Origin of the sequence: Bacillus sp. EB106-08-02-XG196 (assembly GCF_013396335.1) — a bacterium.
Taxonomy (GTDB): Bacteria; Bacillota; Bacilli; order Bacillales; family Cytobacillaceae; genus Neobacillus.
Window position 1 is genome coordinate 7,509 of the sequence record NZ_JABWSY010000023.1, and the last position, 56,388, is coordinate 63,896.

Consider the following 56,388-nt stretch of genomic DNA (forward strand, 5'->3'; position numbering starts at 1 on the left):
GAGTCATGGTGTCCGAACCAGATGCAACTTCAGACAAGTTTTGATGAATCTAAGAGTCATGGTGTCCGAACCTGTGGCCTTCAGACAAGTTTGATGAATCTAAGAGTCATGGTGTCCGAACCTGCGGCAACTTCAGACAAGTTCGATGAATCTAAGAGTCATGGTGTCCGAACCAGAGGTGACTTAAGCAAAAAACGTTATTAATCAATAATAAAAACAACAATCTTTGCGAAAACAGCCTTTAAATAAGACCTTATTTACGGAATATAGAGAAAATCCAGTCCCATTTATCTTTGGGTTTTTGAATCACTTTTTCTAAACGTTTATTAAAGTCATTTTGTGAAAGCCACTCTTTTTTCATTTCTTCCTTGAGATTTTCTAATTCTCTTTGTAAGTAAACACTTTTTTCTTTTTCCTGTTCCAGTAATGTTTCGTAATGTATCTTTTCCTGTTCAGATAATTTTTCAATCCTAGCCTGCGTTTTTTGCGCTGAATTTGAAATGTTAGAACTTAAATCGTGGTGGTCCTGCTTTAGCCTGGAAACTGTCGTTTTAAGGTCTGCCATATCGTTTATGACTTGGACATTCATTTCACGTGTAGCAGCTAGTTCACTGGCTAAATAGGCTAATATTTCTTTTAGGTGATTGGGGTCTTGGGGTAAATTGTCATACGTATCGGCTGCCGCTATATCTGTTTCACTTATTCCCTCTAGTCTTTCCTTTTGTTGCTGGGCGATTTCTTTAGCCGTATCGTCTAGGGGCTTGTCCGTATCGCGTAACGCTATAAGCGTTTCAATGTCGGATTGTACAAAAATACGACGATCACCTTCTTTTAAAAACACATAGCCATTCCGCTCTAGAATTTGTCCATACTTCCGAACAGTAGGTGTTGCAATCCCGGCTTCCTCAGCCACTTCTTTGGAAGAGAAAGAGCGTTCATACGGTTGAATATCATTTCGCATATCTGATCACCTTTTTTATATCAAGTATTAAGGGTTACTGGCAAATTTTCAAGAGCCATATCACCTAGCGATACAAATAAATATCGGGGGGCGATACATTAGACAAATTTAGATTGTCGGGGAATATGCTAAAATAAATGACAACCCCGACAAGCATGGAAATGAAATATATCGTATACAAACGGAAGTTCCGCTTCATATTCCTCCATGATAAATCAATTACATTCATCGCTTGTCACTTCCTATAGCACTTTGAATCGTCAGGATACGGTCAAAGAATTCCTTTTCCGATTGTTCTCCTTTAAACATTTCATTGACGATTTTTCCATCACGAAGAAAAATGACACGCTGGCAGTAGCTCGCTGCAAAGGGATCGTGCGTAATCATTAGAACCGTTGTCTTAAACGTTTTATTGAGCATACTGACTAATTTGCCCCTCAACCATCGATATAACAACATCTAAAGTGACAGTTTTGTCATGTTAAGAGGGAAATTTGATGAAACAACTTTCCTATCATTCGCTGCTACCTTTCCAAACTAAAATAGATTTGAAACAAAATTTTTTTATTATTTGTCACTAATAGTAGATACTTGTCCATTCAAATTTTTCTTACCATCATATTTTAATATAAGTATGTGATAGATTCTCTTGATCCTATTATTATTATTTTTTACTTTAATAGTCAACAAAAAGGGGAGTGTAAGGAATGGCAAGTAGTACATTCAATGTAGATATTGAAATTCAAGATTTAAACGGAGCCGAAGGTGATCATAAGCAAGACTTTTCTGAACTTGAGGCACTTACGACTCGTATTAATGAGTTAGTGGCTAACATGTTAAACCGAGAAAATTGTTTGAAAGACGAATTGGCAGCTAAAAAAGAAGATATAGCTTCCATTACCGCTAGCCTTGAAAAAAGTAATAAAGAAATAGCAGAACTTCAAAATCAAATAGCCGAAATGAAAGCTGCCAATGAAAAAAGTCAATCATTGATTGGGGGGATAAGCGGTATAGTAGCTGAGCAAGAAATGCAGCTGCAAAATCTAAGAGAAGTAATTGGCACCAAGGAACAAATAATTACGTCATTTGCTGTAAGTCTAGAAAACAGCAAAAAGGAAATTGTAGAACTTCATAAACAAGTAGACGAATTGAAAGCAACCAATGGAAATCAAAAAAGACTGATTAAAGAATACAAAGAAAAACTTGATTCGTTAAGCGGAGAATTATCACTATTAACCAACCAACAAAATGATCTACAAGCTGAGGAAAGTACGGAACTGAAAGCAGAGCCGAACACTAAAGAAGAAAATATGGTGTTGAAAGCAGAGCCGGAAACTACAGAGGAAAATTCGGCGCTGAATGCAGAGAAGAATGCTAAAGAAGAAAATAAGTTGCTTAAAGCAGACCGCAAAGCTCAAAAGAAAAAGCTTAAAAAATTTCTGAAACAGAACCCAAATGCGAATGAAAAGATTTTAGCAGAACAACTAGGGGTAGACAGTTCCTATATAATTGGGCTTCGAAAAGAATTTGATATTTGAATGATTGATAAAAGGGGCTTCTAAAGCCCTTTTTATTTTATTCCCGATCATTCCTCACACACGTTTTGTTATGTCACGTCACATCATGTCCTTCCGGTTTCCGTTTATTATCATATTTCAACAAAAATAGTTTATTATTTCCCTGAAAATACAAACTTCGACTTGTTCAGCGATTTTTCTCCTTTAATCAATCCACTGATTAAAATTTGATGCAAAAAGAGACCTCCTAAAAAGAAGGTCCCTGCACACCTATTAATATAATAAATACTTCTCACGAACCTCGTTAAATTGCTCTAATCCCGCCTGCCATGCTGCTTTCATTTCTTCAACACTTTTTCCAGCTTCAATATCGGCGCGGATGGAGCCATTGCCGACAAGGTTATCAAAGAAGGAGATTCCTGCTGCGCTCGGTGTTCTAAATTGGAAGTCATTTGGATACATATCATGGATTGTTTTTACGATATATAATCCAGTTTCAAACGGCTTATAGGCATTTCGGTCTGTGATATGAATTTGAATACCATGGCTTAACACATTCGCATGCTTCGAGAATGTCGGGATAAACGAAGCCGCTCTGAATGTGACACCAGGTAGTTTGTAAGAGTTTAACATGGAAGCCAAGCTGTCACTATTAATGAACGGTGCTCCAATCAATTCAAACGGCTTTGTTGTTCCTCGTCCCTCGGAAACATTGGTTCCTTCAATGAGGGCAGCACCTGGGTACACTACAGCAGTTTCCAGGGATGGCATGTTTGGTGATGGAAGTACCCATTCTAATCGTGTCTCATCGTAATACATGTTTCGTTTCCAGCCTTCCATTTCCACTACCGTTAAATCTGCTCCAATTCCAAATTCGCGATTGAAAAGCTTCGCTAACTCCCCAACGGTCATCCCGTGGCGAACAGGAATCGGATATTCACCGATGAACGAGGAGTACTTATCCTCAAGCACAGGTCCTTCAACTTTTGTCCCGCTGATTGGATTCGGGCGGTCAAGGACAATGATTGGAATATTGTTCTCTTTTGCTGCTTCCATTGCTAATGCCATTGTGTAAATATAGGTGTAAAAACGTGTCCCTACATCTTGGATATCGAATAACAAAACATCGACATTGTTAAGCATTTCAGGTGTCGGCTTTTTTGTCTTTCCATATAAGCTATAAACAGGAAGTCCGGTTTTTTCATCCGTATATTGTTCAACGTACTGACCTGCTTGTGCACTTCCTCGTACGCCATGTTCAGGGCCGTAAAGAGCAGTAAGGTTCACATCGGAATTATTAAAGAGTAAATCCACGATACTCGTAACGTTCTGATCAACTCCCGTTGGATTTGTAATTAAACCTACGCGTTTATCTTTAATCAAATCAATTTGATCCTGTAATAAAACCTCGATGCCTAAACGGAACTTTTTATTCTTTTTCTCTTTATCGTTCTTAGCCATCGCCGCAGAAACAGTAGAAAGTAGTAGAACGAGAATCAATAATCCTGTAAGCCACTTTTTCAAAAGTATCCCTCCTCTTTATCTATTCCCTGCCTAGTATCCTAACCCGTGATCAAATCCATATAAAACACTGCCATCATGGTTGTAAATAGTTACTGGCAGTTTTCCAGTTGGGTTGTTTTTACCAAAAATGGTGTTTGCGGCTGCTTCGAAGCTTGCAGGTCTAAATCCATACTGCACTAGGTAAGCATTAACATTAGGGTAGGCCATAATATCGTACGGATTTCTGATTCCGACACCAATTATCTGAACATCCGTTTCTTCTATGAGCTGATTTGCTAGTTTCATTAAGTTCGTGCTGGCTGCTCTTTGAGCTACGTTTGAAGTCGAAGTTCCTAAAATAACATATTTCGCAGTTTTCACTGTTGCTAAATCAGCAGCTGAAAGTAGTGCTGTATTATTAATAACTGTAACGTTACTATGATGCTTTTTTACCTCGGCAGCAATTTCAGAACTACTTGAACCTACAACAACAATCTTTTCATCTACAGTTAATTGAAGCGGAAGGGCAGCCTCATTTTTTACAAGAGTAATTGATTTTTCTGCTGCTTCTTTTTCAATTGCTTTATGTTCAGGTGATCCTACGACTTGAAGTGCTTTTGCTACCTTTTCATCCAGACTCTTTTCTACTTCTGCCTTAACGATGCTTCTATTCAGTTTCAAGGTTAAAATCCTCTCTACTGACTGCTCAAGTCGACTTTCTGAAATATCGCCTGAGTTCACAGCATCATAAAGTCCATTTGCTACATCTACGATTCCAACTGGCATTAACAGGATATCCGCCCCTGCTTTAACAGCACGGATTGCCGCATCAACAGGACCAAAATGATCTGCAATTGCACCCATATTCATCGCATCCGTTACTATAACTCCTTTAAAGCCCATTTCTTCGCGCATAAGACCCGTTAATATCTTGTGGGAAAGTGTACCTGGTACAGCGACTTCTGTTCCGTCTTTTTTAGAGATTGCTTTCGTATCATCAATTTTTGGGAATGTCACGTGTGCTGACATAATCGCATCAATTCCCGTATCCATTGCCTGTTGGAAAGGATACAATTCTACATTCTTCAAACGATCAATATCATGAGGTACAGATGGAAGTCCTACATGTGAATCAACAGCAGTATCTCCATGGCCAGGAAAATGCTTTGCAGTTGCTGCAGTGCCCGTTTCATGGAGCCCTTTAATATAGGCATTTCCTAGGTTAGCTACTAACTCAGGATCCTCACCAAAAGATCGAACACCTATCACCGGATTATCTGGATTGTTGTTTATATCCAATACTGGTCCAAAGTTCATGTTAATACCAAGTGCATTAAGCTCTTCACCAATTGTTCGTCCAATTTTTTCGGCAAGCTCTTCAGATCTAGTCGCACCTAACGCCATATTCCCTGGCATGTCGGTACCAGTTTGCAGACGTGTAACAATTCCACCTTCTTGGTCAATGGAAATTAACAGTCCGTACTTTTCCGCAGCTTCCTGATAGGCACTGACTAGCTTAGTTGTTTGATCAGCAGTCACTGTGTTTTCTCGGAATAAAATCACACCGCCGAGATGATAATCCTTCACAAGCTTGGCAATTTCGTCGTTCATTACTGTGACATTTTTGCCATTCCAATTCCTAAAATCGGGCATTAGCATTTGTCCGACCTTTTCTTCCATACTCATATGCTTGATGGCATTTCCGATGAGGTCATAGCGTGCACCTTTTTCTTTTTCAATAAGGACCTGTTCTTGATTTCCTTTGAATTGAATCGAAATTCTGTCGCTATGGCTGCCATCGCTGACAGATATAAATGTTTTACCATTGTGACCGGATAAAGTTATTACACCATCTTTAGATACAGAGGCAACATTTTTATTAGAAGATTGCCATTTTAGGTTCTCAGATGCCAGCTTAAAGTGACCATCCTCATAAACATGAAGTGCATTTAAATCAAGCTTGCTATCCTTTACTTCTCTTGTAACCTGTGGAACATTGAGATCAATCACTAAATCCTCAATTCCCGTGGCAGCTCCCCCTGCAAGTGGGATTCCCGTTAATACTAGAGCAAATGCCAGAAACGAGGTGATAAATGTCTTTAAAAATTTGCGCATGTTGTTTCTCCTCCTCTAACTTTTAATAATCTCTTAGTTCCCATTCATTATTTTTAAAAGAAAGATTTGATCCAGAATCCAGTTTTGGATTCTGAATGTACCAACCTCGGGAATTGGTAGATTCATCAGTTCGATAGACAAACCGTAATTTTGTCGCATCACTAGGTATAGCCAATTCTTTATTTTCCCAGCCATTACTTGTGCCTGTTAATAGAGCAACTTGATGCCAACTGCCACCTCTAAAAATCTCTACAGACCCGATATCCCAGATATTCTCAATCATATGCCATGTGGAGAAGGTGAGTTTGGTATCCTTAGATAAATGGATATCAGTTTCCATTTCTCGGTTTAGCTTGTCGCCGTACCCTGCAAACCAAGCATCTCTCTTACCAGGAATCGAGACAGGGATTGAATCTGCTATATTTCTTGCAAATAAGCGGCGGGTTTGGTTCATGGATCCCATAGTTCTTGACGGATGGACACGATTGGTCAATAAAATTGCTACTGTTTTATTGTTCGGGCTTACTACAATCGAAGTTCCTGTATAACCCGTATGGCCAAAAGAGTATGTACCTTCTGATAAAGCATCCATATACCAGCCTTGGCCTAACTCCCAGCCAAGGCCATGGTCATTTCCAGAGAATGCCTCATTCTGATTTTGCAGCAGCAACTGTACTGTTTCCGGCTTCAAGATTTTTTGTCCGCCATAACTTCCTTCATTAATGAAAATATGGGCAAGTTTAGCTAAGTCAATGGCGGTAGAGAACACACCAGCATGACCAGCAACCCCATCCAATGACCAAGCATTCTCATCATGAACTTCTCCCCACACGAGACCGCGATTTGGTGTTGTTTGGTATTCAGTTGCAGCAATACGGTTCTTCAAAGAAGCTGGTGGATTGTACATCGTATCCTTCATCCCTAAAGGTTCTGTGATATGCTCCCGGACGAATTCATCCTGACGCTTTCCAGACCAGTGCTCAACTAACATTCCTAACGTAATCATGTTTAAATCACTGTATTCATATGTTGTACCGGAAGCATTTTTCAACGGTTGGTTTAATACCAACTTCAGCCTATCTTCTCTTGAATTCCCTTTTGAATATAAAGGAATCCAAGCGGTGAACCCGGAAGTATGGGTTAACAACTGACGAATCGTTACGTTTTCTTTCCCGTTTGCAGCAAATTCAGGAATATGTTTTGCCACCGGATCATCAAGATTGAATAATCCTTTTTCAAAAAGGATCATTACGGCCGTTGCAGTGAAAATTTTACTGATAGACGCCAAGTCAAAAATCGTGTTGTTTTCCATAGGAATTGGATTTTTCATTTCGGTAAAATTACCATCGGTGTATTGAGCTGAAAAGCCAAAAGCGTCATGTTTTACAATTTTTCCAGCTCTCGCTACAAAAGTGACAGCACCTGGCATTAATTTTTGTGAAATTGCTTGGTTCATAATATGATCAATTTGCTGGAGTGGAGCATCCACCATTCCAGCTCCTCGCGCTGAACTTGAGTGGAGCACTCTCGATACAGGAATGATTGTCGAATTCCATGTAAAGACAGGGTGTGGTTTCTTAGATGGGAATGTGAGTTTTCCTCGCTTTTCAATCGTTGAATCATTGGGAAGTTCATTGTTGGCAAATACGGGTGATGTGCCTAGTAGCAAGGTACAAACTGCAGTAATCATAAACGTTTTACTTTTCATACATCCTCCTTTATACAATTGATTGAATTGTAGGCTGGTCTCCCCTATGTATACCAAAATACTGGTAACGCTTACAACTTATAGTAAAAGTATATAGGTAATGTTGTGAAGTGGTCTATACCACTTAAGTCACATAACAGGCGTTTCTACAGGTAAAAAGGATTACGCCATTAGCATTATTTTTTAAAATACATGACAAAAAAGTGAAATAATATTTCAACATTTAGCAGAATGCTGCTAATTCTATAAAGGATGTCATCCATAGCAATATTAAAACATAAAAAAGACCCCCTCCAAATTGGTTGAGAGCCTTTGAAGTGATGTAAAGATGAATTCATTTATCCTCTTCGTCTAAAAAAATAAAACACCTTTATTAACATCGATCTCTTTTTTCAGTCCATTTAAATCGGAATTTGTATATAACTCCTGGATGGCCTTAAACGCATCTTCACCAGATAAATGCCGAGGTTGGAACTTAATTATTTTATTATTAGTATGGATTGGCCAAATCTCAGCCCTTATTAAACCATTTTCGTTAAAGTGTAAAGTTGTTGGAAACCCATAGGTAAGAGGGGATCGACCAGGAGTATTGAAAATAAAGTTTCCGACACTAAAAAAAACGGGGACACCCTCCAAAACGCTCATTTTTTGATATTGATGGGATCCATGTCCGATGATAATATCAGCTCCGGCCTTAACAATCATTTTTGCCTGTAATAATTGCTCTTCTGTTACGGGTTGATAATTCTTTCCCCAATGGATGGACACAACAATAGTGTTTATCCCTATTTCTCTTAATGCCCTGATATCATTGTATACTGCATTTCTAGACAAAGCGGCTATACCACTATGAACATTAGAAGCGAAATGTTGATATTTCTCCTGATATCTTTTCCTGTAGCTCATGTAATTTAAAAGAGCGACTTTAATATTACCTTTTCTTATAACGAGTGCTTTTCTTGATTCTTTTTTATTTCTTCCTGCACCAAGCGGAATCATCGAATTTTTTTCCAAGTACATAATGGTTTCTAATAAACCATCATGTCCGTAATCAGTGGAATGATTATTTGCCAAAAAAAATATGTTGAACGCCTTTTGTTTAAATACATCAAGCACTAAAGGGGACATCTTATATATATAATCTTTATCTGCCTCGATTTTTTTTGCAATTTGGCTGATAGGCGCCTCCAGGTTAAGTGTCCGTACATCCGCTGAGCTGTATATTTGATCAATGTATTTAAAAGGATAGACATAACCATTTCTGTCCAATAATTTTTGTGCTGCATCACCTAACAAAGTATCTCCGCCAAAGAAAATACTCAGCTCCTTCGTGGAATCATCAGAAACTTCGTATGTCATAGGTTTTATTATAGTCAATAGCTATCCCCTCTTAAAAGTTTTATATAGTAAGATTACTTAGCTTATGAGAAATAGCTTCATTTAGTTCTTCCAAGATGAATTTAAGATGAAGAAAGGCATAAACTGATCGAAATAGGATAAAAAAGACCCCCAACCATATTGGTTGAGAGCCTTTGAAGTGTTGAAGATTAACGCTTTGAGAACTGAGGAGCACGACGCGCACCTTTAAGACCGTATTTCTTACGCTCTTTTATGTGTGCATATCATATGAAGAAGCACGAAATAAAATGACCCTTGTTAAATCAAGGTTTAGCTGCTTATTACTTCCTAAAATGAAAATGAAATAATATATCTTTATATATGTTTCGTGGTCAGAATGTGGTCAAAAGATGATACCTAATTTAAAGTTGGGTATCATTTTTTTAGACAATTAAAGTAAAATAACTAAAAAACCAAGCCTTTCATGGTCAGGGCATTGTTCACTAACAAGAACTCTCTAATGAATGTTCTTCAGCATAATAAAGAAGAAAGGCTCTGTTTAAAAGAAACAGAGCTTTTTTGTGCTTTCGTTCATCTGCCTATTTTTCCATTTTGGGAAAATGTCCTATTATAATAGCCTATTCTTTATGACAAACGCGGAATACATTAACAATATAAAAAGGAGTATGTATTCTAAATATAATAAAGAAATGGGGTTTTTTTATGGGAAGTTGTGAATCAGAACATCATACAGAGCATCAACATCATTCCGTGCATCATCCCAAGCCAGAACACCCACCGGTCCCCGGAGGTCCATGTCCAATCGAATCAAAGGAACAAGTGCCATTAACGGTTATGGCCACTAACACAGTTAAGCACACTAGAACCCCAACAATTAAGGTTCCAGTTGTATTGGCAGAGCCAACACTTCAAATTGTGTTAGAGGCAGATATTAAACTTCATCCACCAGCAACAGAAATTAAAAGAGTGAAAAATAATGTATTTCTAGATCAGGTTAAACTTGTCCCAGTTGCATTTACACGTATTGACAACACTGACTTTTTTAACGTGATAAGGGGTAAATTATTTGTAGCAGGGCATATTCGCAAAGATATAGAATATGCTACGCATGATTGTAAGGGAACCCTTCAAGATCGAATTGCAGATGTTCCGTTTACTGGATTTGCAGACCTTAATGGTGACATCTGTGAGAACACCAACGGATTTATTTCATTCCCCATTATAGGTATTTCTGAAAGCGCCGAAGCTAATTTTGTTAATGATCGAACCATGTTAGATGCTCGCTTGGATAAAACTTTCTTTCAAAATCTTGTCAAATACAATGAACAGCCATTCGGTGAGTTAGTAGCTGCAAACTTCTTTGAACTTGATTTTTCACCAACCATGACACCTCCCAAGGGAACTTTTAGCAGGTTGAGAGAAAAAATCGTCTTTGACCTTACGGTAAAAGTATTACAAGTTCAACAATTCAGGATTATTGGTGCACAACAAATAATTCCTAAATCTTCTGGTCATCACCTCCCGTAAGTCCGTAATCAAGAAAAAGGACTCTGTTTTTTTTAAACAGAGTCCTTTTCTTTGCCGACATGATTGCGGTCTCCAGGGTGGAAGTCATGAATCACGAAGCAGTAAGTAGTAGTGGCTATTTAACGAAAAGGTGTATACAGTGGAGCAGAATCTGAAGGAATCGGGCGGAATTGCGATAGAAGTGGATGAAGAGTGACTTGTTTTTTCAAAATTAGGAAAACGATAATTACACAATAAACGCCTTGCAGGATCCATGCAATCTTTGTCTGCATATTTTCCAAATTTCTAATTTACATATCTTAAGTATTATGACAATTGTCCAAACAATTCGTGTCTTAAGAAAATATATTAGAAATGTAAGTTGTCTGTTTTTTTACTCAACAAAAGAGTTAATACTAAATCCTTCATAAAACCATCCAAGAAAGGATAACAAAGCTTATGCGAACCATTGTATTTATTGAAACGAATAAATCAGGATCTAGTAGAGAGGCAATAAAAGCTGCAGAACGACTCGGCTATTTTACGGTGTTATTAACCAATAAAAAAAACTTCATTCATCAAAGAACAGAATTTCCAGATGTCCATCAAATGATTTTAGTGGAATTATTTAACTATGACAAATTAAAAGAAAACATTATAAATCTGCAAAAACAAGATAAACAAATAAAGTGCGTATTGAGTTTTGTACATTCTTACGTGTATTTAGCTGCAACCTTATCAGAAGAATTTTGTCCAAGTGTTGTATCAAGTGATCCAATTTTTTTAATGGAAAATAAAATATTATGTCGTGACCTTCTCATAGACCTTCCAATTTCTCCTCATTATGCCGTTTATACTCCAGACCATTCCTTAGAGAATTTTATTGATAAACACAAGGGCTATTTACCTCTTATTGTAAAGGCCCCCACATCTGCCGGTTCAAAAGATGTTCTGTTGGCGAATGACGAGAACCAGTTGAAGCTGGCAATACAAAAATTACTAAACCATCGTGAACAGATTTTGCTGGAGGAGTATCTAGCTGGCCCCCAATATTTAATTGAAGTATTAGTACATGATGGAAAAGTTCATATAATCGCAATTATCGAACAACAGATTACGTTTTTACAACGGTTTATTGTAACAGGATACTGTTTACTGCGTGATAACGAAAAAAGTTTATACGATAGTATCCTTGAGACAGTAACTTCCATCTTAAAGGTTTTTCAACTGAAAAATGGTGCCTGTCACTTAGAAATGCGCCTAGTAAATGGATCGTGGAAATTAATTGAAATCAACCCAAGGATCTCAGGTGGTGCGATGAATCGAATCATTGAAGTCGGATATGGAATTAATTTAGTAGAGGAAACCATTCAATTAATGTTAGGAAATGAGCCTTGTCTTACTAGAAAACACAGTAAGTATGTATATGCACATTATTTAACCGTGGATTCAAAAGGAGTATTAATTAAGGTAACAGGGAAAAATCGCAGCTCTAACTATCCAGGTGTAGAAGAGGTGTATATAAAATCCCGAAAGGGACAGATATTACAACCGCCTTTATCAATGGGAGATCGATACGGATACATTTTAGCATCCTCCGATGTAAAAGATGAGGCGATAAGAATTGCCAAGAAAGCAGCTAGCGAGATACGTTTCAACCTTGCTCCAATTGTAAATACGGAGTGAAAAATCATGACTATTATATTCTAAGCAAAACCGTTCTTATTATATTTGATAAATAATTTGAGGAGCGGAGGAAAAAAGATAATGACACTAATTGGCATGCTTCATCATCGTGCAGATCCAAATAATGTAAAGAAAGCATATGCTTATGCCGCTGTAGCCAAAGCAGAAGGGGTAAACTTTTTTTACTTTACCCCAGGGAAGGTAAATATAAAACAGCAAATAATTTTAGGGAAAGCCTATGAAACTGGCCAGTGGATTGAAAAGGAATTTCCCTTTCCTGATGTCATCTATAATGCAAGTTATCCAGTAAGTGATAAAGCCGAGCGAATCGTTGATTATTTGTTTGATAGGATTCCGTTTACAAGTCAATCTATTGGGGACAAATTAAGTGTATATAACAAAATTGAAAAGGCAAAAGAATTTAAACAATACCTTATTCCTTTTTCTAAATTAACTAATGATCAGATTTTTTATGACATGATCAAACGTTATAAAAAAGTTATTATCAAACCATTAACTGGACATCAAGGTGGGAGCGTTGTTTTTATTGAAAATTATGAATCAAATCTTTACAAAATTAACGATTCGGGATTAGTATCATCTATTAATGAAAAACAATTGTTAACCTTGATATCCCATAAAATACTAGAACAAGATTACCTAGTTCAACAGTTTATTTCAAGTCAAACAAATTCTGGTCATGTTTTTGATTTCCGATTGCATGTACAAAAAAATGGAGAAGGAAAATGGGTTATTACTTCTATTTATCCAAGGATCGGGCGGTTGGGGACCATAACATCTAATATGGGTAGTGGCGGTTATAGTACTTACCTGGATATATTTTTAAAAACAGAGTTTGGTGACTCTTGGTATGATATGAAAAGGTATCTGGAACAGTTTGCGTTAAGTTTTTCAAATCATTTTGATTCTTTATATGACAGCGAATTGGATGAATTAGGAATTGATGTCGGAATTGATGAAAATCAAAAACTATGGCTATTTGAAGTAAATTGGAGGCCCGGTCCACCTAATATATATAATGTTGAATTAGATGTAGCTAAAAATACGATTCTGTATGCTAAATATTTAGCGGATACAAATAAACATTAAATCAAAACCTTTCAATCGTTAATTACATCACGTATTAAGGGTAAACCAAATAATACTGTATTTATTGTTAACGAAAAATTGGTAGATTCTAAGTGGTATTTTGTTTCGTTTTGTGATCAATGTGGTCAAAAATATTTTCGTGGTCAAAAGCATTTTTTAAACATAAAAAAGACCCCCAACCAATATGGTTGAGAGCCTTTGAAGTGTAGAAGATTAACGTTTTGAGAACTGAGGAGCACGACGCGCACCTTTAAGACCGTATTTCTTACGCTCTTTCATACGTGGGTCACGTGTTAATAGTCCTGCACGCTTTAATGTTGGACGGAATTCAGGGTCAGCTTGAAGTAATGCGCGAGCAATACCGTGGCGGATTGCGCCAGCTTGACCAGTATAACCACCACCGCTTACGTTTACAAGAACATCGTAGCTGCCTTGTGTTTCAGTAGCTACTAATGGTTGGTTAACAACCATACGTAAAGCTGCAAATGGGATATACTCTTCGATGTCACGACCGTTAATTAGGATTTTACCTGTACCTGGAACTAAGCGCACACGTGCGACAGAGCTCTTACGACGACCAGTACCAATATATTGAACTTGTGCCAAGTTAATTCCCTCCCTCTTTATTAACCGCGAAGTTCGTAAACTTCAGGTTTTTGTGCTTGGTGCGGATGTTCGCTGCCAGCATATACGTGTAATTTTTTGAACGTTTGACGGCCAAGAGAATTCTTTGGAAGCATGCCTTTAACAGCAAGCTCGATCATTTTCTCAGCATAGTTTGTACGCATTTCAAGAGCAGTTCTAGTCTTTAAACCACCTGGGTGCATAGTGTGACGGTAGTAGATCTTGTCAGTTAACTTCTTACCAGTTAATTCAACTTTAGAAGCGTTAAGAATGATAACATGATCACCAGTGTCAACATGTGGTGTAAAAGTTGGTTTATTTTTACCACGTAAGATTGCTGCTACTTCAGAAGCAAGACGTCCAAGAGTTTTGCCTTCAGCATCAATCACGTACCATTTACGCTCGATATTGTTGGCGTTAGCCATAAACGTTGTACGCATGAAATTCCCTCCTAAATTAAATCCATTAAAGATTATTTTTTCGCACCATCATAAGACATTATCGTTCATTCTGTTCCGGGAATAAACGTTAACGCCATTGTGCGCCAATTTTAAGTTCATATATTTTCAATCACGATGAAGACTTTCCGGGGCTTAATCGTGGGATTAAAAACACAACCATATAATATAATAAGTTCTTTTGAGCTAAAAGTCAAGAAAATGTTACACTAGGATGAGTTGTTTACTTTTAAAATTTTAATAATATACTTTCCAAAGATATAACCCTTGTCCTGGTGCGGTTTTTCCAGCATAGCGACGATCCCTTTTATCAAGGATCTCCACTATTTCCTCTGGTTGACGCTTTCCAGAACCAACCTCAATTAAAGTTCCTACTAAAATTCTAACCATATTATATAGAAAACCATTCCCGACAAACCGAAAGCTAACACGCTTTTCATCCTGCAGGATCTCAATGGTTTCAATCGTTCGAACCTTATCTTCTACTTCCGTTCTTGCTGAACAAAAACTAGAAAAATCATGTGTCCCTAATAAATAGGCAGACGCCTCTCTCATGGCTTCAAGATTTAAAGGATAAGGGTAGTGAAAAGCATAATTTCTTTGGAATGGATCCCTTTTCGGTGATTGATTTAGATAATACCGGTATTCCTTTCCATTTGCATCGAACCGAGCATGAAAGGCAGGATCAGCGTCTTCAACACTTAGAACAGAAATATCCTCTGGCAGCATAGAATTTAATGCTAGCTCCCACTTTTCCAGAGGAAGGGATAACGGCGAATCAAAATGAACCACCTGGCCCTTTGCGTGAACCCCTGCATCCGTTCTTCCGGAGGCAGAAATTTTCACAGGGCTGCCCTTATGCATTTTGGTTAATACAGCTTCTATTACACTTTGAACGGTCCGCTTCTTTGGCTGAACCTGATATCCTGAGAAACCCGAACCATCGTAAGCAATAATGCATTTATAACGATTCATTATTTAACTCCATTATGAACGTAATAGGATTAGTAATATAGTCAATATAACAAGAATCAATAGTTGCAGGGTGTCAGAGAGACTCCAGTTTAATAGACGATATTTTGTCCTGCCCTCACCGCCACGGTACCCTCTCGCTTCCATTGCAATAGCAAGCTCCTCAGCACGCTTAAAAGAACTAACGAAAAGGGGGATAAGTAATGGAATGACAGCTTTGATTCTCTCCTTAATAGGCCCGCTAGAAAACTCGACCCCTCGCGCAATCTGAGCCTTCATAATCTTATCCGTTTCCTGCATGAGTGTCGGAATAAAACGTAAAGAAATCGACATCATTAAAGCCATTTCATGTACAGGGAACCGGACCTTTTTTAAAGGATGTAAAAGTGTTTCTAGACCATCAGTTATTTCAATTGGTGTCGTGGTTAAGGTGAGCAGACTGGTCATTAATATTAAGAAAAAGAATCTCATTGAAATAAAAATACCCTGTCTTACTCCTTCTTCATAAATCTTTATCGGCCCAAGCTCATATAAAAGACTACCTTCTTTTGTGAAGAAGACCTGTAAGAGCAGCGTAAATAGTACTAACCAGAGAACAGGTTTTAAACCTGCGTACAGAAAGCGAATGGGTATTCGTGATAAACCAAGCATAAAAAAAGTATAAATTCCAATAAGGACATAAGTAAATAAATTATTTGCAAGAAAAATAATACATACAAATAAGAAAATAATAATTAACTTAGATCTAGGGTCTAGTCGATGTATTAAACTATCAGCGGGTACATATCTTCCAATAATCATTTTATCCATCATACTGGTGCACCTCTTAACAGTTCTGCAACCGCAGTTGATAGTTCATCGATTGATAGATAGGTTTTCTCTAACTTCAACCCTAACTTTTCTTCTAGACTTCGTTGAAAACGTACCACTTCTGGTACATCCAATCCCATTTCAACAAGCTCTGTAACCGAGGAGAAAATCTCGACAGGTGTCCCTTGCTTTACGACGTGTCCTTGCTGCATGATAACAATTTGATCAGCATACCTCGCAGCATCCTCCATACTATGGGTTACAAGTATGGTAGACAAATTTCTCTTTTTATGAAGTGAATAAAACATATCCATGATTTCTTTACGCCCTCGCGGATCAAGACCAGCCGTTGGCTCATCCAGAACTAGACAGTCTGGTTCCATTGCCAGAACACCCGCAATAGCAACACGGCGCATTTGACCGCCAGATAAATCAAATGGAGACTTTTCTAATATTTCTTCAGCCAGTCCAACTTGCTTTAATGCAAGTCGTGCTCTCTCTTTTGCTTCTCTCTCTGAAACACCGAAATTCATCGGCCCAAATATAATATCCTTTTCGACGGTTTCCTCAAATAACTGATGCTCAGGAAATTGAAAAACAATCCCTACTTTTTGTCTAATCTGTCTTAAGTTTTTATTCTTTTGTTTTGCTTTGATTTCATGGCTGCCAATTGTTACAGTACCTTCTGTTGGCAATAGCAAGGCATTTAAATGCTGCAGCACAGTAGATTTTCCTGAACCAGTATGACCTATTAACGCCATGTATGTTCCTGTTGGGATGTTAATAGATACATCTTCAATAGCCAAACGTTCAAAAGGGGTGTTTGCTTGATAGCGATACTCTATATTTTGGAGCGAAATGTCCATAACTCATTCACCAACTCTTCTTCCGATAAATAGTGCACAGGTAAGTCAATTCCTTTTTGCCGGAATGCATTACTCATTTTAATTGAAAAAGGTATATCAAGTCCTAGATGAACCAATTCATCATCCATTGAGAATATGTCCTCTGGAGCTCCCTCACGGTAAACTTCCCCTTGATTCATCACAATAATTCTGTCGGCTTTTGCTGCTTCTTCTAAATCATGAGTAATTGAAATGACAGTGAGTGACTTCTCATTCTTTAAAGTACGGACAGTCTCTAAAACTTCCTCTCTTCCTTTCGGGTCGAGCATAGAAGTTGCTTCGTCTAAAATGATAATAGATGGTCTCAATGCAAGAACACCAGCTATCGCTACACGTTGCTTTTGTCCTCCAGAAAGATGGTGCGGCTCTTGATTAAGAAATTGATCCATTTGAACTTTTTTTAAGGAATCCTCTACCCTAAAGATCATATCATCCCTTGGGATTCCATGGTTTTCTAAACCAAAAGCCACATCATCCTGAACAGTCGTACCAACAAACTGATTATCAGGGTTCTGAAAAACCATCCCTAATTTCTTTCTTATGTCCCAAATGGAATCCTCATTTAACTTAATTCCACAAACTGTAATTTCACCCGATTGTGGAAATTGTAACCCATTTAAAAGCTTTGCCATCGTAGATTTACCTGAACCATTATGACCAACAATCGCTAACCATTCCCCTTCAACGATGTCAAAACTTACATTCTGAAGAGCGTAGCTGCCTTGATTTTCATATTGAAAAGACACATTTTTTAATGATACAACGGCCTCTCTCATATAAATCTTCTCCTCTCGTCTCATCTATGCGTGCAATACTAAGCTAGGCTCGTAGAATACAAAAAAAGCCTGCACCTCACCCCTGAGCAGAATAACGAAAATATTCTGCAACATAAACGGGATTTCTAAAAAGAAATGGAGGAGGTGCATGAGCTAGACGAGACGTAAAAAAGAAAAATAAGTAATTTCATTCATCTTTCCAAGGAGAGAGAATCTCCCCACTATGCCCAATTGAATTAGGGTCACGCTCATCATAACACTCTTTTTGGCTTGGTTCGTACTTTATTAGATTTTATACAGCAAAAGGGCTCAAGAACAAGTTTGTAACTAAACTGTCCAGCGCCCTTGTTGTCTGCTTTCAGGTATTAAACTAACTCGATAATTACCATTGGTGCACCATCGCCGCGGCGTGGTCCAAGTTTCATAATACGAGTATATCCACCTTGGCGCTCTGAATAACGTGGAGCGATATCAGTGAAAAGTTTTTGTAGTGCATCTGTACCATTTTCAGCATCAGCAACTTCATTACGAACGTAAGAAGCAGCTTGACGGCGAGCATGTAAGTCACCACGTTTACCTAAAGTAATCATTTTCTCAACAGTACCACGAAGTTCCTTCGCGCGAGTTTCTGTTGTTTGAATGCGCTCATTGATAATTAAATCTGTAGTTAAATCACGTAGCATAGCTTTACGCTGTGCACTTGTGCGTCCTAACTTTCTGTATGCCATGAAGGGTTCCCTCCTTTGTTGAAGTCATTAAACGGATTAGTTATTGAGCAGGAATGCAGTTAATCAGTCATCCTTACGTAAGCCTAATCCAAGCTCTTCTAGTTTCGCCTTCACTTCTTCAAGTGATTTGCGGCCTAAGTTACGAACCTTCATCATATCTTCTTCAGTCTTATTAGCTAATTCCTGAACAGTGTTGATTCCAGCACGCTTTAAGCAATTATATGAACGAACTGATAAATCAAGTTCTTCGATCGTCATTTCAAGGACTTTTTCTTTCTGATCCTCTTCTTTTTCGATCATAATCTCAGCATTTTGTGCTTCGTCAGTTAAACCAACAAAGATATTTAAATGCTCGGTTAAAATTTTCGAACCAAGAGCTATAGCTTCCTTTGGCCCTGTGCTTCCATCTGTCCAAACATCAAGCGTTAGCTTATCATAGTTTGTCATTTGACCCACACGAGTATTTTCTATCTGATAGGACACACGAGAGACCGGTGTGAAAATAGAATCAATTGGAATAACACCAATTGGCTGGTCTTCACGCTTATTTTGCTCAGCAGGTGTATAACCACGGCCTCGCTTAGCAGTTAAACGCATGCGAAGATGACCACTTGAAGCCAATGTAGCAATATGAAGATCAGGATTTAAGATTTCAACATCACTATCATGAGTAATGTTTCCAGCTTTAACAGGACCTTCACCCTGAACATCAATCTCAAGAGTTTTCTCTTCATCAGAGTAAATTTTTAAAGCTAATTTTTTAATGTTTAATATGATGGATGTTACATCCTCTACGACGCCTTCAATTGTTGAGAACTCATGAAGTACCCCATCGACCTGAATCGATGTAACAGCGGCACCTGGGAGTGAAGATAATAGGATACGACGTAAGGAGTTACCCAAAGTGGTACCATATCCACGCTCAAGTGGCTCTACGACGAACTTCCCGTACTTGGCATCATCGTTGATCTCAACCGTTTCGATTTTTGGTTTTTCTATTTCGATCATCAAATAACCCTCCTTCAAAACGTCGAAACCTCGACTAGTAAATTATCTAATCGAAATTCCCCCATGTATACGTTCCCGTTTTGTGCACAACAACTGGAATAAATTTTCTGTATGAACTACAAAATTAGTATCATATCCCATTATAGACACAGGATATAAAATCTATACAGAAAAATTAAACACGGCGGCGTTTTGGTGGACGGCATCCGTTATGAGAAACAGGAGTAACGTCTTTAATAGCTGTTACTTCAAGACCTGCAGCTTGCAGCGCACGAATAGCAGCCTCACGACCTGCACCAGGGCCTTTAACTGTAACTTCAAGAGTTTTCATACCGTGTTCAATTGATGTCTTAGCTGCAGTTTCAGCTGCCATTTGAGCTGCGAATGGTGTAGATTTACGTGAACCTCTAAATCCAAGCGCACCAGCACTTGACCAAGAAATTGCATTACCATGAACATCAGTAATTGTTACGATTGTATTGTTAAATGTTGAACGGATATGCGCGATACCTTGTTCAATATTCTTTTTAACACGACGTTTACGTGTATTAGTTTTACGTGCCATTTAAATAACCTCCTTTGCCGATTACTTCTTCTTGTTCGCAACAGTCTTACGAGGACCTTTGCGTGTACGAGCGTTGTTTTTCGTGTTTTGTCCACGAACCGGTAAACCACGACGATGACGTAAACCGCGGTAGCAGCCAATCTCCATTAAACGCTTAATGTTAAGAGAAATTTCACGGCGAAGGTCACCTTCAACTTTTAATTTGTCGATGATATCACGGATTTTGTTTAGTTCGTCTTCAGTTAAATCACGCACTCGAGTATCTTCAGAAACACCTGCATCTGCTAATACTTTTTGTGCAGTATTTTTACCAATACCATAAATGTAAGTCAAAGAGATAACTACACGTTTTTCACGTGGAATATCTACACCAGCAATACGTGCCATAAATGAGCGCACCTCCTTCAAGATTAACCTTGTTTTTGTTTATGTTTAGGGTTTTCACAGATAACCATGACTTTACCGCGTCTACGGATAACTTTGCACTTTTCGCAGATCGGTTTAACAGATGGTCTTACTTTCATTATCCTAACCTCCTTAGTAATACGGAGTGCAAGCAATTATTTAAAGCGGTAAGTAATTCTTCCGCGTGTTAAGTCATATGGAGAAAGCTCGACAGTAACTTTGTCACCCGGAAGGATGCGAATGAAGTGCATTCGGATTTTACCAGAAACATGAGCTAGCACGGTATGACCATTTTCTAATTCTACCTTAAACATTGCATTTGGCAAAGTTTCAATTACTTTACCTTCAATTTCAATTACATCATCTTTGGCCATTAATTCGTCTCCCTTCTCATTTCAACTATTACATTCGAAAATGCAAAGCAAATACTTTTCTTTCGTACAAAACATTAGCAACCTTTTAATATTAACATAATGTTCTTCTTCTGTCCGCAAGTAAATTCTACATTAAATGGAATAACAATTTCCACATGTAAGTCTTGCCCAACTCTCGGTCCTACATACTCAGTACAATAGAAAAGCCATTTACATCCACATACTTTTGAAGTTTATTGAAGAGATGTTCGAGAGTCGACCTACGATTAAACTAATGGCCATTAACGTAAGTCCCTAAGCAATTGCTCTATATCAGCAAATACTTTATTAATGTCCTGCTGTCCATCAATTGTGCGAAGGTAACCTTTTGTTTCATAGAAAGTAAGCAATGGTTCTTGTTGTTTGATATTGACGTCCAATCGATTTTGAACCGTTTCAGCATTATCATCTGCACGTTGGTAGAGTTCTCCACCACATTTATCGCAAACTCCCTCTTTTGTTGGAGGATTAAATACTAAATGATACGTTGATCCACATTCTTTACAAATACGACGTCCTGTCAAACGATCCATTAAAATACTTTTATCAACATTTATATTAATTACATAATCAATCTTTTTTTCTAAATCGGATAATAGACTTTCCAATGCTTCCGCTTGAGGTACCGTCCTAGGAAAGCCATCAAGTAAAAAGCCATTTTTACAGTCATCTTTACTTAACCGTTCACGAACAATGCCGATTGTTACTTCATCAGGAACAAGTGCGCCTTTGTCCATGAAAGACTTAGCTTCTAAACCTAGGTCTGTTCCTTCTTTCATCGCTGCACGGAACATATCTCCTGTAGAGATATGAGGGATGCCGTATTGTTCTACGATTTGTTCGGCTTGAGTACCTTTTCCGGCACCTGGAAGCCCCATTAATACTAAATTCACACGTGTTCCCCCTCGTGCTATTTATGGGTTTTAGGGAACGCAAGTCCCCAAAACCTTTTATTTAATAAAGCCTTTATAATGACGTTTAACTAGCTGCGCTTCAAGCTGTTTCATCGTATCAAGTGCAACACCGACAACGATTAAAAGACTTGTTCCACCAATTTGAGCCGATTGTGGCAAGTTACCAATTTCAATAAAGACAATAGGCAGTATTGAAATAACCGTTAGGAAGAGCGCGCCAACAAAGGTTAAACGGTATAATACGCGTGTTAAGTATTCTTGAGTACTTCTACCCGGTCTAATACCTGGAATATAGCCGCTTTGCTTTTGCAAGTTTTCAGCTGCTTGTTCAGGATTAACTTGAATAAAAGCATAAAAATACGTGAAAGCGATAATCAATGCAGCGTATAAAGTCATTCCAATAGGATGGGAATAATCAAATACCCTTGTAACCCAGAGAGTTACATCATTCGTTGGAAAGAATGATGCTATAGTTCTTGGTGTTACGATAAAGGATACTGCAAAGATAACAGGGATAACACCTGCTGCATTTACTTTTAACGGCATATGCGTAGATTGTTGTGCACCTGCGTTACGCCCGTTGATAGAACGTTGTTTTGCATATTGAATTGGTATTTTTCTTATCGCTTGCTGGATGAATACTGTACCAACAACAATTGCGATGACTGCTAAAACAATTAATAACACCGTAACAATACGAAGGAATAATTGCTCACCAGCATTTTCAAACTGCTGTACATAGATCTGATTAACGGTATTAGGAATACTTGCAACGATACCTGCGAAGATAATGATGGAAATACCATTTCCAACACCCTTCTCAGTAATTTGCTCACCTAGCCACATTAAAAAGGCAGTACCAGCAGTTAACACAACTGCGATTAATAAATAGGTACCAATTCCAGGGTTTTTGATCAATTGTCCGCTCGCCATACTATTAAAGCCATAAGACATACCTAAAGCTTGAATAAAGCCAAGAACAATTGTGAAATATCGTGTAAACTGAGCTAACTTTCGTCGTCCAGCATCTCCCTGCTTTGACCATTCCGTAAATTTCGGAACTACATCCATCTGTAAAAGCTGAATAATAATGGAAGCAGTAATGTAAGGCATAATACCCATAGCAAGAATGGAGAAGTTTTGCAACGCTCCACCGCCAAAGGTATTTAAAATTCCGAATACACTTAATTTATCTTGTGCTGCCAAAATTTCAGCATTTACATTAGGAACAGGAATAAAACTGCCTAGTCGAAATACGATTAACATTAAAAGAGTAAAAACAATTTTTCTTCTAATTTCAGCCACGCGCATAAAATTGGAGATTGTCTGGAACATTAGATCACCTCAGTAGTTCCACCTACAGCTTCAATTGCTTCTTTGGCGGTAGAGGAGAATTTATGAGCTTTTACAGTAAGTTTTTTCTCTACGTTCCCTTTTGCAAGAATCTTAATTCCTGCTTTTTCGTTCTTAACAACACCAGTTTCAATTAGAAGTTCTGGAGTAACTTCTGTACCCTCTTCAAACTGATTAAGAACATCAAGATTTACAATTGCAAATTCTTTACGGTTGATATTAGTAAAACCACGTTTTGGTAAACGACGGAACAATGGTGTTTGACCACCCTCGAATCCAAGACGGACACCGCCGCCGGAACGAGCATTTTGACCTTTATGTCCTTTACCAGCAGTCTTACCTTGACCAGAACCGATACCGCGTCCTAAACGTTTACGTTCTTTACGGGAACCCTCAGCAGGCTTTAGTTCATGAAGTTTCATATTGGCACCTCCTTATGAAAGAAAACAATCTATTATTGTTCTTTTACTGTTACAAGGTGAGCAACTTTTGTAATCATACCGCGAATTGCAGCATTATCTTGGTGCTCAACTGTTTGATTTAATTTACGTAAACCTAGAGCAGTAACTGTTGCGCGTTGGTCTTCAGGACGACCAATTACGCTGCGGTTGAGGGTAATTAATAGTTTGTTTGCCATTTGATTTCCCTCCTTATCCTAGCAGTTCTTCTACTGATTTACCACGTAACTTAGCTACGTCTTCAGCACGTTTTAATTGTTTTAGACCATCAATCGTTGCACGTACCATGTTAATTGGAGTGTTAGTTCCTAATGATTTAGAAAGGATATCTCCTACCCCGCCTAATTCAAGAACAGCACGGACTGGTCCGCCAGCGATAACTCCTGTACCTTCAGAAGCAGGCTTTAGAAGAATTTCACCAGCACCAAAACGTCCAATAACTTGGTGAGGAACAGTAGTTCCAACCATTGGCACTTCGATTAAGTTCTTCTTAGCATCTTCGATTGCTTTACGAATCGCATCTGGTACTTCTTGAGCTTTACCAGTACCGAAACCAACATGACCGTTTTTATCTCCAACTACCACTAGAGCAGTGAAGCGAAAACGACGACCACCCTTAACAACTTTCGCTACACGGTTAACCGTTACAACGCGTTCTTCTAGTTCAAGTTTGTTTGGATCAATACGACGTATCATTTATGTGTCCCTCCTTTGTCTATTAAAATTGTAAGCCGTTTTCACGGGCTGCATCAGCTAGCGCTTGGATACGGCCATGGTAAAGGTACCCTCCACGGTCAAAGACAACAGCAGTGATACCTTTTTCTACCGCACGTTTAGCGACTAATTCTCCGACTAACTTAGCTGCATCAACATTGCTTGTAGATTCAAGGTTTAGATCCTTTTCCATAGTAGAAGCACTTGCTAATGTAACTCCACTCATGTCATCGATTAATTGAGCATATAGGTGCTTGTTAGAACGAAACACATTTAAACGTGGACGAGCTGCAGTACCGCTAAGTTTCGCACGAACACGAGCATGTCTCTTCTTGCGACTAGCATTTTTGTCAAGCTTCGTAATCATTTACGTCACTCCTTTCGTTTACCTATGCGGCATTACTTACCTGTTTTACCTTCTTTACGACGAACAAATTCACCTTCGTAACGAATTCCTTTACCTTTATAAGGCTCAGGAGGACGTACTTGACGAATATTGGCTGCTAATGCGCCAACACGTTCTTTATCAGTACCTTTAATCGTAATCTTTGTATTAGCAGGTACTTCTACTTCAAGACCACTTTCAGGTTCAATCTCAACTGGGTGAGAATATCCAACGTTTAATACAAGCTTGTTACCTTGCTTTTGGGCACGGTAACCAACCCCGATTAATTCTAATTTTCTTTCGAAGCCCTTGGAAACACCTTCGACCATGTTCGCGATTAACGCACGAGTAGTTCCGTGCAATGCGCGGTGTTCTTTCACATCAGATGGACGAGCGATTGTAACTAGGTTTTCTTCGATTTTAATTTCGATATCTGGATTAAAAGAGCGAGTAAGTTCGCCTTTTGGTCCTTTAACAGTAACGGTACTATTGTTTAAAGTAACCGTAACTCCTGCAGGGATTTCAATAGGTTTTTTTCCTACGCGAGACATTAAGTGCACCTCCATTCATTCAGAAACTCTATTACCAAACGTAAGCTAATACTTCTCCGCCGACTTGTTTAGAACGAGCCTCTTTATCAGTTATAACACCATTTGAAGTTGATACTAGTGCGATACCAAGACCATTAAGGACACGTGGTACCTCAGTAGATTTTGCATAAACTCTAAGTCCAGGCTTGCTTATGCGCTTAAGACCAGTAATAACACGTTCGTTATTTGACCCGTACTTTAAGAAGATACGGATGATACCTTGTTTATTGTCTTCAATAAATTCGACGTCACGAACGAAACCTTCGCGCTTTAAGATTTCAGCGATTTCTTTTTTAATATTAGAAGCAGGCACTTCTAACTTTTCGTGACGCACCATGTTCGCATTACGAATGCGAGTAAGCATATCAGCAATTGGATCTGTCATGACCATTATTTTTACCTCCTTCCCAGACTTGGGTTTTACCAGCTAGCTTTTTTGACACCAGGAATTTGTCCTTTGTATGCTAATTCACGGAAACAAATACGGCAAAGCTTAAATTTACGGTATACAGAGTGTGGACGGCCGCAACGTTCACAGCGTGTGTACTCTTGAACCGGGTATTTAGGCGTGCGTTTTTGTTTCGCAATCATTGACTTTTTAGCCACGTTTTCGCCTCCCTTATTTAGCGATTACTTTTGGAATGGCATTCCAAATTGTGTTAACAGTTCACGTGCTTCTTCATCAGTGTTAGCAGTCGTTACGATAACAATATCCATACCACGAACTTTGCTAACCTTATCGTAATCAATTTCAGGGAAGATTAATTGTTCTTTAACACCCAAAGTATAATTACCGCGACCATCGAATGATTTCTTAGAAACACCACGGAAGTCACGAACACGAGGTAAAGAAACAGAAACTAATTTATCCAAGAATTGATACATGCGCTCACCGCGAAGTGTAACTTTTGCACCGATTGGCATACCTTCACGAAGACGGAAGCCAGCGATTGATTTCTTAGCACGAGTTACTACAGGCTTTTGTCCTGTAATAGTTGCTAGTTCTTCAACAGCATTATCTAAAGCCTTAGCATTTGCTACTGCATCACCAACACCCATGTTAATAACAATCTTATCAAGTTGAGGAACTTGCATTACTGATTTATAGTTGAACTTGCTCATAAGAGCAGGAGTAACATCTTTTACAAACTTTTCTTTTAGGCGGTTCACTTATTGTACCTCCCTTCTAAATTTTAAACTATTTATCTAATACTTCACCGGATTTTGCTACGCGTACCTTTTTGCCATCAACCGTTGTGTAACCTACACGAGTTGGGTTACCAGACTTAGGATCGATAGGCATAACGTTTGATACATGAATTGGTGCCTCAAAGCTCATAATTCCGCCTTGTGGATTCACTTGAGAAGGTTTAGAGTGTTTTTTAACAATGTTTACACCTTCTACTAGTACACGGCTATCTTTAGGATAGGCTGCTAGGATTACTCCTGTTTTGCCCTTATCCTTACCGGAGATAACTCTTACTTTGTCACCTTTTTTAACATGCATTCGTAAGCACCTCCTTAAAGGCAATTGAATTTAAATTATAGTACTTCTGGAGCCAAGGATACGATTTTCATAAAGTTGTTATCGCGAAGTTCGCGGGCAACTGGTCCGAAGATACGAGTTCCACGTGGGCTCTTATCATCCTTGATAATTACACATGCGTTTTCATCGAAACGAATGTATGATCCATCAGGTCGACGAGCACCGCTTTTTGTACGAACGATTACGGCCTTAACAACGTCACCCTTTTTAACAACGCCACCAGGTGTTGCTTGTTTCACTGTACATACGATAACATCACCGATACCCGCAGTTTTACGGCCAGAACCACCAAGAACTTTAATGGTAAGTACCTCACGAGCACCTGAGTTATCAGCAACTTTTAAACGTGATTCTTGTTGAATCATGTGTGTAACCTCCCTTCGGAATGATGCTTATATCCGAACAATTAAATAATAACTGCTTTTTCTGTAACTTCAACTAAACGGAAACGCTTAGTAGCTGAAAGCGGACGAGTTTCCATGATACGTACGATATCGCCGATTTTTGCTTCATTTTGCTCATCATGAGCTTTAAACTTTTTAGAGTATTTAACGCGTTTACCGTAAAGAGGATGCTTTTTGTAAGTTTCGACTAAAACAGTAATAGTTTTATCCATTTTGTCAGAAACAACGCGTCCAGTGTAAACTTTGCGTTGGTTACGTTCACTCATTATGTGAACCTCCTCTCTGAGTGTTTACTTGTTAACGCTGATTTCTCTCTCACGAATCACAGTTTTCATACGAGCAATCGCTTTGCGTACTTCACGAATGCGAGCTGTATTTTCAAGTTGACCTGTCGCTAATTGGAAGCGAAGGTTGAAAAGCTCTTCTTTTAAAGATTTAACTTTTTGTTCAATTTCGGCAGTGGTAAGGTCTTTAATTTCATTAGCTCTCATTTGATTCACCACCAATTTCTTCACGTTTTACAAACTTACATTTAACTGGAAGTTTGTGCATAGCAAGACGTAGTGCCTCACGTGCTACTTCTTCAGAAACACCAGCGATTTCAAACATTACTTTACCTGGTTTAACGACAGCTACCCAGCCTTCAGGCGCCCCTTTACCAGAACCCATCCGCACCTCAAGAGGTTTTGCAGTATAAGGCTTATGTGGGAAGATTTTAATCCAAACTTTACCGCCACGTTTCATGTAACGAGTCATTGCAATACGGGCAGCTTCGATTTGGCGGTTTGTGATCCATGAAGCTTCAGTTGCTTGTAAGCCGAACTCACCGAATGTTACTTCAGTGCCACCTTTTGCGTTACCACGCATTTTTCCACGGTGTTGACGGCGATATTTAACGCGTTTTGGCAATAACATATTATTTGCCTCCTTCCGCAGGTTTCTTCTTAGTAGGAAGGACTTCTCCCTTATAGATCCATACTTTTACGCCAAGCTTACCATAAGTAGTATCAGCTTCAGCGTGAGCATAGTCGATATCAGCACGAAGAGTGTGTAATGGAACAGTTCCTTCGCTATAGTGTTCTGAACGAGCAATATCTGCACCGCCAAGACGACCTGATACCATTGTTTTAATACCTTTCGCACCAGCACGCATAGCACGTTGGATTACTTGCTTTTGTGCACGACGGAAAGATACACGATTTTCTAATTGACGAGCAATATTTTCAGCAACTAATTTCGCATCAAGGTCAGCTCTTTTGATTTCAAGAATGTTGATGTGAACACGTTTGCCAGTTAATTGATTTAAAGCTTTACGAAGTGCTTCGACTTCAGTACCGCCCTTACCGATAACCATTCCAGGCTTAGCAGTATGAACTGTTACGTTTACACGGTTAGCAGCACGTTCGATTTCAACTTTAGATACAGAAGCATCCTTCAAACGCTTCGTGATGTACTCACGAATTTTAAGGTCTTCGTGTAAAAGATCAGCGAAGTCTTTACCTGCGTACCATTTAGATTCCCAATCTTTGATGATACCGATACGCAAACCGACTGGATTTACTTTTTGACCCACAGATTATCCCTCCTTCTTTTCTGATAGAACGATTGTGATGTGGCTAGTGCGTTTGTTGATTTGGCTAGCACGGCCCATTGCGCGCGGACGGAAACGTTTCAACGTTGGTCCTTCATCTACAAAAGCTTGAGTTACAACCAAGCTATTAATGTCCATTTCATAATTGTGCTCGGCATTTGCCACAGCAGATTTTAATACTTTTTCAACGATTGGAGAAGCAAACTTTGGAGTATGATTTAAAATCGACACCGCTTCACCAACTTGCTTTCCTCGAATTAGATCTACGACTAAACGTGCTTTACGAGGAGCAATACGAACTGTTCTTGCAACAGCTTTAGCTTGCATTTGGATGCCCTCCTCTCTTAACGTCTGGTTTTCTTATCATCATTACCATGGCCTTTGTAAGCACGAGTTGGAGCGAATTCTCCAAGCTTGTGTCCTACCATGTCTTCAGTAACATATACAGGCACATGTTTGCGACCATCATAAACAGCGATTGTGTGGCCAATAAATTGTGGGAAGATCGTAGAACGACGTGACCAAGTTTTTACAACTTGCTTACTTTCAGTTTCATTTAACTTTTCGATCTTAACCATTAAATGATCATCAACAAATGGTCCTTTTTTAAGGCTGCGACCCATGGATGAACCTCCCTTCGTGATTGTCCTACGGCTCGTTCTTTGAACCGTAGCTCAATCCCGTTATTTTTTACGACGACGTACAATGAACTTGTCGGATTTATTCTTTTTCTTACGAGTTTTGAATCCAAGAGTTGGTTTACCCCATGGAGACATTGGTGACTTACGTCCGATTGGTGAACGTCCTTCACCACCACCGTGTGGGTGATCGTTAGGGTTCATTACAGATCCACGTACTGTTGGGCGTTTACCTAACCAGCGTGAGCGTCCTGCTTTACCAATGTTGATAAGTTCGTGTTGTTCGTTACCTACTTGACCGATTGTAGCACGGCACTCAGCAAGAATCATTCGAACTTCACCAGAATTCAAACGTACAAGTACGTATTTTCCTTCTTTACCTAAAACCTGTGCAGATGTACCAGCAGAACGAACTAATTGGCCACCCTTGCCTGGTTTTAATTCGATGTTGTGTACTACTGTACCAACAGGGATGTTTGCTAATGGTAATGCATTACCTACTTTAATATCTGCCTCAGGGCCAGACATAACTTCCATACCTACTACTAGGTTTTTAGGAGCTAGGATATAACGCTTTTCACCATCTACATAATTGATTAATGCAATATTTGCGGAACGGTTTGGATCGTACTCGATAGTGGCAACGCGTCCAGGAATGCCATCTTTGTTACGTTTAAAGTCAATGATACGGTATGAACGCTTATGGCCGCCACCTTGATGACGAACAGTTAACTTACCTTGGTTATTACGGCCGCCTTTTCTCTTTAATGGAGCTAATAGAGATTTTTCTGGTGTGCTAGTTGTGATTTCAGCGAAATCAGAAACTGTCATACCGCGACGACCATTAGAGGTAGGTTTGTACTTTTTAATCGCCATTTTATTCCCTCCTCTTCTTGTTAGTTTTTATTATGCTTCAAAGAATTCGATTTCTTTGCTATCAGCAGTTAGTTTTACAATTGCTTTACGACGTTTGTTTGTGTAACCACCGAATTTACCCATGCGCTTGAATTTACCTTTATAGTTCATGATGTTAACTTTTTCAACTTCTACGCCAAAGATTTCAACAATCGCATCTTTAACTTGAGTTTTGTTAGCTCTCACATCAACTTCAAACGTATATTTCTTTTCAGCCATTAGGTCAGTAGAACGTTCAGTGATAACGGGGCGCTTAATGATATCGCGTGCATCCATTATGCAAGCACCTCCTCTACTTTTTCAACTGCAGCTTTCGTCATGATTAATTTATCATGATTTACAACATCAAGAACATTGATTCCGTCAGCAGTTACAACTGTTACACCAGGAATGTTACGAGCAGAAAGTGCTACATTTTCATCAAGGTCAGCAGTAACGATAAGTGCTTTCTTCTCAACAGAAAGACCACCTAATACTGTTTTGAAATCTTTCGTTTTTGGAGCATCGAAAGCAAGGCTTTCTAATACTAATACATTTTCTTCTAACACTTTAGAAGAAAGTGCAGATTTAATTGCTAAACGACGTACCTTTTTAGGTAATTTGTAGCTGTAGCTACGTGGTGTTGGACCGAATACAGTACCACCTCCGCGCCATTGTGGAGAACGGATAGACCCTTGACGAGCACGACCAGTTCCTTTTTGACGCCATGGTTTACGTCCACCGCCGCGAACTTCAGAACGAACTTTTACTTTATGAGTTCCTTGACGTAAAGAAGCTCTTTGCATAACAATCGCTTCGAATAATACGTGTTGGTTAGGCTCGATACCAAATACTGATTCATTAAGTTCGATTTCACCAACTTGTGATCCGTTTTGGTTAAATAATGAAACTTTAGGCATTCTTTTGCTCCTCCTTTCTTATGAAGATATTACGCTTTTACCGCACTTTTGATCTTTAATAGAGCTTTTTTAGGTCCTGGAACGTTACCTTTAATTAATAGTAAGTTACGTTCAACATCAACCTTAACAATTTCAAGATTTTGAACAGTAATTTGTTCTCCACCCATACGTCCTGGTAATAATTTACCTTTGAATACGCGGTTTGGAGCAACAGGTCCCATTGAACCTGGACGACGGTGATAACGTGAACCGTGAGCCATTGGGCCGCGTGATTGTCCGTGACGCTTGATTACGCCTTGGAAACCTTTACCCTTTGAGATTCCTGTTACATCTACTACATCGCCTGCAGCGAAAATATCAACTTTGACTTCTTGACCAACTTCATATCCTGTTACGTCCACTCCGCGGAATTCGCGAACGAAGCGCTTAGGATTAGTGTTTGCTTTAGCAACATGTCCTTTTTCTGGTTTGTTTGCTAACTTTTCACGCTTATCTTCAAAACCAACTTGAACAGCTTCGTAACCGTCGCTTTCAACTGATTTCTTTTGAAGTACTACGTTTTGAGCAGCTTCTACTACAGTAACTGGAATTAAGTTGCCATTTTCAGCAAATACTTGAGTCATACCAATCTTTCTTCCTAAGATTCCTTTGGTCATTTAAGTCACACCTCCTATGGAATTTGTTTATTTATTTTTACTAAAGTTTAATTTCGATATCAACACCAGATGGTAAATCTAAACGCATTAACGCATCAACTGTTTGTGGAGTTGGGTTAACGATGTCGATTAGACGCTTATGTGTTCTCATTTCAAACTGCTCACGAGAATCTTTGTACTTATGCACCGCACGAAGGATCGTGTAGATTGATTTTTCAGTCGGTAGTGGAATCGGACCAGAAACGGCTGCACCTGAACGCTTTGCTGTTTCAACGATTTTTTCTGCAGACTGATCAAGAATTCTGTGATCATAAGCTTTTAAACGGATACGAATCTTTTGTTTTGCCATTATTTTCCCTCCTTTATTCGCCTATTTTTAAAATAGACATTCTCAGTGAAAATTTCCCACACACTCGCCATGGCAAAGCGGCCGGGTGTGTCAGCAACCTTTCACATCATCGCAGTCAAAGACCAACATTGTCTATTATACATAAAACATTAGGCAAACGCAACTTTTTTTTATAATTAATTTCCGGTTACGTTTAGCACACTTTTACTATTATAGCGACCAGTTTATACAATTACAATAGAAAATGTCATTCTCCAAAAATAACCTATAATAACGCTTTATTGATTGAAAATTAAATGAGTTCTATTTATATAGAAGAAACTCGATTTTACATACAAAAAAAGCAACTGGATCGTCATCCAGCTGCTTCTTTATATAACTGATTTTTTAATTATTCAGTGATAGTTGTGATTGAACCTGAACCTACAGTACGTCCGCCTTCACGGATAGAGAACTTTGTACCTTCTTCGATTGCTACTGGAGCAATAAGTTCAACGATCATTTCGATGTGATCGCCAGGCATAACCATTTCTACGCCTTCTGGAAGATTACAAATACCAGTAATATCAGAAGTACGGAAATAGAATTGTGGACGGTAGTTAGTGAAGAATGGAGTGTGACGTCCACCTTCTTCTTTTGATAAAACGTAAACTTGTGCTTTAAACTTTGAGTGTGGAGTGATTGATTTTGGCTTAGCCAAAACTTGTCCACGCTCGATTTCTTCACGTGCTACACCACGAAGAAGTGCACCGATGTTGTCTCCAGCTTCAGCAAAGTCAAGAAGCTTACGGAACATTTCTACACCAGTTACAGTTGTAGATTTTGGCTCTTCAGTGAAACCTACGATTTCAACAACGTCACCAACTTTAACTACTCCACGCTCTACACGTCCAGTAGCAACTGTTCCACGACCAGTGATTGAGAATACATCCTCAACTGGCATCATGAAAGGCTTATCAGTGTCACGAGTTGGTGTTGGGATCCACTCATCAACAGCACTCATTAATTCATAGATTTTTTCTTCCCATGCAGCTTCGCCTTCTAATGCTTTAAGAGCAGAACCTTTGATAACAGGAGTGTCATCACCTGGGAAGTCGTATTCTGATAATAGATCACGAATTTCCATTTCTACTAATTCAAGAAGTTCTTCGTCATCAACCATATCACACTTGTTCATGAATACAACAAGGTAAGGTACGCCTACCTGACGAGAAAGAAGAATGTGCTCACGAGTTTGTGGCATTGGACCGTCAGTTGCAGACACAACTAGGATACCGCCGTCCATTTGAGCAGCACCAGTGATCATGTTTTTAACATAGTCAGCGTGTCCTGGGCAGTCAACGTGTGCATAGTGACGAGCATCAGTTTCATACTCAACGTGTGCAGTTGAGATAGTGATTCCACGCTCTTTTTCTTCTGGAGCACCATCAATTTGATCATATGCACGTGCTTCTGCTTTACCAGTTTTAGCAAGAACAGAAGTGATTGCAGCAGTTAAAGTTGTTTTACCGTGGTCAACGTGACCAATTGTACCAATATTTACGTGTGGCTTTGAACGGTCGAATTTAGCTTTACCCATTAGGAAAATCCTCCTTTAATTTAAAAAAGTTAAGTATATTTATGGAAACTGTAACCCAGGGTTGTCCCGATTTTACAGTTTCCATTCTTACATAAGTAGTTATACTTTATTAAAAGGTGAAAATCAATTATTCACCTTTATTTTTTTTGATAATTTCCTCAGAAACAGACTTTGGTACTTCTTCATAGTGATCAAAGTGCATAGAGAATACTCCACGGCCTTGTGTACTTGAACGAAGTGCAGTTGCATAACCAAACATTTCTGATAGTGGAACCTGTGCACGCACAACTTGTGCATTACCACGAGCTTCCATTCCTTCTACACGGCCACGGCGCGCAGTGATTTGACCCATAATATCTCCAAGATACTCTTCAGGGATTACAACTTCAACCCTCATCATAGGTTCTAGGATAACAGGTTTACACTTAGAAGCCGCGTTTTTAAGTGCCATAGATGCAGCAATCTTAAATGCCATCTCGGAAGAATCGACATCATGGTAAGAACCATCAAACAATCTAGCTTTAATATCAACTAATGGATATCCAGCAAGAACGCCGCGATTCAAGGAATCTTCAAGACCAGCTTGAACTGCAGGGATGTATTCACGAGGAACAACACCACCAACGATACCGTTCACAAATTCAAACCCTTTACCTTCATCGTTTGGAGAGAATTCAATCCAAACGTGTCCGTATTGTCCACGACCACCTGATTGACGTGCAAACTTACCTTCTACCTGTGCTGAATCACGGAAGGTCTCACGGTAGGCAACTTGTGGAGCTCCTACGTTAGCTTCTACCTTGAATTCACGACGCATACGATCTACTAAGATATCAAGATGAAGTTCTCCCATACCGGCAATGATAACCTGTCCAGTTTCCTGATCAGTATGTGCACGGAAGGTTGGATCTTCTTCTTGTAGCTTTTGCAGTGCAGTTGTCATTTTATCTTGGTCAGCTTTTGATTTTGGTTCAACTGAAAGTTGAATTACTGGTTCAGGGAAGTTCATTGACTCAAGAATTACTAGATTCTTATCATCACAAAGTGTATCACCAGTAGTTGTATCTTTCAAACCTACAGCTGCAGCAATGTCACCAGCGAAAACCTTTGAGATTTCTTGACGGCTGTTTGCATGCATTTGCAGGATACGTCCAACACGTTCACGCTTTCCTTTAGTAGAGTTCTGAACATAAGATCCAGATTCTAAAGTACCAGAGTAAACACGGAAGAACGTTAATTTACCAACATAAGGATCAGTCATAACTTTAAATGCAAGAGCTGAAAACGGCTCTTCGTCACTTGAATGACGTTCAAGGATTTCTTCATCATCATCCGGTGCATGGCCCTTGATTGCAGGTACATCTAATGGAGATGGAAGGTAATCAATAACAGCATCTAACATTAACTGAACACCTTTGTTTTTGAAAGCTGATCCACAAATAACAGGGTAGAATTCTACATTAACAGTACCTTTACGAATAGCCGCTTTTAGCTCTTCTTTAGTGATTTCTTCACCGCCAAGGTATTTTTCTGTCAACTCTTCATCTAGTTCTGCTACTGCTTCAACAAGCTTTTCACGCCACTCTTCAGCAAGTGCGCGGTGTTCTTCAGGAATCTCACGTACTTCAATATCCGTACCTAAGTCATTACTGTAGAATACTGCGTTCATTTCCACAAGGTCAATGATTGCTGAGAACTCATCTTCAGCACCGATCGGTAACTGAATTGGGTGAGCGTTCGCTTGCAAACGGTCATGTATTGTTCTTACTGAATACAAGAAGTCTGCACCGATTTTGTCCATTTTGTTTACGAATACTACACGAGGTACTCCGTAAGTTGTTGCTTGACGCCAAACTGTTTCAGTTTGAGGTTCAACACCAGACTGTGCATCAAGTACAGCTACCGCACCATCAAGTACTCTTAGTGAACGCTCAACTTCAACAGTGAAGTCTACGTGTCCCGGAGTGTCGATGATGTTTACGCGGTGGCCTTTCCATGATGCAGTTGTTGCTGCGGAAGTAATAGTGATTCCGCGTTCTTGTTCTTGCTCCATCCAGTCCATCTGAGAAGCACCTTCATGTGTTTCACCGATTTTATGAATCTTACCAGTGTAATAAAGGACACGCTCAGTGGTCGTCGTTTTACCGGCATCGATGTGTGCCATGATACCGATATTACGAGTGTTTGTTAAGGAGAACTCTCTTGCCATGGGTCTTTCTCCTTTCTAATGTGAAAGTTTTTATAATAAAGGTAATTCTACCAGCGATAGTGAGCAAATGCTTTGTTTGCTTCTGCCATTTTGTGTGTATCTTCACGCTTTTTAACAGATGCTCCAGCGTTGTTTGCTGCATCCATGATTTCGTTAGCTAAACGCTCTTCCATGGTCTTTTCTCCACGAAGACGCGCGTAGTTTACTAACCAGCGAAGACCAAGAGTTGTACGACGGTCAGGACGCACCTCAACTGGTACTTGGTAGTTTGCTCCACCTACACGGCGAGCTCTTACCTCTAGTACTGGCATGATATTCTTCATAGCTGCTTCGAAAATTTCCATTGGTTCTTTACCAGAACGTTCACGGATTGTTTCGAATGCAGAGTAAAGAATTTCTTGTGATTTACCTCTTTTACCGTCAACCATCATTTTGTTGATTAAACGAGTAACTAATTTTGAATTGTAAAGTGGATCTGGTAACACGTCTCTTTTTGCTACAGGACCTTTACGTGGCATTTAATTTCCTCCTTTCAAACAGGCTTTCTATTTATACTGTTATTACTTCTTAGCTGCTTTTGGTCTCTTAGTACCATATTTAGAACGTCCTTGCATACGGTTGTTAACACCAGCCGTATCAAGAGCACCACGTACGATGTGATAACGTACCCCTGGTAAATCCTTTACACGTCCTCCACGAATAAGAACAACACTGTGCTCTTGAAGGTTGTGACCAATACCAGGAATGTATGCTGTCACCTCAATACCGTTTGTCAAACGTACACGAGCATATTTACGTAACGCTGAGTTCGGTTTCTTTGGAGTCATTGTACCAACACGAGTACATACTCCTCGTTTTTGTGGTGAAGATACATTAGTTTGTGATTTTTTGAAGCTGTTGTAACCTTTGTTAAGCGCAGGAGACTTCGACTTTTCAGTAATTGCTTGACGAGGTTTGCGCACTAATTGGTTAATAGTTGGCATGTTACTTTTCCTCCCTTCATTATTTGTAAGCCCACACATCCAGGTGGTTCATTTTTGTGCAAAAACAAAGTTTTTGCAGATCATCTATCTACAAAAACAGTTTTTAACGGATAATCGCTACAGTGGAAGCACCCACTTCTATTCCACATGCTTTCCCGAGTTTTACCATCGAGTCAACATAGATAATTGGGATGTTCACTTCCTGAGCTAGTTTCACTACCGCAGCTGTTACTTTCGCTTCAGCGTCACTTGCAATGATCAGCTCACAAGAGGACCCATCCTTCAGTGCTTTTACTGTTTGTTTTGTTCCTATAACAATCTTTGTTGCCTGGTATACTTTTTCATAAGACATTTAACATATCCTCCAAAGTATCAGGTGAATAGGAGCACCTTTGATATATTACCATCTTCTAAAATAGATGTCAACAATTGTTGCGAATTTTTATTTCTGAATGGACATCTGGATATTCTTTAAAACGCGGTACAACGAAAAGCGGAAGCGCCTTGCACAGGGGCGACAGGCATAAGACAAGCCGACGGGAAGGTTGATTTTTACCTTCCCGACGGATTGGTTTATGACCCCGAGCCCCTAGGCGCTGCAGCTAGACATCAATCTAAGTTAATTAATCAATTGTTACTGTTTCTTCAGAAGTCGTGTCCCTTAATACAGGCTCTGCTTTGCGATAGCGCTGCATTCCTGTTCCTGCTGGAACTAGCTTACCGATGATAACATTTTCTTTTAAGCCAAGTAATTCATCGCGCTTGCCTTTAATCGCTGCATCAGTAAGAACTCTTGTTGTTTCTTGGAAGGATGCGGCAGACAAGAATGAATCTGTTTCGAGTGATGCTTTCGTAATACCGAGCAATACTGGACGGCCGGTAGCAGGTAATTTTCCAGCTAACAACGCTTTTTCGTTTGCATCTGTGAACTGGTGGATATCTAATAGTGTACCAGGAAGTACATCTGTTTCACCCGCATCACTTACGCGAACCTTACGCATCATTTGACGAACCATTACTTCGACGTGCTTATCGCCAATTTCAACACCCTGCATACGGTAAACCTTTTGAACTTCACGTAACAGATATTCTTGAACAGCATTAACGTCTTTTACCCTGATCAATTCTTTAGGGTCAATAGAACCTTCTGTTAATTCTTGTCCACGGATAATTGGATCATTAACTGCTACTTTCAGGCGCGCTGTATACGGAGCATTATAAGTACGTGATTCAATTTCACCTTGAACAATAATTTCATGCTGGCGGTCACGACCTTCATTAATACCAACAACCACACCATCAATTTCAGAAATAACCGCAACCCCTTTTGGATTACGTGCTTCAAATATTTCTTGAATACGTGGTAAACCTTGAGTGATATCGTCTCCTGCAACACCGCCTGTATGGAATGTACGCATTGTTAACTGTGTACCAGGTTCACCAATTGACTGGGCAGCAATAATTCCAACTGCTTCCCCAACTTCAACTTCTTGACCTGTTGCCAAGTTACGGCCATAACACTTCTTACATACACCATGACGGGTATTACATGTAAAGGCGGAGCGGATTTTAACTTCTTCAATTCCAGCCCCAACGATTGTTTCAGCAAGATCCTCAGTGATAAGTCCATTTTCAGGAACTAGCACTTCTTTTGTTTCAGGATGTCTAATTGGGTTACGAGCATGTCGGCCAATTAAGCGTTCATCCAATCCTTCGATAACCTCTGTACCGTCTTTCAATGAACGGATTAATAAACCACGGTCCGTTCCACAATCATCTTCACGGACAATAACATCTTGTGCTACGTCAACGAGACGTCTTGTTAAATAGCCAGAGTCAGCCGTTTTCAAGGCAGTATCAGCAAGACCTTTTCGAGCACCGTGTGTAGAAATAAAGTACTCTAAAACCGTTAGACCCTCACGGAAACTTGACTTGATTGGCAATTCAATGATACGTCCGGCCGGGTTGGCCATCAATCCACGCATACCAGCAAGCTGAGTAAAGTTAGATGCGTTACCACGCGCTCCGGAATCACTCATCATGAAAATTGGGTTCGTTTTATTCAAGGATTTCATAAGTTTCCCTTGGATGGTATCCTTCGCAGCACTCCATATAGCAATAACGCGATCATAACGTTCGTCTTCAGTTATTAAACCGCGACGGAACTGTTTTAATACGTTATCTACTTTACTTTGAGCCTCGTGAAGAATTTCTTGCTTTTCAGGTAATACGACGATATCAGAAACACCGACGGTAATACCTGCTTTTGTCGAGTATTTAAATCCTAAGTCCTTCATACGGTCCAGCATTTTAGACGTTTCAGTAATTTTGAATCGCTTAAATACTTCGGCAATGATATTACCAAGGATTTTCTTCTTGAACGGATCCACTATCGGCATTTCTTTAATTCTAGCTCTAACATCTTCACCCTTTTCAACAAAGTAAATTGCTGGAGTTTCAACTTCTAGGTTTTGTCTTGTAGGTTCATTGATATACGGGAATGACTTAGGAAGAATTTCATTAAAAATAAGTTTACCAACCGTTGTAATCAGTAATTTATTATTTTGTTCTTCTGTCAAAGTTTCATTTCCTAATGAACCAGCATGGACAGCAACACGAGTGTGCAGATGAACATAGCCGTTTTGATAAGCAACTAACGCTTCATTTGTATCTTTAAAAATCATACCCTCGCCGACAACGTCTTCTCTTTCAAGAGTTAGGTAGTAGTTACCTAGTACCATATCCTGAGAAGGTGTAACAACCGGCTTACCATCTTTAGGGTTTAAAATGTTTTGGGCAGCAAGCATTAAAAGTCTAGCTTCTGCCTGGGCTTCAGAGGAAAGTGGAACGTGCACAGCCATTTGGTCACCATCGAAGTCCGCGTTGTATGCTGTACATACTAGTGGATGAAGGCGAATCGCTCTTCCTTCAACAAGTGTCGGTTCAAATGCCTGAATACCAAGTCTATGAAGTGTTGGGGCACGGTTTAATAAAACTGGGTGCTCACGAATAACATCTTCAAGCACATCCCACACTTCAGGAGACACTCTTTCAATCTTACGTTTTGCAGATTTAATATTATGGGCTAACCCTTTTTCAACTAGTTCCTTCATAACAAATGGCTTAAATAACTCTAGAGCCATTTCTTTCGGAAGACCACATTGGTACATTTTTAGGTTTGGACCCACAACAATAACGGAACGACCAGAATAGTCAACACGTTTACCAAGTAAGTTTTGACGGAAACGGCCTTGCTTCCCTTTTAACATATGTGAAAGTGACTTTAATGGACGGTTACCTGGACCTGTTACCGGACGGCCGCGACGACCATTATCAATTAAAGCATCAACTGCTTCTTGAAGCATCCGCTTCTCGTTTTGAACGATAATGCTTGGTGCACCAAGATCCAACAAACGCTTTAAACGATTATTCCGATTGATTACTCGACGGTATAAATCGTTCAAATCAGATGTAGCAAACCTTCCTCCATCTAACTGTACCATTGGACGAAGTTCTGGTGGAATAACAGGAAGAACATCAAGAATCATCCATGATGGTTCATTTCCAGAGTTTCGGAATGCTTCCAACACTTCAAGACGTTTAATCGCACGCGTACGACGCTGACCTTGAGCTGATTTTAATTCTTCTTTTAATGCGTCTACCTCTTTATTCAAATCGATATCAGATAGAAGCTTTTTAATTGCCTCAGCACCCATAGCAGCTTGGAATTTATTTCCGTACTTTTCACGGTATGCACGATATTCTTTTTCTGATAAAAGTTGTTTCTTATCAAGAGCTGTATCTCCTGATTCCGTTACAACATAAGAGGCAAAGTAGATAATTTCTTCTAATGCCCTTGGAGACATATCTAAAACTAGTCCCATTCGGCTAGGAATTCCTTTAAAGTACCAAATATGAGAGACAGGAGCTGCAAGCTCAATATGACCCATACGTTCACGACGAACCTTTGCTCTTGTTACTTCAACACCACATCGGTCACACACTACACCTTTGTAACGAACACGTTTATATTTTCCACAGTGACATTCCCAGTCCTTTGTAGGACCAAAAATCCTCTCACAGAATAAACCATCCTTTTCAGGCTTCAATGTACGATAGTTAATGGTTTCTGGCTTTTTTACTTCTCCAAAAGACCATGAACGGATTTTATCTGGTGACGCCAGACCGATCTTCATATACTCAAAATTATTAACATCCAGCAAGGGGCCTACCTCCCTTTCTATCTAGACAATCATCAGCTGAAGTGCTTCATGAGCACTTCAGCTAAAAATTTATTCCTTGGAACCAACCTTTTCAGATTCAAATGCTTGTGTTTCTGGAACGATGTTTAATGTATCGACTTGCTGTAAGTCATCGTCATCTTCCGTATCACGCATTTCAATTTCTTTTTCATCACCAGAAAGGATTTTTACATCCATTCCTAGACTTTGAAGTTCTTTTATTAATACTTTAAATGATTCAGGAACTCCTGGTTCCGGTACATTTTCACCTTTTACTATCGCTTCGTACGTTTTCACACGACCCACCACGTCATCTGATTTTACTGTCAGAATCTCTTGTAGTGTATATGCAGCACCGTATGCTTCAAGCGCCCAAACCTCCATCTCTCCGAAACGCTGTCCGCCAAATTGTGCTTTACCGCCAAGTGGCTGCTGCGTTACAAGTGAGTAAGGTCCAGTTGAACGTGCATGGAGTTTATCATCAACCATGTGAGCAAGTTTAATCATATACATGACACCTACAGACACACGATTATCGAACGGTTCACCCGTACGTCCATCATATAATACAGTTTTTGCATCATTTGCCATTCCAGCTTCTTCAATCGTTCCCCAAACATCTTCTTCACGTGCACCGTCAAATACCGGTGAAGCAACGTGGATTCCAAGAGCTCGAGCTGCCATTCCTAAATGAAGCTCCAGCACCTGACCGATGTTCATACGCGAAGGAACACCTAAAGGATTCAACATAATATCAATTGGGGTACCATCCGGTAAATACGGCATATCCTCTTCTGGCAATATTCGAGAAATAACCCCTTTATTACCATGGCGTCCTGCCATTTTATCCCCTTCATGAATCTTACGCTTCTGAACGATATATACACGAACTAGCTGATTTACGCCTGGTGGCAATTCATCGCCATCTTCACGATTAAAGACCTTAACGTCAAGGACAATACCGCCTCCGCCATGCGGAACTCTTAGGGAAGTATCACGAACTTCTCGTGCTTTTTCACCAAAGATAGCGTGTAGTAATCTTTCTTCTGCAGTAAGTTCCGTAACTCCTTTTGGTGTTACTTTACCTACTAGCAAGTCACCGTCTTTTACTTCAGCACCCGTACGGATAATTCCACGCTCATCCAAATTACGAAGGGCATCTTCCCCTACATTCGGAATGTCACGGGTAATCTCTTCAGGTCCAAGTTTTGTATCACGTGATTCAGACTCATATTCTTCAATATGAATAGAAGTATATACATCATCTTTTACAAGACGTTCACTCATAATGATCGCATCTTCATAGTTGTAACCGTCCCAGTTAACGAAGCCAACTAAAACGTTACGACCTAGAGCTAGTTCACCCAGTTCCATTGAAGGACCATCCGCTAGAATCTCCCCTTTTGTTACGTGGTTACCCACCGCAACAATCGGGCGTTGATTATAACAGGTTCCTTGATTAGAACGAATGAATTTCAACATTTTATATTTATCAAGGTCACCTTTCACTTCTTGACCATCGACCGTATTAATTCGACGCACCCAAACCTCACGTGCCTCAACATGCTCAACAATACCTTCGTGCTTACAGATAACTGCTGCTCCCGAGTCTTTACCAGAAACATATTCCATTCCTGTTCCAACTCTTGGTGCTTCCGGCTGCAGGAGCGGCACGGCTTGACGCTGCATGTTCGCTCCCATCAATGCACGGTTAGAGTCATCATTTTCTAAGAACGGAATACAAGCTGTTGCCGCAGAAACTACCTGTTTAGGAGATACATCCATATAGTCGATACGGTCACGTTTTACTACCGTGTTCTCACCACGGAAACGAGCAACAATATCTTCATCAATAAATGTACCGTCATCGCTAAGGCGAGAATTCGCTTGTGCTACAACATAATTATCCTCTTCATCTGCTGTTAAGTAATCGATTCGGCTTGTAACCTTTCCAGTATCAGGATCAATCCGGCGATATGGAGTTTCAATAAAGCCAAAACGGTTTACTTTTGCAAAGGATGAAAGTGAGTTAATCAAACCAATGTTTGGTCCCTCTGGCGTTTCAATCGGACACATACGGCCATAGTGGGAATAGTGAACGTCACGCACTTCAAATCCAGCACGTTCACGAGTTAATCCACCAGGTCCTAACGCAGATAAACGGCGCTTATGTGTCAATTCTGCAAGTGGATTTGTTTGATCCATAAATTGCGATAATTGAGAGCTTCCAAAGAACTCTTTTATCGAAGCAATTACAGGACGGATGTTGATTAACTGCTGCGGTGTGATCGTAGCAGTATCTTGAATGGACATTCTCTCACGAACCACACGTTCCATACGTGACAAACCAATTCGGAACTGATTTTGAAGCAATTCGCCAACAGAACGCAGACGTCTGTTTCCTAAATGGTCAATGTCATCTGTATCGCCGACACCGTGTAATAAGTTAAAGAAATAACTGATAGATGAAATGATATCAGCAGGTGTAATGTTTTTAATCGGCTCTGCAACATAAGCATTGCCTAGCACATTAATAACTTTTTCACCATCATCATTTGGTGCATAAATTTTTATTCCTTGAAGAATGATTTCTTCCTGTACTACACCACCAGCTGGATTAAAGCCTTTGAAATTAATATCCTTTTCCAAAGCAGGGATAATTCGATCTAGATTTCTTCGATCTAAAAGTGTCCCTTTTTCTGCAATAATTTCACCTGTTTCAGGATCGACAAGTGATTCAGCCAAACGCTGATTAAATAAGCGATTTTTAATATGGAGTTTCTTATTAATTTTATAACGACCTACATTTGCAAGGTCATATCTCTTTGGATCAAAGAATCTTGAAACCAATAAACTCTTTGCGTTTTCAACGGTAGGAGGTTCACCTGGACGCAGGCGCTCATAAATCTCTAAAAGCGCTTTTTCTACTCCCTCAGTGTTGTCCTTTTCAAGAGTATTTCGAATGTACTCGTTATCTCCAATCAATTCAATGATTTCTTGATCAGAGCCGAAGCCAAGTGCACGCAAAAGAACCGTAACGGGCAGTTTCCGAGTACGATCTATTCTGACATATACGACATCTTTGGCGTCTGTTTCATATTCAAGCCAAGCGCCGCGGTTCGGAATTACTGTAGCTGTAAAACCTTTTTTTCCGTTCTTATCAAGTTTTCCACTAAAGTATACGCTCGGTGAACGTACTAACTGTGAAACGATAACACGTTCTGCCCCATTGATGACAAACGTACCTGTTTCAGTCATGAGTGGAAAGTCACCCATAAAAACATCTTGGTCTTTTACTTCGCCTGTTTCTTTGTTTACAAGACGTACTTTTACACGCAATGGTGCAGAATATGTAACGTCCCGCTCTTTTGATTCCGCAACAACATACTTCGGTTCGCCAAGGCTGTAATCAATAAATTCTAGTGATAGGTTACCAGTAAAGTCTTCAATCGGTGAAATATCCTGGAACATTTCACGCAATCCCTCATCAAGAAACCATTGATATGAAGAGGTTTGGATTTCAATTAGATTTGGTAATTCTAAAACTTCACTGATTCGTGCGTAACTTCTTCGTTGGCGGTGTCGTCCATACTGAACTAGTTGACCTGTCAACTGATTCACCCCTCAAATCAAGCGTTTTTATAATACATATATTTTGGTCTTATGAAAGGAACAAAAGGAGTTCCTCCATTAGACAAAAAAAGAAAAAGGGTTTTTATTTCTTAAAAACCACATTTTCACATTTTGACTATTATTTTGTCATCTTTTCCGTCTTAAACATGTTTTATACTTATAAAATAAGTATTTTCAGGAATAATTCGGAAAATATTATGATGGCATTTTATAATGCTAACATAGGTGACAATTTCAAGTCAACTATTTTACAGCCCTAATAATAAAATAACCTTTAGACTTGTCAATAGTATCTACTGTGGTAAAAAGTTCTTTTAATTTTTCAATAGCAGAAGGTGCACCTTGTTTCTTCTGAATGACCACCCAAAGCTCTCCCTGGGTGACTAAATGCTTATAACTCTGTTCAAAAATGTCGTGAACCGTCTTTTTTCCTGCTCTAATAGGCGGGTTTGTTAATATAGCAGCAAAGTTTGATTGCTTAACATTTATCAAAGTATCACTTTCATAAATTTCAACATTATCTACCGCATTTTGCCTTGCATTTTCCAACGCTAACTCAATAGCCCGTTCATTTACATCAATCATATGTACAATGCGCTCCGGATAATTCTTTGCAATCGACAGACCGATTGGACCATAGCCGCAGCCTACATCTAGAACAGGTCCTTCAACATTTGGCAATACAAAAGCTTCTATTAATAAGCGGGAGCCAAAATCTACTTCCTTCTTTGAAAATACGCCGTTATCTGTTTTAAAACGAAATAACACATTCCTTAAGGTGAAGTCCCAATATTTCGGTTCACTTTCGACCTTTTGGGTGCGAGAATAGTAATGTTCAGACAATAAACTCACCTCCTGAGGAGTGTTCATTAATGAGGTTACCTGAGGAAAAAATCTAATATCCAGCGGAAACGCCAAGGCACTTCGCTTTTAAGCATCGAAAAAAAGCCCGCTTATACAGCGAGCTTTTCTATTAGGTTATTACTTAACTTCAACGTTAGCTCCAACTTCAGCAAGTTTAGCTTTGATTTCTTCAGCTTCTTCTTTAGAAACGCCTTCTTTAACAGCTTTTGGAGTGTTGTCAACAAGGTCTTTTGCTTCTTTAAGACCAAGACCAGTGATTTCACGTACAGCTTTGATAACCTTGATTTTTTGATCGCCAGCGCTAGCTAGGATTACATCAAATTCAGTTTGCTCTTCAACAGCCGCTACAGCCGCTCCGCCCATTGCTACTGGTGCAGCAGCAGTTACGCCGAATTCTTCTTCGATTGCTTTTACTAGATCGTTAAGTTCTAAAACAGTCATAGATTTAACTGCTTCAATGATTTGTTCTTTAGTCATTTTAATGTTCCTCCTTAGTTTTCATTCCGTATTGGTTAAGCGATAAGTTTTAACTTACGCGCCTTGTTCTTCTTTTTGGTCTGCAACTGCTTTTGTAGCAAGAGCAAGGTTGCGGATTGGAGCTTGTAGTACGCTGAGTAGCATAGAAAGCAAGCCTTCGCGTGAAGGTAGTTCTGCAAGTGCTTTAACCTCTTCAACTGTTGCTACATTGCCTTCGATTACACCAGCTTTAATTTCAAGTGCATCGTGCTTTTTAGCAAAGTCATTAAGAATCTTTGCAGGTGCTACTACATCTTCCGTACTGAACGCAATTGCGTTAGGACCTGTTAATGCTGCATTTAACTCTGAAAGTTCAGCTGCATCTGCTGCACGACGAGTCATAGAGTTTTTGTAAACCTTGAAGTCGATACCAGCTTCACGAAGCTGCTTACGAAGTTCAGTAACTTCAGCAACAGTCAGCCCACGGTAGTCAACTACGATTGTTGAAACACTAGCTTTTAACTTAGCTGTAATTTCATCAACGATTTGAATCTTTTGTTCGATTACGCTGCTCATCTTTACACCTCCTGTAGAATATCTACATTTATACCAGGCAAAGTAAAACCTCCACATCAAAAGTCAGACATGGAGGTGCATACAATAGCCGAATGAATCAGCCCATTCTATCGCATTACCTCGGCAGGAAATTAAGCATTAAAACGCACCTGCTGTCTTCAGTACAAATGTTTTATTTAAACAACAAAATAGATTATATAAAATATACCTATACTTGTCAATTGGTAAAAAATTACTTAACTGTTACAGATGAAGGATCAACCTTCACGCCAGGTCCCATTGTTGAAGTAACTGTTACGTTCTTCATGTATGTTCCCTTTGCAGCTGCAGGTTTAACTTTAACCATTGTTTCGAACACAGTTTTGAAGTTCTCAACAAGTTTTTCGTTTTCGAAAGATGATTTACCGATAGGTACGTGGATATTTCCAGCTTTATCTACACGGTACTCAACTTTACCTGCTTTAATTTCGTTAATAGCTCTAGTTACATCAAATGTTACTGTACCTGTTTTAGGGTTTGGCATTAAACCTTTTGGTCCTAATGTACGACCAAGCTTACCTACTTCACCCATCATGTCAGGAGTTGCTACGATTACATCAAAATCAAACCAACCTTGTTGGATTTTAGTGATGTATTCTGCATCGCCAACATAATCTGCACCAGCAGCTTCTGCTTCTTTCACTTTTTCACCCTTCGCGAATACTAAAACGCGTTGAGTTTTACCAGTTCCGTTTGGAAGTACAACTGCACCACGGATTTGCTGGTCAGCTTTCTTAGGATCTACACCTAAACGGAATGCAACTTCAAGTGTTGCATCAAATTTAGCATAATTAGTTTGCTTTGCAAGTTCGATTGCTTCAGCAACTGGATAAGCTTTTGTGTTATCAACAAGCTTAGCAGCTTCTAAATACTTTTTACCTTTTTTAGCCATTTTTATTTCCTCCTAGATTGTGGTTTTAACGATTTACTCTCCCACGAATAAAGGTTGCGTAAGTAACGCAACCCCCTTCATTCAAAAACAGTTTGCATGGATTAGTCTTCGATAACGATTCCCATGCTGCGAGCAGTACCTTCAACCATGCGCATTGCTGCTTCAACGCTTGCAGCGTTTAGGTCAGGCATTTTCTGTTCCGCAATCTCGCGTACTGTGGTACGCTTAACTGTTGCTACTTTATTACGGTTTGGTTCACCAGAACCAGACTGAATTCCAGCTGCTACTTTCAGAAGAACTGCAGCAGGAGGAGTTTTTGTAATAAATGTAAATGAACGGTCTTCAAAAACCGTGATTTCAACAGGGATGATCAATCCAGCTTGATCTGCTGTACGAGCGTTAAATTCCTTACAGAATCCCATGATATTAACACCGGCTTGACCTAGTGCAGGACCAACTGGCGGTGCAGGATTTGCTTTACCAGCAGGGATTTGTAATTTAACAACTTTAATTACTTTTTTAGCCACGAGACACACCTCCTTAAAGTCCGTGATGTGGTAATAGGGTTTTTACCCTCCCACTCAGGTATCTGTCTTTATATAAAGATAAAGATCTTAGCAAAAGTCTTGTCTCTCGAAGAGACATACTGACCTATGAAATATTACCACTTTTTAAAAATGATTTCAAGTTTTTTTCAAATTACTATTAATAATTCTTTAAATGTCCAGTTTCAGCGCCTAGAGGCTCGGGGTCATAAGCCACCCCCTGAAGAAGGCAAAATGCGCCTTCTTACAGGTTGCGTCTTATGCCTGTCGCCTCTGGGCAAGGCGCTTACACTTTTCCATTTACAACTTCTCAATCTGTGTAAATTCTAGTTCTACCGGTGTATCCCGGCCAAACATATTAACGAGAACTTTAAGTTTTGCCTTGTCTTTATCCATTTCTTCTACTGTTCCTGTAAAGTTCATGAATGGACCTTCTTTTACCCGGACCGTTTCGCCAATTTCATAGTTTACATCGATGCGTTTCTCATCAACGCCCATGCGTTTTAGGATGACCACTACTTCTTCAGGCAGAAGCGGCGTTGGTTTTGATCCTGCTCCAGCAGAACCGACAAAACCAGTTACACCTGGAGTATTCCGGACAACATACCATGAATCATCTGTCATGACGATTTCAACAAGTACATAGCCTGGAAATACTTTTCTTTTCACTACTTTCGTTTTTCCATTTTTTATTTCTGTCTCTTCTTCTTCAGGCACTACGACACGGAAGATTTTATCCGTCATACCCATCGATTCAACACGTTTTTCTAAATTTGCTTTGACCTTATTCTCATAACCTGAGTAAGTATGTAAAACATACCAATTTTTTTCCATTCAAGAGGACTAAACGTCCATCCCTCCCCGTACTTTCATAAAAATCTTTTAAAAACCAAATGAAAAAACCCGCTAAACGGGCTTTACTTAAGAATTTGTTTTATTATTCACCATTATACCATGAAATACCTTTTATTATTCAAGGATAACTCGAATCAATTTTGAAATACCTAAATCGATTACTCCAAAAAATATTGCAAAAAAAGCAACTGTTGTAATAACAGTAATAGTATAGCGAGTTAGTTCCTTACGTTTCGGCCAACTAACTTTTCTCATTTCACGTAAAATATCACTGAAGAAATTCTTTAAGCGTTGCATATCTGTAACCCTCCAACTATCGGAATAACATTGCTAGTATGAATAAAAATCACTTAGTTTCTCGGTGGATTGTATGGGCGGCGCATGTTTTGCAATATTTTTTTAATTCCAATCGTTCTGATTGTAACTGATTTGCATTCGTCGAGTAATTACGTGACCCACAGTCAGCACATGCCAGAATAATCTTTTTACTCATAATGTGTCACCTTCAATATCCATCTTTTATATCCTTAAAAATGTAACATGACCCCTAATCATTGTCAACATCATGCGTGAAGGTGTTCATCCAAATGTCACCGTTTTCAAAAATCAGAGACTAAATTCCCTAATTTCTAAATACCGTTCTAATTTTCTTTTTACACGTTGCAGAGCATTATCAATTGATTTAACATGCCGATTCAGTTCTTCTGATATCTCTTGATAGGATTGCCCATCGAGGTATAACGCCAAAACCTTACGTTCTAAATCGCTCAATAATTCAGTCATTTTCACTTCTATGTGATCGAATTCTTCTTGATTAATGATCAGTTCCTCTGGGTCAAGCACCTTTGCGCCAGAAAGGACATCCATTAATGTGCGGTCGGATTCTTCATCATAGATGGGTTTATCCAATGATACATAGGAATTTAATGGTATGTGCTTTTGTCTTGTTGCTGTCTTAATGGCAGTGATAATTTGTCGGGTGATACAAAGTTCAGCAAACGCCTTAAAGGAGGTAAGCTTGTCCTCGCGAAAGTCACGTATTGCCTTATACAGCCCAATCATTCCCTCTTGAACAATATCTTCTTTATCAGCACCGATTAAGAAGTAGGACCTTGCCTTTGCACGTACAAAATTTCGATATTTGTGGATTAAATAATCCAAAGCCTCACTATTACCTTGGTGCACTAGATCTACAATTTCCTCGTCTTCCATTGATAAAAATAGCAGGTTGCTTTTTTCCCCGAAGTCTGTACTCAATTAAGATCCCCCTCCACCGAACAAGCATAGATAGTATTATTATACTGTCGAAAACTTTTGAGCGTCAACGCTTACTTTTGACCTCTGCGCCATTTTTCGAAAATTTCTGCCACTTCGGTGCTAATTGGTATTTTTGAGACTGGTCTTTTTTCCTGAATCTTTTTCACATTTTTCTCTATTCCCTTTTCGACTGAGGACATCTCTATAAGTAATTCCCGTGCAGATTTCCTTAGTGCTCCTTGTCCGAAAATAGCCCATTGCTCCGTATAATCCGAAGTAGCAACATGAATTTGAGTCCTTCGGTTATTTAAAGCAATGGCTAATTTCTCAATTCGCTCATCCGCGGTTTCGTTTTCTTTTGTAAAAATAACCTCTACTTTATGGTTATTATACTTCTTCTCGGTTCCCTGAACATAGTAGGCGTCAAACACAACAATGACACGATAACCTGAAAAAGCTTGGTATTCTGCCATCCTTTCTACTAAGCGGTCCCTTGCCGCTGGTAAATCATGGTCCTTTAATGCCCTTAACTCCGGCCAAGCCCCGATTATGTTATATCCATCGACGAGCAGAATGTCCATTGCTATCCCTCGAGAGGATGCCGCTTGCGGTATACCTCATACATTAGTAACGCTGCCGCAACAGAAGCATTTAATGATGTTACCCTTCCAGCCATCGGCAGGTTGATGAGAAAGTCACATTTATCTCTAACAAGACGGCCCATCCCTTTTCCTTCGCTCCCAATTACAAGGCCTAGCGGCATCGTACCATCTAATTGACGATAATCTTGTTTTCCACTTGCATCCGTACCGGCAATCCAAACACCGCGCTCCTTTAATTCATCAATGGTTCTTGCCATATTGGTAACACGGACTACCGGGATATGTTCAATTGCACCTGTTGATGCTTTTGCGACTGTTGCCGTTAAACCAACAGCTCTTCTTTTTGGAATAATAATTCCATGTGCACCTACTGCATCCGCCGTACGCATGATGGATCCAAGATTATGAGGATCCTCGATTTCATCCAATAATAAAAAGAATGGAGGCTCGTTCTTCTTTTCTGCAGCTGCAAATAAATCATCCATCTCTGCATATTGATAGGCTGCAACGTAAGCAAGAACTCCTTGATGATTTTCATCAGATATCTGGTCAATTTTTTTCTTTGGGACAAATTGAACAATAACATGTGCTTCTTTTGCTAATTGAATTAATGGCTGCATTTGACCACGCTGGGAGGATTCTGCAATCAATATTTTGTTGATATCTCTTTCTGCTCTTAGTGCTTCCATAACTGGGTTTTTACCAATGATATAATCCTGGTTTTCATTCATTCGCCTTTTCCTCCTTTCTTTTCTTCCACATATTCAAATGACTTTAAGATAAGTTCTTCTAGTCGGTCCGTTTTCTCCGTTAAATATAAAAATCCTAATAACGCTTCAAATGCGGTACTGTAATGGTAGGTTTGGACGTCTGTGTTTTTTGGCACCGTGCCTGATTTAGCATTACGTCCACGCTTAACTACCGCCAGCTCCTCCTCTGTAAGGAGGTGTTCATCCATCATTCGAAATAACACTTGGCATTGCGCCTTTGCGGAAACATAGGTTGTCCCCTCGCGGTGAAGACTGTTGGGCTTTACCTTCCCGCTTTGCAGGAGGTGACGCCTGACATAAATCTCATAGACAGCGTCACCCAAGTAAGCTAGTGCAAGACTGTTCAATTGATTAGCGTTTACTTTTTCTTGATAATCAAGCATGAATTAGCCTCTTTTCCATCTTGTACCCTGCGGAGTATCTTCTAAAATAATATTCATTTCCTTTAGCTGATCTCTGATTTCGTCAGACAGCTGAAAATTACGGTCTTTGCGAGCCTGAATTCTTTTTTCTATTAAGGCATCTATTTCTTCATCTAACATTTCTGTCGTTTGTTCAAGCGTCAGACCTAAGACATTAAATAACTCATCAAATTGTTTGGTAAATGTATCAATTACTTCTACCGCAGTGTTCTTTTCCAAAAGATAGTAGTTAGCCAGCTTCGAAAGGTCAAACAAAACAGAAATCGCCTTTGCTGTATTGAAATCATCATCCATTGCTTTTATAAACTCATCCTGTAAGGCTACTATTTTCTCTAGCCATTCCTGATTATTATTTGTTAAATCTGTACTAGATTCCTTACGGTGTTTTAAATTTTGATATGAAGTTGTTAAGCGCTCAAAGGCAGCCTTTGTGCTTTCAAGTAACTCCTCACTATAGTTGATAGGATTGCGGTAATGAACCGACAGCATAAAGAATCGTAAGACTTGAGGATTATGCGCCTGTATAATGTCATGGACAAGAACAAAGTTCCCAAGCGATTTTGACATCTTTTCATTGTCAATATTGATATACCCGTTATGCATCCAGTAGCGGGAAAAGGTCTTTCCAGAAAGTGCCTCCGATTGAGCAATTTCATTTTCATGATGCGGGAAGGTTAAATCTTGACCGCCGGCATGGATATCAATCGTTTCACCAAGGTATTTTTTTGCCATTGCCGAGCACTCAATATGCCAGCCTGGACGTCCTATTCCCCAAGGGCTTTCCCAAAAGATTTCCCCTTCTTTTGCAGCTTTCCATAATGCAAAGTCCAAATCATCCTGCTTCTTCTCGCCAATTTCAATTCTTGCTCCAATCTGCAGGTCATCAATGGATTGATGAGAGAGTTTACCGTAGTCATTAAAGCTTCTTGTTCTGAAATAGACATCACCTTCTGATTCATATGCAAAACCTTTTTCAATAAGCTGTGCAATAAAATCAATGATAATATCCATATTTTCCATTACCCGCGGGTGAACATCCGCTTGTTTGCAGCCTAATGCTGTCACATCTTCAAAATATGCTTGAATGAAACGATCCGCGACAGCAGGAACATCCACCCCAAGCTGATTTGCAGCACGGATTAATTTATCATCTACATCTGTAAAGTTGGAAACAAAATGAACGTTGTAGCCACGGTACTCAAAATAGCGGCGAACGGTATCAAAAACAATAGCCGGGCGTGCATTACCGATATGAATATAATTATAGACAGTCGGTCCGCAAACATACATTTTAACTTTCCCTTCCTCAAGGGGGACGAACTCTTCTTTTCTTCGGGTTAATGTATTATAAAGCTGAATGGCCATTTACTTTAGTCCTTTCTTTTTTCGATTCAGTGAATTCTTCTTTTAGATAAATTATTTCTAGTTGCAATTCCTTAATGCGATCCGCAATAGGATCAGGAAGATTGCAATGATCTAAATCCCTGTCAATTCGCTTCCCATCTTGGATTACTACCCTTCCCGGAACACCTACAACCGTTGAATTAGGCGGAACTTCCTTTAAGACGACAGAGCCTGCACCAATCTTCGAATTTTCCCCAATGGTGATTGATCCCAGCACCTTTGCACCTGTTGCAATTAACGCATTATCCTTTATCGTTGGATGGCGTTTACCTTTCTCTTTTCCAGTTCCACCTAGTGTCACACCTTGAAAAACCGTTACATTATCACCAATTTCACAAGTTTCTCCGATCACAACGCCCATACCGTGGTCTATAAAAAATCTTCTGCCTATTTTTGCACCAGGATGGATTTCAATACCTGTGAAAAAGCGGCTAATCTGAGAAATTACCCTTGCAAGAAAATATAATTTCCGTTTAAAAAATGCATGGGCAATACGGTGTGCCCAAATCGCGTGTAAGCCTGAGTACGTTAGGATAACCTCTAGGTAGGTTCTCGCTGCAGGATCTTGTTCAAAAACAACCTCAATATCCTCCCTCATCCTTTTGAACATTTTTTCATTTCCCCCTTATTATTAATAAAACATTAGCTTAAGCCTAAGATAGTCTCCTCTGCGTTGTTCCCCTTTGTTTTTTTTGAAAAATAAAAAACGCCCCTGTCATAACGACAGAGACGCTTTGGCGCGGTTCCACTCTGATTAGACCTAAGCTGCTTAACATACAGCTTATATATGGTCTCACTCTACCTGTTAACGGAAAGGTTCCGCCCACATCTACACAGATTTAGCATCTTTCGAAATGGGACTCAGAGGTGCATTTCAAACATGAGAGGCTTAAACCACTTTCAGCCGGTGATGGTTTTCTCTTTAAAGCGTCATATTCTACTTTTCCTCTTCAACACTTTTTCTTATCAAGAGTATATATCCTTTACTATATTACATATTTGTTCAAATGTTAACCAATAATTTTTTGAATTCTATTTAGAACTTTTCCTTTTCCTAAAAGTTCAATAGCCTGAGGTAAATCTGGACCATGTGTTTGACCCGAAACAGCTGCACGAATCGGCATAAACAAATTCTTTCCCTTTTGCCCAGTGGATTTTTGAACTGCCTTCATCGCTGCCTTAATTTCACTGGCTTTAAAGTTGTCTAGTTTCTCTAGCTCCTCAGCAAAAGCCTTAAGTACTTCAGGAACTGTCTCTCCTGTTAATACTTCCTTAGCATCCTCTTCGTATTCTGCCTCTTCTTTAAAAAACATATCCGAAAGCTCAACAATCTCCGCACCGAAGCTCATTTTTTCCTGTAACAAACTTACTAAACCTCTTGCCCACTCATGCTCTTCATCCGTCAAGCTCTCACTTAACACTCCAGCTTTTACTAGATGTGGCATGGATAGCTCCAATACTCGATCAACCTCTATCTTCTTCATATACTGATTGTTCATCCATGTCAGCTTATTTGTATCAAATAAAGCCGGGGATTTTGATAAGCGATTGGCATCGAAAATTTTAATAAATTCCTCTTTAGAGTAAAGCTCCTCTTCACCTGTTGGTGACCATCCCAGCAAAGTAATAAAATTAAACAAAGCCTCTGGCAGATAGCCTAATTCTTCATATTGTTCGATAAATTGAATAATAGATTCATCCCGTTTGCTTAACTTCTTTCTGCTTTCATTCACGATTAGTGTCATGTGACCAAAAACCGGCGGCTCCCATCCTAATGCTTCATAAACCATTAACTGCTTAGGAGTATTGGATATATGGTCATCACCGCGAAGGACATGCGAAATTTTCATTACATAATCATCTACCGTTACCGCAAAATTATAAGTCGGCGTTCCATCCTTTTTGATGATGACCCAATCGCCCATTCCTTCAGACTCAAAGGAAACAGTCCCTTTTACCATATCCTCGAAGGTGTAAGTTTTCTCTTCTGGTACGATGATTCGAATACTAGGTTCGCGGCCTTCACTTTCTAATTTTGCACGTTCCTCAGCCGTTAAATGACGGCACTTTCCAGAATATTGAGGAGTTTCGCCTCTTTCGGTCTGCTCTTCCCGCTCAGCTGCGATTTCTGCTTCTGTACAATAACATTTATAGGCATGACCATTCTCTAATAATTGATTGTAGTAGGTTTGATAAATATCATTTCTTTCTGACTGTCGATAAGGTCCATATTCACCGCCGACATCCACACTTTCATCCCAATCCATACCCAGCCATTTAAGGTATTTTAATTGGCTTTCTTCTCCGCCAGCAATATTCCGCTTCTTATCTGTGTCTTCAATCCGAATAATAAATTTACCGCCCTTATTACGCGCAAATAAATAATTAAATAATGCAGTACGGGCATTCCCAATATGTAAATGTCCAGTAGGACTTGGAGCATACCTTACACGAACTTCATTTGACATCATTATGCCTCCGTATACCGTTGATTTTCTATATCTGATTTATTTTACCATT

68 protein-coding genes, 1 pseudogene and 2 other annotated features are annotated in these 56,388 nt (G+C 39.4%); of the genes and pseudogenes, 5 read left to right on the forward strand and 64 right to left on the reverse strand.

Annotation, left to right across the window (positions count from 1 at the left end; genetic code table 11):
• Positions 1-204, forward strand: a 204-nt coding sequence (locus MLOOGBEN_RS26320) for a hypothetical protein (protein WP_218781340.1), incomplete at its 5' end; no start/stop codon positions are given.
• Between the two features lie 49 nt (positions 205-253).
• On the opposite strand, the gene MLOOGBEN_RS26325 is transcribed toward MLOOGBEN_RS26320, so the two are convergent.
• A complete protein-coding gene (locus tag MLOOGBEN_RS26325; protein ID WP_179161236.1) occupies positions 254-961 on the reverse strand; it encodes a MerR family transcriptional regulator in 708 nt (235 codons plus the stop codon).
• A 225-nt stretch (positions 962-1,186) separates the two neighbouring features.
• Positions 1,187-1,381: a hypothetical protein gene (locus MLOOGBEN_RS26330; RefSeq protein ID WP_179161237.1), complete on the reverse strand. Its 195-nt coding sequence runs from the start codon at positions 1,379-1,381 to the stop codon at positions 1,187-1,189.
• Between the two features lie 287 nt (positions 1,382-1,668).
• Here MLOOGBEN_RS26330 and MLOOGBEN_RS26335 point away from each other — a divergent pair, with 287 nt between their 5' ends.
• The gene (locus MLOOGBEN_RS26335; protein WP_179161238.1) at positions 1,669-2,499 is read left to right on the forward strand and encodes a hypothetical protein; all 831 of its coding nucleotides are present in this window, start codon (positions 1,669-1,671) and stop codon (positions 2,497-2,499) included.
• A 252-nt stretch (positions 2,500-2,751) separates the two neighbouring features.
• Here MLOOGBEN_RS26335 and MLOOGBEN_RS26340 read toward each other — a convergent pair whose 3' ends face one another.
• From MLOOGBEN_RS26340 to rpsI (MLOOGBEN_RS26360), 5 genes and pseudogenes are all read right to left on the reverse strand, one after another.
• Positions 2,752-4,002 (reverse strand): exo-beta-N-acetylmuramidase NamZ family protein, encoded by a 1,251-nt coding sequence (locus MLOOGBEN_RS26340; RefSeq protein WP_179161239.1) that lies wholly within the window; start codon positions 4,000-4,002, stop codon positions 2,752-2,754.
• Between the two features lie 30 nt (positions 4,003-4,032).
• On the reverse strand, positions 4,033-6,096 hold the full coding sequence (locus MLOOGBEN_RS26345; protein ID WP_179161240.1) for a glycoside hydrolase family 3 protein: 2,064 nt from the start codon (positions 6,094-6,096) through the stop codon (positions 4,033-4,035).
• Positions 6,097-6,118: 22 nt separating this feature from the next.
• Positions 6,119-7,804, reverse strand: coding sequence for a serine hydrolase domain-containing protein (locus MLOOGBEN_RS26350; protein ID WP_095250602.1), 1,686 nt, complete (start codon positions 7,802-7,804; stop codon positions 6,119-6,121).
• 351 nt (positions 7,805-8,155) lie between these two features.
• Positions 8,156-9,163 (reverse strand): CapA family protein, encoded by a 1,008-nt coding sequence (locus tag MLOOGBEN_RS26355; protein ID WP_218781341.1) that lies wholly within the window; start codon positions 9,161-9,163, stop codon positions 8,156-8,158.
• 188 nt (positions 9,164-9,351) lie between these two features.
• Positions 9,352-9,423: pseudogene (rpsI, locus tag MLOOGBEN_RS26360) on the reverse strand (30S ribosomal protein S9); the annotation flags it as partial.
• Positions 9,424-9,865: 442 nt separating this feature from the next.
• Between rpsI (MLOOGBEN_RS26360) and MLOOGBEN_RS26365 the strand changes: the two are divergent.
• The 3 genes from MLOOGBEN_RS26365 (at position 9,866) to MLOOGBEN_RS26375 (ending at position 13,465) form a co-directional block, all read left to right on the forward strand.
• Positions 9,866-10,690 (forward strand): CsxC family protein, encoded by an 825-nt coding sequence (locus MLOOGBEN_RS26365; protein WP_256989287.1) that lies wholly within the window; start codon positions 9,866-9,868, stop codon positions 10,688-10,690.
• Between the two features lie 438 nt (positions 10,691-11,128).
• Positions 11,129-12,355, forward strand: coding sequence for an ATP-grasp domain-containing protein (locus MLOOGBEN_RS26370; protein ID WP_179161241.1), 1,227 nt, complete (start codon positions 11,129-11,131; stop codon positions 12,353-12,355).
• Positions 12,356-12,436: 81 nt separating this feature from the next.
• Entirely contained in the window at positions 12,437-13,465 is a 1,029-nt protein-coding gene (locus tag MLOOGBEN_RS26375) for a YheC/YheD family endospore coat-associated protein (RefSeq protein WP_179161242.1), read from the forward strand.
• 213 nt (positions 13,466-13,678) lie between these two features.
• On the opposite strand, the gene rpsI (MLOOGBEN_RS26380) is transcribed toward MLOOGBEN_RS26375, so the two are convergent.
• The 57 genes from rpsI (MLOOGBEN_RS26380) to gltX all read right to left on the reverse strand — a co-directional run bounded on the left by rpsI (MLOOGBEN_RS26380) (position 13,679) and on the right by gltX (position 56,336).
• The gene (gene rpsI / locus MLOOGBEN_RS26380; protein ID WP_179161243.1) at positions 13,679-14,071 is read right to left on the reverse strand and encodes a 30S ribosomal protein S9; all 393 of its coding nucleotides are present in this window, start codon (positions 14,069-14,071) and stop codon (positions 13,679-13,681) included.
• 20 nt (positions 14,072-14,091) lie between these two features.
• Complete coding sequence (gene rplM / locus MLOOGBEN_RS26385; RefSeq protein WP_179161244.1) at positions 14,092-14,529, reverse strand: 50S ribosomal protein L13; 438 nt, start codon at positions 14,527-14,529, stop codon at positions 14,092-14,094.
• 255 nt (positions 14,530-14,784) lie between these two features.
• A complete protein-coding gene (truA, locus tag MLOOGBEN_RS26390; RefSeq protein WP_179161245.1) occupies positions 14,785-15,522 on the reverse strand; it encodes a tRNA pseudouridine(38-40) synthase TruA in 738 nt (245 codons plus the stop codon).
• A gap of 12 nt (positions 15,523-15,534) precedes the next feature.
• Complete coding sequence (locus MLOOGBEN_RS26395) at positions 15,535-16,332, reverse strand: energy-coupling factor transporter transmembrane component T family protein (protein ID WP_179161246.1); 798 nt, start codon at positions 16,330-16,332, stop codon at positions 15,535-15,537.
• Positions 16,329-17,195: an energy-coupling factor ABC transporter ATP-binding protein gene (locus MLOOGBEN_RS26400; protein WP_179161247.1), complete on the reverse strand. Its 867-nt coding sequence runs from the start codon at positions 17,193-17,195 to the stop codon at positions 16,329-16,331. The genes MLOOGBEN_RS26395 and MLOOGBEN_RS26400 overlap by 4 nt, the downstream gene beginning before the upstream one ends.
• On the reverse strand, positions 17,171-18,010 hold the full coding sequence (locus tag MLOOGBEN_RS26405) for an energy-coupling factor ABC transporter ATP-binding protein (protein ID WP_179161248.1): 840 nt from the start codon (positions 18,008-18,010) through the stop codon (positions 17,171-17,173). The genes MLOOGBEN_RS26400 and MLOOGBEN_RS26405 overlap by 25 nt, the downstream gene beginning before the upstream one ends.
• Before the next feature lie 365 nt (positions 18,011-18,375).
• Complete coding sequence (gene rplQ / locus MLOOGBEN_RS26410; RefSeq protein ID WP_179161249.1) at positions 18,376-18,738, reverse strand: 50S ribosomal protein L17; 363 nt, start codon at positions 18,736-18,738, stop codon at positions 18,376-18,378.
• A gap of 63 nt (positions 18,739-18,801) precedes the next feature.
• On the reverse strand, positions 18,802-19,746 hold the full coding sequence (locus MLOOGBEN_RS26415) for a DNA-directed RNA polymerase subunit alpha (RefSeq protein ID WP_045516506.1): 945 nt from the start codon (positions 19,744-19,746) through the stop codon (positions 18,802-18,804).
• A gap of 175 nt (positions 19,747-19,921) precedes the next feature.
• Positions 19,922-20,311 carry a 30S ribosomal protein S11 gene (gene rpsK / locus MLOOGBEN_RS26420; RefSeq protein WP_179161250.1) on the reverse strand — a complete coding sequence of 130 codons (390 nt, stop codon included), beginning with the start codon at positions 20,309-20,311 and terminating at the stop codon, positions 19,922-19,924.
• Positions 20,312-20,332: 21 nt separating this feature from the next.
• Positions 20,333-20,698 (reverse strand): 30S ribosomal protein S13, encoded by a 366-nt coding sequence (gene rpsM, locus MLOOGBEN_RS26425; protein ID WP_090767670.1) that lies wholly within the window; start codon positions 20,696-20,698, stop codon positions 20,333-20,335.
• A gap of 23 nt (positions 20,699-20,721) precedes the next feature.
• The gene (rpmJ, locus tag MLOOGBEN_RS26430; RefSeq protein WP_000868344.1) at positions 20,722-20,835 is read right to left on the reverse strand and encodes a 50S ribosomal protein L36; all 114 of its coding nucleotides are present in this window, start codon (positions 20,833-20,835) and stop codon (positions 20,722-20,724) included.
• 36 nt (positions 20,836-20,871) lie between these two features.
• Positions 20,872-21,090 (reverse strand): translation initiation factor IF-1, encoded by a 219-nt coding sequence (gene infA / locus MLOOGBEN_RS26435; protein ID WP_007085268.1) that lies wholly within the window; start codon positions 21,088-21,090, stop codon positions 20,872-20,874.
• A 281-nt stretch (positions 21,091-21,371) separates the two neighbouring features.
• Positions 21,372-22,022 carry an adenylate kinase gene (locus tag MLOOGBEN_RS26440; protein ID WP_179161251.1) on the reverse strand — a complete coding sequence of 217 codons (651 nt, stop codon included), beginning with the start codon at positions 22,020-22,022 and terminating at the stop codon, positions 21,372-21,374.
• Between the two features lie 57 nt (positions 22,023-22,079).
• The gene (gene secY / locus MLOOGBEN_RS26445; RefSeq protein ID WP_179161252.1) at positions 22,080-23,378 is read right to left on the reverse strand and encodes a preprotein translocase subunit SecY; all 1,299 of its coding nucleotides are present in this window, start codon (positions 23,376-23,378) and stop codon (positions 22,080-22,082) included.
• The gene (gene rplO / locus MLOOGBEN_RS26450; protein ID WP_179161253.1) at positions 23,378-23,818 is read right to left on the reverse strand and encodes a 50S ribosomal protein L15; all 441 of its coding nucleotides are present in this window, start codon (positions 23,816-23,818) and stop codon (positions 23,378-23,380) included. The genes secY and rplO overlap by 1 nt, the downstream gene beginning before the upstream one ends.
• A gap of 32 nt (positions 23,819-23,850) precedes the next feature.
• Positions 23,851-24,033, reverse strand: a complete 183-nt coding sequence (gene rpmD, locus MLOOGBEN_RS26455) for a 50S ribosomal protein L30 (RefSeq protein ID WP_034676120.1) — start codon at positions 24,031-24,033, stop codon at positions 23,851-23,853.
• Between the two features lie 13 nt (positions 24,034-24,046).
• Entirely contained in the window at positions 24,047-24,547 is a 501-nt protein-coding gene (gene rpsE / locus MLOOGBEN_RS26460) for a 30S ribosomal protein S5 (protein WP_082799596.1), read from the reverse strand.
• A 25-nt stretch (positions 24,548-24,572) separates the two neighbouring features.
• Positions 24,573-24,935: a 50S ribosomal protein L18 gene (gene rplR, locus MLOOGBEN_RS26465; protein WP_095250615.1), complete on the reverse strand. Its 363-nt coding sequence runs from the start codon at positions 24,933-24,935 to the stop codon at positions 24,573-24,575.
• A 32-nt stretch (positions 24,936-24,967) separates the two neighbouring features.
• A complete protein-coding gene (gene rplF / locus MLOOGBEN_RS26470; RefSeq protein ID WP_179161254.1) occupies positions 24,968-25,504 on the reverse strand; it encodes a 50S ribosomal protein L6 in 537 nt (178 codons plus the stop codon).
• A 31-nt stretch (positions 25,505-25,535) separates the two neighbouring features.
• Positions 25,536-25,934 (reverse strand): 30S ribosomal protein S8, encoded by a 399-nt coding sequence (rpsH, locus tag MLOOGBEN_RS26475; protein WP_179161255.1) that lies wholly within the window; start codon positions 25,932-25,934, stop codon positions 25,536-25,538.
• 29 nt (positions 25,935-25,963) lie between these two features.
• The gene (locus tag MLOOGBEN_RS26480; RefSeq protein WP_009791316.1) at positions 25,964-26,149 is read right to left on the reverse strand and encodes a type Z 30S ribosomal protein S14; all 186 of its coding nucleotides are present in this window, start codon (positions 26,147-26,149) and stop codon (positions 25,964-25,966) included.
• A gap of 24 nt (positions 26,150-26,173) precedes the next feature.
• Entirely contained in the window at positions 26,174-26,713 is a 540-nt protein-coding gene (rplE, locus tag MLOOGBEN_RS26485; RefSeq protein ID WP_179161256.1) for a 50S ribosomal protein L5, read from the reverse strand.
• Positions 26,714-26,741: 28 nt separating this feature from the next.
• Entirely contained in the window at positions 26,742-27,050 is a 309-nt protein-coding gene (rplX, locus tag MLOOGBEN_RS26490) for a 50S ribosomal protein L24 (RefSeq protein ID WP_179161257.1), read from the reverse strand.
• A 35-nt stretch (positions 27,051-27,085) separates the two neighbouring features.
• A complete protein-coding gene (rplN, locus tag MLOOGBEN_RS26495) occupies positions 27,086-27,454 on the reverse strand; it encodes a 50S ribosomal protein L14 (protein ID WP_034676100.1) in 369 nt (122 codons plus the stop codon).
• Between the two features lie 41 nt (positions 27,455-27,495).
• A complete protein-coding gene (gene rpsQ, locus MLOOGBEN_RS26500) occupies positions 27,496-27,759 on the reverse strand; it encodes a 30S ribosomal protein S17 (RefSeq protein ID WP_034676097.1) in 264 nt (87 codons plus the stop codon).
• 24 nt (positions 27,760-27,783) lie between these two features.
• Entirely contained in the window at positions 27,784-27,984 is a 201-nt protein-coding gene (rpmC, locus tag MLOOGBEN_RS26505) for a 50S ribosomal protein L29 (protein WP_034676094.1), read from the reverse strand.
• Positions 27,974-28,408 carry a 50S ribosomal protein L16 gene (gene rplP / locus MLOOGBEN_RS26510; RefSeq protein ID WP_034676090.1) on the reverse strand — a complete coding sequence of 145 codons (435 nt, stop codon included), beginning with the start codon at positions 28,406-28,408 and terminating at the stop codon, positions 27,974-27,976. The genes rpmC and rplP overlap by 11 nt, the downstream gene beginning before the upstream one ends.
• 1 nt (position 28,409) lies before the next feature.
• Entirely contained in the window at positions 28,410-29,066 is a 657-nt protein-coding gene (gene rpsC, locus MLOOGBEN_RS26515; RefSeq protein WP_179161258.1) for a 30S ribosomal protein S3, read from the reverse strand.
• A 3-nt stretch (positions 29,067-29,069) separates the two neighbouring features.
• Entirely contained in the window at positions 29,070-29,411 is a 342-nt protein-coding gene (gene rplV, locus MLOOGBEN_RS26520; RefSeq protein ID WP_179161259.1) for a 50S ribosomal protein L22, read from the reverse strand.
• Between the two features lie 17 nt (positions 29,412-29,428).
• Positions 29,429-29,707 carry a 30S ribosomal protein S19 gene (gene rpsS / locus MLOOGBEN_RS26525; protein WP_095250620.1) on the reverse strand — a complete coding sequence of 93 codons (279 nt, stop codon included), beginning with the start codon at positions 29,705-29,707 and terminating at the stop codon, positions 29,429-29,431.
• Between the two features lie 60 nt (positions 29,708-29,767).
• Positions 29,768-30,598 (reverse strand): 50S ribosomal protein L2, encoded by an 831-nt coding sequence (gene rplB, locus MLOOGBEN_RS26530; RefSeq protein ID WP_034676082.1) that lies wholly within the window; start codon positions 30,596-30,598, stop codon positions 29,768-29,770.
• Positions 30,599-30,628: 30 nt separating this feature from the next.
• Entirely contained in the window at positions 30,629-30,916 is a 288-nt protein-coding gene (gene rplW, locus MLOOGBEN_RS26535; protein ID WP_174524435.1) for a 50S ribosomal protein L23, read from the reverse strand.
• The gene (gene rplD, locus MLOOGBEN_RS26540; protein WP_179161260.1) at positions 30,913-31,536 is read right to left on the reverse strand and encodes a 50S ribosomal protein L4; all 624 of its coding nucleotides are present in this window, start codon (positions 31,534-31,536) and stop codon (positions 30,913-30,915) included. Before rplD ends, rplW begins: the two co-directional genes overlap by 4 nt.
• 29 nt (positions 31,537-31,565) lie before the next feature.
• Positions 31,566-32,192, reverse strand: coding sequence for a 50S ribosomal protein L3 (gene rplC, locus MLOOGBEN_RS26545; RefSeq protein ID WP_179161261.1), 627 nt, complete (start codon positions 32,190-32,192; stop codon positions 31,566-31,568).
• 40 nt (positions 32,193-32,232) lie between these two features.
• A complete protein-coding gene (gene rpsJ / locus MLOOGBEN_RS26550; protein ID WP_034676072.1) occupies positions 32,233-32,541 on the reverse strand; it encodes a 30S ribosomal protein S10 in 309 nt (102 codons plus the stop codon).
• 391 nt (positions 32,542-32,932) lie between these two features.
• Positions 32,933-34,120, reverse strand: a complete 1,188-nt coding sequence (gene tuf, locus MLOOGBEN_RS26555; RefSeq protein ID WP_179161262.1) for an elongation factor Tu — start codon at positions 34,118-34,120, stop codon at positions 32,933-32,935.
• A 127-nt stretch (positions 34,121-34,247) separates the two neighbouring features.
• Positions 34,248-36,329, reverse strand: a complete 2,082-nt coding sequence (gene fusA, locus MLOOGBEN_RS26560) for an elongation factor G (protein WP_179161263.1) — start codon at positions 36,327-36,329, stop codon at positions 34,248-34,250.
• A 47-nt stretch (positions 36,330-36,376) separates the two neighbouring features.
• Entirely contained in the window at positions 36,377-36,847 is a 471-nt protein-coding gene (gene rpsG / locus MLOOGBEN_RS26565; protein WP_179161264.1) for a 30S ribosomal protein S7, read from the reverse strand.
• A gap of 42 nt (positions 36,848-36,889) precedes the next feature.
• Complete coding sequence (gene rpsL, locus MLOOGBEN_RS26570; protein WP_026574083.1) at positions 36,890-37,312, reverse strand: 30S ribosomal protein S12; 423 nt, start codon at positions 37,310-37,312, stop codon at positions 36,890-36,892.
• 103 nt (positions 37,313-37,415) lie between these two features.
• Positions 37,416-37,664, reverse strand: coding sequence for a 50S ribosomal protein L7ae-like protein (locus tag MLOOGBEN_RS26575; protein WP_179161265.1), 249 nt, complete (start codon positions 37,662-37,664; stop codon positions 37,416-37,418).
• Positions 37,665-37,935: 271 nt separating this feature from the next.
• Positions 37,936-41,535, reverse strand: coding sequence for a DNA-directed RNA polymerase subunit beta' (gene rpoC / locus MLOOGBEN_RS26580; protein WP_179161266.1), 3,600 nt, complete (start codon positions 41,533-41,535; stop codon positions 37,936-37,938).
• A 69-nt stretch (positions 41,536-41,604) separates the two neighbouring features.
• Positions 41,605-45,165: a DNA-directed RNA polymerase subunit beta gene (gene rpoB, locus MLOOGBEN_RS26585; protein WP_179161267.1), complete on the reverse strand. Its 3,561-nt coding sequence runs from the start codon at positions 45,163-45,165 to the stop codon at positions 41,605-41,607.
• A 264-nt stretch (positions 45,166-45,429) separates the two neighbouring features.
• Complete coding sequence (locus MLOOGBEN_RS26590; protein ID WP_179161268.1) at positions 45,430-46,029, reverse strand: class I SAM-dependent methyltransferase; 600 nt, start codon at positions 46,027-46,029, stop codon at positions 45,430-45,432.
• A 138-nt stretch (positions 46,030-46,167) separates the two neighbouring features.
• Positions 46,168-46,527, reverse strand: coding sequence for a 50S ribosomal protein L7/L12 (gene rplL / locus MLOOGBEN_RS26595; protein ID WP_179161269.1), 360 nt, complete (start codon positions 46,525-46,527; stop codon positions 46,168-46,170).
• A gap of 54 nt (positions 46,528-46,581) precedes the next feature.
• The gene (gene rplJ / locus MLOOGBEN_RS26600; protein ID WP_179161270.1) at positions 46,582-47,082 is read right to left on the reverse strand and encodes a 50S ribosomal protein L10; all 501 of its coding nucleotides are present in this window, start codon (positions 47,080-47,082) and stop codon (positions 46,582-46,584) included.
• Between the two features lie 33 nt (positions 47,083-47,115).
• Positions 47,116-47,262, reverse strand: a sequence feature (ribosomal protein L10 leader region).
• A 52-nt stretch (positions 47,263-47,314) separates the two neighbouring features.
• Positions 47,315-48,013 carry a 50S ribosomal protein L1 gene (rplA, locus tag MLOOGBEN_RS26605; RefSeq protein ID WP_095250633.1) on the reverse strand — a complete coding sequence of 233 codons (699 nt, stop codon included), beginning with the start codon at positions 48,011-48,013 and terminating at the stop codon, positions 47,315-47,317.
• A 101-nt stretch (positions 48,014-48,114) separates the two neighbouring features.
• Positions 48,115-48,540: a 50S ribosomal protein L11 gene (gene rplK, locus MLOOGBEN_RS26610; protein ID WP_179161271.1), complete on the reverse strand. Its 426-nt coding sequence runs from the start codon at positions 48,538-48,540 to the stop codon at positions 48,115-48,117.
• A gap of 318 nt (positions 48,541-48,858) precedes the next feature.
• Positions 48,859-49,392: a transcription termination/antitermination protein NusG gene (gene nusG, locus MLOOGBEN_RS26615; RefSeq protein ID WP_133371715.1), complete on the reverse strand. Its 534-nt coding sequence runs from the start codon at positions 49,390-49,392 to the stop codon at positions 48,859-48,861.
• Positions 49,393-49,527: 135 nt separating this feature from the next.
• Entirely contained in the window at positions 49,528-49,710 is a 183-nt protein-coding gene (secE, locus tag MLOOGBEN_RS26620) for a preprotein translocase subunit SecE (protein WP_179161272.1), read from the reverse strand.
• Between the two features lie 49 nt (positions 49,711-49,759).
• A complete protein-coding gene (gene rpmG, locus MLOOGBEN_RS26625) occupies positions 49,760-49,906 on the reverse strand; it encodes a 50S ribosomal protein L33 (protein WP_179161273.1) in 147 nt (48 codons plus the stop codon).
• Between the two features lie 113 nt (positions 49,907-50,019).
• Complete coding sequence (sigH, locus tag MLOOGBEN_RS26630; RefSeq protein WP_052106397.1) at positions 50,020-50,625, reverse strand: RNA polymerase sporulation sigma factor SigH; 606 nt, start codon at positions 50,623-50,625, stop codon at positions 50,020-50,022.
• A gap of 116 nt (positions 50,626-50,741) precedes the next feature.
• Positions 50,742-51,251, reverse strand: a complete 510-nt coding sequence (locus tag MLOOGBEN_RS26635) for an NYN domain-containing protein (protein ID WP_179161274.1) — start codon at positions 51,249-51,251, stop codon at positions 50,742-50,744.
• 2 nt (positions 51,252-51,253) lie between these two features.
• Complete coding sequence (gene rlmB / locus MLOOGBEN_RS26640) at positions 51,254-52,003, reverse strand: 23S rRNA (guanosine(2251)-2'-O)-methyltransferase RlmB (RefSeq protein ID WP_179161275.1); 750 nt, start codon at positions 52,001-52,003, stop codon at positions 51,254-51,256.
• Positions 52,000-52,425, reverse strand: coding sequence for a Mini-ribonuclease 3 (locus MLOOGBEN_RS26645; RefSeq protein WP_179161276.1), 426 nt, complete (start codon positions 52,423-52,425; stop codon positions 52,000-52,002). The genes rlmB and MLOOGBEN_RS26645 overlap by 4 nt, the downstream gene beginning before the upstream one ends.
• Positions 52,426-52,428: 3 nt before the next feature.
• Entirely contained in the window at positions 52,429-53,829 is a 1,401-nt protein-coding gene (gene cysS, locus MLOOGBEN_RS26650) for a cysteine--tRNA ligase (RefSeq protein ID WP_179161277.1), read from the reverse strand.
• Complete coding sequence (gene cysE / locus MLOOGBEN_RS26655) at positions 53,810-54,478, reverse strand: serine O-acetyltransferase (protein ID WP_179161278.1); 669 nt, start codon at positions 54,476-54,478, stop codon at positions 53,810-53,812. The genes cysS and cysE overlap by 20 nt, the downstream gene beginning before the upstream one ends.
• 112 nt (positions 54,479-54,590) lie before the next feature.
• Positions 54,591-54,831 (reverse strand) — a binding site (T-box leader).
• Positions 54,832-54,878: 47 nt separating this feature from the next.
• Positions 54,879-56,336 carry a glutamate--tRNA ligase gene (gene gltX / locus MLOOGBEN_RS26660; RefSeq protein WP_179161279.1) on the reverse strand — a complete coding sequence of 486 codons (1,458 nt, stop codon included), beginning with the start codon at positions 56,334-56,336 and terminating at the stop codon, positions 54,879-54,881.
• Positions 56,337-56,388 lie beyond the last annotated feature (52 nt).

Coding starts and splice junctions, on each gene's coding strand:
- MLOOGBEN_RS26355 (WP_218781341.1), bottom strand. CDS start 9,163: ATGACATACGAAGTTTCTGATGATTCCACGAAGGAGCTGAGTATTTTC.
- rplN (WP_034676100.1), bottom strand. CDS start 27,454: ATGATTCAACAAGAATCACGTTTAAAAGTTGCTGATAACTCAGGTGCT.
- gltX (WP_179161279.1), bottom strand. CDS start 56,336: ATGTCAAATGAAGTTCGTGTAAGGTATGCTCCAAGTCCTACTGGACAT.
- rplX (WP_179161257.1), bottom strand. CDS start 27,050: ATGCATGTTAAAAAAGGTGACAAAGTAAGAGTTATCTCCGGTAAGGAT.
- rlmB (WP_179161275.1), bottom strand. CDS start 52,003: ATGAATGAAAACCAGGATTATATCATTGGTAAAAACCCAGTTATGGAA.
- rpsQ (WP_034676097.1), bottom strand. CDS start 27,759: ATGAGTGAACGTAACCAACGCAAAGTTTACACTGGACGCGTTGTTTCT.
- secE (WP_179161272.1), bottom strand. CDS start 49,710: ATGCAACGCTTAAAGAATTTCTTCAGTGATATTTTACGTGAAATGAGA.
- rplP (WP_034676090.1), bottom strand. CDS start 28,408: ATGTTATTGCCAAAACGCGTTAAATATCGCCGTCAACACCGTGGAAAA.
- rpsL (WP_026574083.1), bottom strand. CDS start 37,312: ATGCCAACTATTAACCAATTAGTGCGCAAACCTCGTCAAGCAATTACT.
- MLOOGBEN_RS26370 (WP_179161241.1), top strand. CDS start 11,129: ATGCGAACCATTGTATTTATTGAAACGAATAAATCAGGATCTAGTAGA.
- MLOOGBEN_RS26395 (WP_179161246.1), bottom strand. CDS start 16,332: ATGATGGATAAAATGATTATTGGAAGATATGTACCCGCTGATAGTTTA.
- MLOOGBEN_RS26645 (WP_179161276.1), bottom strand. CDS start 52,425: ATGCTTGATTATCAAGAAAAAGTAAACGCTAATCAATTGAACAGTCTT.
- MLOOGBEN_RS26575 (WP_179161265.1), bottom strand. CDS start 37,664: ATGTCTTATGAAAAAGTATACCAGGCAACAAAGATTGTTATAGGAACA.
- MLOOGBEN_RS26405 (WP_179161248.1), bottom strand. CDS start 18,010: ATGAGAGAGGCCGTTGTATCATTAAAAAATGTGTCTTTTCAATATGAA.
- MLOOGBEN_RS26330 (WP_179161237.1), bottom strand. CDS start 1,381: ATGCTCAATAAAACGTTTAAGACAACGGTTCTAATGATTACGCACGAT.
- truA (WP_179161245.1), bottom strand. CDS start 15,522: ATGAATCGTTATAAATGCATTATTGCTTACGATGGTTCGGGTTTCTCA.
- rplA (WP_095250633.1), bottom strand. CDS start 48,013: ATGGCTAAAAAAGGTAAAAAGTATTTAGAAGCTGCTAAGCTTGTTGAT.
- rplL (WP_179161269.1), bottom strand. CDS start 46,527: ATGACTAAAGAACAAATCATTGAAGCAGTTAAATCTATGACTGTTTTA.
- MLOOGBEN_RS26335 (WP_179161238.1), top strand. CDS start 1,669: ATGGCAAGTAGTACATTCAATGTAGATATTGAAATTCAAGATTTAAAC.
- rpmC (WP_034676094.1), bottom strand. CDS start 27,984: ATGAGAGCTAATGAAATTAAAGACCTTACCACTGCCGAAATTGAACAA.
- rplR (WP_095250615.1), bottom strand. CDS start 24,935: ATGATTACGAAGCTTGACAAAAATGCTAGTCGCAAGAAGAGACATGCT.
- MLOOGBEN_RS26375 (WP_179161242.1), top strand. CDS start 12,437: ATGACACTAATTGGCATGCTTCATCATCGTGCAGATCCAAATAATGTA.
- rplC (WP_179161261.1), bottom strand. CDS start 32,192: ATGACCAAAGGAATCTTAGGAAGAAAGATTGGTATGACTCAAGTATTT.
- rpsS (WP_095250620.1), bottom strand. CDS start 29,707: ATGGGTCGCAGCCTTAAAAAAGGACCATTTGTTGATGATCATTTAATG.
- rplO (WP_179161253.1), bottom strand. CDS start 23,818: ATGAAACTTCATGAACTAAAGCCTGCTGAGGGTTCCCGTAAAGAACGT.
- rpsK (WP_179161250.1), bottom strand. CDS start 20,311: ATGGCACGTAAAACTAATACACGTAAACGTCGTGTTAAAAAGAATATT.
- rplV (WP_179161259.1), bottom strand. CDS start 29,411: ATGCAAGCTAAAGCTGTTGCAAGAACAGTTCGTATTGCTCCTCGTAAA.
- MLOOGBEN_RS26400 (WP_179161247.1), bottom strand. CDS start 17,195: ATGGACATTTCGCTCCAAAATATAGAGTATCGCTATCAAGCAAACACC.
- cysS (WP_179161277.1), bottom strand. CDS start 53,829: ATGGCCATTCAGCTTTATAATACATTAACCCGAAGAAAAGAAGAGTTC.
- rpmG (WP_179161273.1), bottom strand. CDS start 49,906: ATGAGTAAAAAGATTATTCTGGCATGTGCTGACTGTGGGTCACGTAAT.
- cysE (WP_179161278.1), bottom strand. CDS start 54,478: ATGTTCAAAAGGATGAGGGAGGATATTGAGGTTGTTTTTGAACAAGAT.
- MLOOGBEN_RS26350 (WP_095250602.1), bottom strand. CDS start 7,804: ATGAAAAGTAAAACGTTTATGATTACTGCAGTTTGTACCTTGCTACTA.
- MLOOGBEN_RS26415 (WP_045516506.1), bottom strand. CDS start 19,746: ATGATCGAAATAGAAAAACCAAAAATCGAAACGGTTGAGATCAACGAT.
- rplJ (WP_179161270.1), bottom strand. CDS start 47,082: ATGAGCAGCGTAATCGAACAAAAGATTCAAATCGTTGATGAAATTACA.
- rpmJ (WP_000868344.1), bottom strand. CDS start 20,835: ATGAAAGTAAGACCATCTGTTAAACCGATCTGCGAAAAGTGCAAAGTT.
- rplB (WP_034676082.1), bottom strand. CDS start 30,598: ATGGCGATTAAAAAGTACAAACCTACCTCTAATGGTCGTCGCGGTATG.
- rpsJ (WP_034676072.1), bottom strand. CDS start 32,541: ATGGCAAAACAAAAGATTCGTATCCGTTTAAAAGCTTATGATCACAGA.
- MLOOGBEN_RS26345 (WP_179161240.1), bottom strand. CDS start 6,096: ATGCGCAAATTTTTAAAGACATTTATCACCTCGTTTCTGGCATTTGCT.
- rpsH (WP_179161255.1), bottom strand. CDS start 25,934: ATGGTCATGACAGATCCAATTGCTGATATGCTTACTCGCATTCGTAAT.
- rplF (WP_179161254.1), bottom strand. CDS start 25,504: ATGTCTCGCGTAGGAAAAAAACCTATTGAAATCCCTGCAGGAGTTACG.
- rplD (WP_179161260.1), bottom strand. CDS start 31,536: ATGCCTAAAGTTTCATTATTTAACCAAAACGGATCACAAGTTGGTGAA.
- secY (WP_179161252.1), bottom strand. CDS start 23,378: ATGTTCCAGACAATCTCCAATTTTATGCGCGTGGCTGAAATTAGAAGA.
- rpsM (WP_090767670.1), bottom strand. CDS start 20,698: ATGGCACGTATTGCTGGTGTAGATATTCCACGTGAAAAACGTGTAGTT.
- rplM (WP_179161244.1), bottom strand. CDS start 14,529: ATGCGTACAACGTTTATGGCTAACGCCAACAATATCGAGCGTAAATGG.
- MLOOGBEN_RS26635 (WP_179161274.1), bottom strand. CDS start 51,251: ATGGACATTCTGCTCGTCGATGGATATAACATAATCGGGGCTTGGCCG.
- rpsG (WP_179161264.1), bottom strand. CDS start 36,847: ATGCCACGTAAAGGTCCTGTAGCAAAAAGAGACGTGTTACCAGATCCA.
- MLOOGBEN_RS26325 (WP_179161236.1), bottom strand. CDS start 961: ATGCGAAATGATATTCAACCGTATGAACGCTCTTTCTCTTCCAAAGAA.
- fusA (WP_179161263.1), bottom strand. CDS start 36,329: ATGGCAAGAGAGTTCTCCTTAACAAACACTCGTAATATCGGTATCATG.
- rpmD (WP_034676120.1), bottom strand. CDS start 24,033: ATGGCAAACAAACTATTAATTACCCTCAACCGCAGCGTAATTGGTCGT.
- nusG (WP_133371715.1), bottom strand. CDS start 49,392: ATGGAAAAAAATTGGTATGTTTTACATACTTACTCAGGTTATGAGAAT.
- rplQ (WP_179161249.1), bottom strand. CDS start 18,738: ATGGCATACAGAAAGTTAGGACGCACAAGTGCACAGCGTAAAGCTATG.
- MLOOGBEN_RS26365 (WP_256989287.1), top strand. CDS start 9,866: ATGGGAAGTTGTGAATCAGAACATCATACAGAGCATCAACATCATTCC.
- tuf (WP_179161262.1), bottom strand. CDS start 34,120: ATGGGTAAAGCTAAATTCGACCGTTCAAAGCCACACGTAAATATTGGT.
- infA (WP_007085268.1), bottom strand. CDS start 21,090: ATGGCCAAAGATGATGTAATTGAAATTGAAGGTAAAGTAATTGAAACT.
- sigH (WP_052106397.1), bottom strand. CDS start 50,625: ATGGAAGACGAGGAAATTGTAGATCTAGTGCACCAAGGTAATAGTGAG.